The organism is Paenibacillus sp. FSL R7-0163 (assembly GCF_037969975.1).
GTDB classification, from domain to species: Bacteria; Bacillota; Bacilli; order Paenibacillales; family Paenibacillaceae; genus Paenibacillus_AQ; species Paenibacillus_AQ odorifer.
On record NZ_CP150224.1, the window covers coordinates 3171931 to 3229601 of the forward strand.

Consider the following 57671-nt stretch of genomic DNA (forward strand, 5'->3'; position numbering starts at 1 on the left):
ACTTATCCCTCATGATCGTATATTTTATTATGGCGATGAAATGTACTGTTCCCGATTATTCGGCGAGAGTAACTTTCATACGCATATGGCCCACCAAATTGTCACCCGCTATATTGCAAAAACCGAGTTTTTTCTTGGTATGCTAGAGTCTTTGGCTGAAGAACAAAACGCTGTCCTTGAATCCTACACGATTTTGCCTATTTCCAGAATATTAACCTATTTAGAAACTTTCAAAGCCTTAAGACTTGCAGCGGAAATAGGGGCTTCGCTCGACAAATTTGGATATCTCGTTCCAGACAAGGGACCACTATTGGCTTCAACCATTCACTTTTCAGAGTTTTATCCAGAAATGGTTGAAATGGTTCAAAACCTCAGTTCAAGCGGTCTCATCATGATCCCCTCTGAAGCCGACTTTACATCAAGCGCTGGTTTTTATCTTTATGAATATTTGAAGGGGAATGTCTCGGATGCATGGTATCGAAATGCCTTATTCCGGCTGGCGTGGGAACTAGGAGCGGGTGCATTCGGAGGTCGTCAAACCCAGTTCGAGCGGTTATTTTTCGGCAACTCCCAAACGGTGGCCTGGCGTATGTACAACAGCTATGATAATCACGAATATTTCCGTCAAATCGTTCACGATTTTATTGCCCCCGATACCCCCTTGCCTAAGTCAACAACGGATGGAATTTCCAATTAATAAAGAGTTGCAAAGGCTTATAATGATGTGTTTTAGGATTGATTAAGAGACTGCTTTCGTTCTCTTTCAGTCCTTTTTGAGCTCTATTCACAATCAAAATTATGAAGAACTAGATGCTTTTTCATACCTTCACTGGACAATTCTGTAATAAGTTGTTTATAGTTTATTAGCATTAGGAAGTGATTTGCTAGCTTAGGAGGGAACAATGAACTATGGGCCATATCATAGTCGTAGAAGATGAACGTGCAATCAGTGACTTAATTACTATGAATCTAAAATTAGTCGGACATACCTATAGCAAGGCTTATCGCGGGCTGGAGGTTATTGAACTGCTGGAACGTGAAAAGGCCGATTTAATTCTGCTCGATATAATGCTGCCCGAACTGGATGGTTTTGAGATCATGCAGCGGATTGCTCACTTACAAATTCCGGTGATTCTAATCACCGCTAAAGATTCACTGGCTGATCGCATCAAGGGCTTTGAGCTGGGCGCCGATGATTATATTATTAAACCTTTTGAAATCCTTGAATTGTTGGCAAGAATCAATGTGGTGTTACGCAGGAGTGAAAAAGGCACTTCCAATTTTCTTTGTGAAAACGTTGAGGTACGTTATCTTGAGAGGCTTGTCATGGTGGATCAACTACCCGTAGATTTAACCGCTAGGGAATTTGAGCTTCTTGAAGTCCTTATCCGCAACAGAAACATTGCTTTATCAAGGGAAAAGTTGCTGGAATTAGCTTGGGGCTATGATTTTGAAGGAGATACCCGTACCGTAGATGTACACATCAGGCAGCTGCGCAAAAAACTAGGCTGGGAAGAACGAATTAAAACCGTATTTAAGCTTGGTTACCGCTTGGAAGTTCAGGTCTAGTATGAGATTCTGGCATAAAATTCTGCTGTCAGTCCTCGCCTTCTTCATCGTCGCCCTAGATGTGAGTGTAATAATGATTATGAAAAAAAGCTGGCAGCTGAACATGGACAGCGAAATGCAGCGTGCTTCAAGCGAACAGCTATTAATTGCAAACAACATTTATGAAAATCTTGAATCGATTCAGACCCGTGGGGCCACACTTACCTCTACTTTAATCTCCAGCGTGGCTCAATCCTATGGTGAATTTTATCATAAGCAGGGAATCGGACTACAGCTCTGGGAGAATGACCAGCTGGTTTATCCGAATGCCGGAGTCCCATCCGTCTCAACGCCGGAATCACATTCTATTCAACTCTCTACTGAGCTCCCTGCTCCCTATCAAGCTTTGACGATCGTTTATCAACGTGATATCAGTGACCTGTATGCTAAGCAGCATGAGCTGAACCGTTTTTTTGTAATGATTAACTGGATTATCGGTCCAATTCTGCTCCTATTACTCTACTTGCTGATCCGGCAGTTGACCAAACCACTTAAACAGCTTTCAAAGACTACAAAAACGATCGCTGAAGGCAAATATACCGAGCGTGTGCAGTTGCGCAGTAAAGATGAATTTGGTGAGTTAGCCCTGAACTTTAACCGAATGGCAAACGCAGTGGAACAGCACGTGATCGAACTGTCTAATATGGCCGATGAAAAGCAGAGAATGGTCGATAACCTCGCCCACGAACTGCGCACACCTTTAACCAGTATGCAGGGATTTGCTGAATTTCTAACTTCCGCAAATATAGGCCAGGAAGAACAGCAGATGGCAGGTCAATATATCCTTAGTGAAACCTTACGCCTGAAGAATTTAGCCTTCAAACTGCTGGATTTGTCCGTCCTACGGCATCATCCTCTGACTCTGAAACAAGTAGACATATCAGATTTGTTCAAATCGGTTAAACAGATTGTGCAGCTTAAATTGGACGAAGCAGGCATCAAACTAGAAATGGATTATTCGATCCCTGCGGTTTGGGGTGATCATGATCTGCTAGCTTCCTTCTTGGTTAACCTTGTCGAAAATTCCATTCATGCATCTCCGCAAGGGAGCACCATCCGCTTGCTTGCCTATGCATTGCAAAATGAAGCCATATTGGAAGTATGTGATTCGGGATTTGGGATGACCCCGGAACAGAGCGCGCGTGTTTTTGAACCCTTTTATCGAGGTGAAAAATCGCGCACACGCGAATACGGGGGTGCGGGTCTTGGTTTATCTTTATGCAAGCAAATCGCAGATGCACATCAAGCCAGAATTTCACTGAATTCTACTTTAGGTCAAGGAACAAGTATCCGCATCTTTTTACAACTCCATAACATCTGTTCACCTACTCTATAACATCTATAGTTTAAGGTTAGGAAGATTCAGCATCATCCGAAGCAAATGGAGGTTATTCAAGTGAATAACAAAAAATTCCCCACTACTTTAGCTGTACTCCTGTTCTCGGGGAGTCTGCTAATCGTCAGTGCAGTCATTCAAAACACCACCCATTTAGCTTTAACCAGCACCAAAACCCCAGGGGTGAAGTTGGAAGCACCAACGCAGGTGTCCACAGTGAATGACGATCTACAACCGCAGATGAGTCCTAAAGAAATACCCATTAACAATTTCATAGACATGGCGGGTCATGAGACTTCTGAATCCAAACGGACCACTGTCACACCGCCTGCTGCAGGGAATTTGAGTCAGACTGATGCCGTTATTCTGGCTGCTTCAAGCGTTCGCAAATTATTCGATGTGGACATTGCCAAGCTGCAGATGCGGGTTATTCTGAGTGATACCCGAACCTCGCTGCCGTGGACATGGGCTGTACATTTCAGTCCATATAACGCCAAGACCCTAGAAGGGCAAGGTAAGGAATTCTGGGAATACGATGTACTAATTGATCCCATAAAGGGTATGGTAGTGAATACGACCGCGATTAATATTGCTCTGAAAAGAACACCAATTAGCGCTTCTGCTGCCAGCGCCATCTATAAAGATGCCCGTTGGATCAATGCGGCCACAACTTTCCTTACAGATAAACAAAAAGAAAGCCGGAAAATTGCTACAGCAACACTAATCAACACTGAAACCAATGATAAACGCGGCATGGTCGCTGTTCAGATGATGCTGGAAGATGGCAGCAGCTACACGGCAGAAATGCGTTATCCTGATCAAAGTCTGCGCTGCCTTACCTACGAGACTGCTCAAGTAGTGAAATAAATCAAAAATAGAATCAACTCTTCACTAATCCTACTTTTATGTCGATAATTTATATTACATGGAAAAGTATGGAGGAGCATATGAACACTAATCGCAGAACCGAACCTTTTCGATATACCCTTAAAGAACCTGTAACATTTGATCTTCATATTCTTACTATTAACGGCATCCAGGTTCCTTCCAAGCCTGTAAGGGCTGTATTGTTCGACATCAGTCGATCGGGTTGCCACTTATCGTTACCCCTCAATATCAACCCAGAAAATAACCTAGTACGCATTGGCATGGAAATGAATCTTACGGATGAATCTATGTACATAGAAGGAATATTGAAATGGAACAAAGAACAACAAGGCAGTTTCCACTACGGCATTCAGTTGGACATCCCTGAGAATGACGGTGAACGACTCCCAAGGGTACTTCGCATACTTGCTGGAGAAGGCAAAATATTAGTTCGTTAAGATAACAAAAAAAGAGTAGTTTTAATCTAAAAAAGCAACAACCCCGCGTTTTCATGCAGGGTTGTTGCTTTTTAGCTATTGCGATCCAAACTTATTGTTGTAATCCGAAATTACAGACTAACATTTCCTGAATTTTATTCTTGAGGCACATCCCGTTCAGGGGATGCTGCTACAGCTTTTTCTTTCTCCAGTACCTCTCTTAAATCATCCTGAATTCTGCGATTCCATAAGGGAACCCCTGAGCGATAAGCAGCTCTACCTGTCAAATGCGCAGATAAAGGTGAGGTCATAAATACAAAGACAATCCCCAGTAGCAGCTTAGCACTTATATGATCTAGAAAAAATGCAAAATATAGAAAGGCCCCGCTCAGAACACATAAAACACCAAGGGTTGCACTTTTAGCAGCGGCATGCGATCTCAGATAAACATCAGGCAGCCGAATCAGTCCATAAGCACTTACAGCACTAAGCAATGCCCCCATCAGAATTAACAAAGCAAACAGCAATTCACCGACTGTCTTGATCGTTTCCATGTTCTAGCACCACTCCCCTTTCGATGTATCTGGCAAATGCCGTCGTGCCGATAAAGGAAAGAATGCCTATTAACAAAATAATTTCGATAAAAGCCTGCGTTCGGAGTAAAACAGAAAGAACGGCTACCATGGCTAACAGATTAATTCCAATCGTATCCAATGCTGCTACCCGGTCAGGCAAAGAAGGTCCCTTCAACAAACGCCAGGCACATACACCAATCGCCAGCGCCATAATCGTAAGCGAGAGCATAAGAATAAAATGGATCATTAACGGGTCACCTCCAATATCGCGCGCTCAAAGGTGTCACGGATATTCGCTCTGAACTGTGCCGGATCCTCAACATCCATGGCATGAATATACAAAGTCCGGTTATCATCCGATACTTCAAGTACCACAGATCCGGGAGTAAGGCAGAGCAATGTGATCAAAGTAGCCACTTCCCAATCCGATTTCAGCTCTGTAGTATATTTCAAGATTGCTGGACGTATATTAAGCTCCGGTCTCAGAACGGCTTTTACCACTACATAACTTGAAACGACCAGTTCCCGCAGCAGCAAAAGGATTAGCTTAATAATTGCCCACACTTTTCCTAGATATAATCTGGGCCAAAAACGTCGCATTCCGAGCAGAATGAGGATACCGATCAAGAAACCAATGACGAAACGTGGCCCAGTCCAGTCATTGTGCAGGAACATCCACAGGAATGCTATCATGAAATTCAATAATAGTTGAAAAGCCATAGTATCACTCCTTCATGACAGCGTTAATGTATAGTGCTGGATCAGCCAGTACGGCTCCGGCTTGACTCACAAAACCGTTTACCGTCTCCGCACCTACACCCATCAGAATTACAATCACGAACAGAACAGCCGCCGGTGCCATCATGGCTTTATAATGAAGCGGTTTGACTTGTTCTTCCCTTTTCTCGCCACCCCAGAATACTTGCTGGAATACCTTGATCAAGGAATATAACACTACAAAGCTGGATGCAAGTGCAATCAGCGCCAGAGCCACGTGATTCTCTCCAAACCCACTACGCACCATCATCACTTTTCCAGCGAAACCACTAAGGGGTGGAACACCAACCAATGCCAAAGTCAGTACAAAAAACATCCAGCCGGTCCACGGATAACGTCGGATCAAACCACCCATTTCTTTTAATCGGTCGGTGCCCGAAGCTGAGATAATCATCCCACCCAGGAAAAATAATAATGCTTTGGCAACCATGTCATGCATTAAATAAAACACTACACCATTTAACGAATCCTGAGTCGCGACAGAGATCCCAAAAGCAATAAATCCTACACTGATGATGATATTATAATTAAATATTCGGCCCAGATCGTTGTAAGCCAATGCCCCGATTGCCCCAAGTATCATTGTCGCCCCCGCCATCCAGGCAATCAATGTATGGGTGAGTCCCGGTTCTTGAATAAAAATCAAAGTAAAGGTACGTGTAATTGCATACAATCCGACCTTGGTTAACAAAGCCCCAAACAGGGCTCTAACAGCCAATGGCGGTGCACTATAGGAATCGGGAAGCCAGAAAAAGAGCAGCAAACCTGCCTTAATCGAAAATACAATTAGCAGCAGGACCGCAATGACGTTCATTACACCGCCTTGTCCCGCCTCTGCTACACGCATAGATAAATGCGCCATATTCAGTGTGCCTGTCGCAGCATATAAATAAGCAATCGTCGCCACAAACAAGGAAGAGGAAATCACATTAATTAATACATACTTTAATGTCTCTCGCAGTTGACCCTTGGACCCACCAAGTACGATCAAAGCGTAAGAAGCAACTAACAGCACCTCAAAGCAGACAAACAAGTTAAACAGGTCCCCGGTGAGGAAAGAGCCAAAAACCCCGGTTAATAAAAAATGGAAAAACGGGTAGTAATAAAACCGTTCTCTGTCTTCCCCAATGCTAGCGAAGGAAAAAAACAGACAAGCTGCACCAACAATGGCCGCTGTCAACACGAGCAATGCCGAAAACATATCGGCAACAAACACAATGCCATAAGGTGGACGCCATCCCCCCATATATAAGGTCTGGATACCGTTTGTATTTACCTGATACACAATGAATCCTGCAACAAAGATATTTAAAAACACACTGACGGCACTTATGATTCGTTGCAGACGTACTCGTTCTTTCAGAAAAATGAGTATAACTGCCGTAATGGCCGGAATCAGCAGAGGCAGCACTAACAAGTTGTTCATCGTCTCTCCTCCTTGGTTCCTTCCACATCATCGGTACCCGTCGAGCGGTAAGTCCGGTATGCCAAAACAATAAAAAATGCTGTTACTCCAAAGCTAATTACAATAGAGGTCAAAATGAGCGCCTGCGGCAAAGGATCGACATAAGCTTCCGCTTCCTCACCCAGCAATGGTGCAGCACCTGTCTTGAGGCCAGACATTGTCAGTAACAACAAATGAACGCCGTGCGTTATTAAAGTGGTTCCCAGAAGGATACGCAGCAAGCTTTTGGAAAGAACTAGATAAACACCTACGGAAAACAGTACACCGATCGCCAGGGCAATAATAAGCTCCATTAGCTATCCCTCCCGATCGTAAATATGATATTCATAGTGACACCAATAACAGCTAAGAAAACACCGAGATCAAAGAACATTGCTGTGGTCAGTTCTGTTTTGCCCATAAGTGGCAGTTGGAAATAGCCAAACGCTTGGCTCAGAAAAGGTACATCGAATAAAAACGAACCTATTCCTGTAAGAAAAGCTACAGATACCCCTATCGCGATTAACTTACGATAGTCGATAGGCAATACCTTCTCAACCATATCAATCCCAAAAGTAATGGCGAGTAGTACCAATGCGGCTGATGCCATCAATGCTCCAATAAATCCGCCTCCCGGATTATTATGTCCGGCGAAAAACAGATAAAGCGAAAATATTAGTATCATAACGAAGGCTACTTTAGCTACCGCTTGTAGTAACACATCATCACTTACAGAAGAACGTGGTTTATTATCCTTCACAGCCCGCTTCAGTGGGGCAATAGTTCCATCCGTATCCAGCTGCAGTTTGATCATGGAATAAATAGCAAGTGAGGCAAGGCCAAGCACTGTAATTTCAAACATGGTATCAAAACCGCGGAAATCAACGAGCAGAACATTAACAATATTTTTACCGCCACCCAAGGTATAGCTATTCTCCACATAATATTTCGAGATGGATTCGAACGGACTACTGCCTAAAGCAGCAAGTGCAACCAATGTCATGGTTATTCCCATCCCGATGGAAATAATTAGCTTAGGCAAGCGGGACCGAAGTTTGAACGGTTCTTTCTCCAGCTTAGGCAAATGCCGAAAACATAGCAGGAACAATGTAACGGATACTACTTCGACAATCATCTGCGTAAGCGCCAGATCAGGTGCCCGGAACAGAACAAAGAGTAAAGTAACCATATAACCAACCATTCCTGTTAACAAAATGGCTGTGATTCTGGAACGTACAAATGGGATAGCCAAAGCGCCCACAAGCATAACCATAACAACAATAACTTCAAACAACGAAAACGGAGCATATTCAGTTGTCCCAAGCGTAATTCCATCGGTATACCACACGGCTCCACCAATGGCTACGATTAGGAAAGCGAAGATATACATCAAGTAATGGCGCATGGAACCTGTCATATAGGTGCCAGTCAACGCCCTAGACGATTTCTCGACCAGCCGGATTACTCCGTCATAGACTTGATTTAAAGTGTAGCCACTGCCCCATTCTTTATCGACCAGACTCCAGCGGCCATAGATTCGGTATACAATAATACCAAGAATCACAACACCAAGTGTCATCCATATTTCTGGTGTAAAGCCGTGCCAGAAATGAATATTCACAACAAAGGGTTCTCCGGTCTGCAAGATTGGGTGAATAGCATTCATTGCAGGGATAATAAGTGTATTGGATAATATATTCGGGAAAAAACCGATAAATATAGACAGCACTGCTAGCAGGCACGGGGCAAGCAGAAGTCCAAATGGGGCTTCATGCGGTTTTTTGTCCAGCTTCTCAGGCTGATATTTTCCGAAAAAGGTGTGAAAAACCAAAATCATACTGTATGCAAAAGTAAACACGCTGGCAATCCAGGCCAAAACCGGGAAGAGCGTAAACAACGAGGGAACAGACAATATATCCAGGTTTCGGATATTCAGAACAGCTGTAAAAAACATTTCTTTACTTAAAAACCCGGAAAATGGCGGCAAACCAGCCATCGAGAAACTGCCGATCATCGCTACCGTAAAGGTAACCGGCATAATGGAAATCAGTCCGCCCAGCTTTCGCAGGTCGCGGGTACCCGTCTCATGGTCAACTATACCGACCATCATAAACAAAGAGCCTTTAAAGATGGCATGGTTAATAAGGTGAAAGATAGCCGCTGTTGTTGCAGCAGTGTAAATGACTGAATCTCCCCCTACATAAAATGCCGCTGCCGATCCCATTCCCAGCAATCCCATAATCAGTCCAAGTTGACTAATCGTTGAATAGGCTAATAGAGCCTTCAGGTCCGTCTGCTTCATCGCCTGGATAGAGCCATAAATCAAGGTGATCAAACCGACGCCTGACACAACCCAGAACCACTCATATTGCCCCGCAAAAACAGGGCTGAAACGGGCGACAAGATACAATCCAGCTTTAACCATCGTTGCCGAGTGAAGATAGGCGCTAACGGGTGTAGGTGCCTCCATGGCATCTGGCAGCCAGATATGAAACGGGAACTGCGCTGATTTGGTGAAGGCGCCTAAAAGAATTAGTAGCATCGCCGGAATAAATAAAGCATGCCCGCTAATATCGCCAACCTCACTCCAAATTTCCCGGATACTAAAGGTGCCTGTCATTACATAAAGCATTAAAAAGCCGGCAAACATCGCTAAACCACCAAATACGGTAATCAACATAGATTTGAGAGCACCATACCGCGATTTTTGCCGCCGATGCCAAAAGGCAATTAACAGAAATGACGAAACACTTGTTAATTCCCAAAAGCCGTATAACACCATCAAGTTATCCGAGAGCACAACGCCAAGCATCGCCCCCATAAACAACATTAGATAAATATAAAAAGGGGTTAACGCTTCTTTTCGCCGGTCAAGATAATAAATTGAATAGATAATTACAAGACTACCCATCCCAGTGATTAGCAAAGCAAACAACAAACTTAATCCATCCAGATGGAAAACCAAATCAATTCCTAGTGAAGGAATCCATGAAATGGTTTCATATCCCAAATCTCCACCCTTAATAACGGGAATCCGGGTTAAGAAATAAACAAACAAAACGAGTGAACCAGGGAAAACAAGCCATCCTCTATGAAGGTTGGGTGCTCTCTTGGACAAAAGTGCGATTACTAAGGCCATTAGAAACGGAACAAGTATGATTACATGCAGCAAAGGCAGTCCTCCTTTTCCACTTGAGCTTATCAAGTTGTGAACTTTAGTACTTACTTTTTCACCAAAAGCCAAAGATCATATGATTGGTAGGGCCTTATATACAAGGCCCCAATGTTGATAAGGGCAAGCCCGATTATAAAGAATCGGTCAATGTGCCATCACAAATATGCAGATATCTAGCCTTTCCATCTTCCTGCTCAATTCTGAATAAACCGTTCTCAAATTCTGTGTGTAGTTCGTGAAAGAACTTTCCCTTAAGCGAATACTCTCCCTGAGGTTCATCACTGAGCTGATATTCAGCCCCGTTTTTGACCAGGTAGGCGATAACGCCTTCCTCATGGGTTTCTTCCAACCCGGCGCGCATCCGCTGCACAGCCACGACATGCAGATCCATCATTTTCATTTTACCAATGAGTTCATTGATGAAATTACGTTTGGTAAGCTCCTGCCACCGAGTTTGAGCAGATTGTCCAATGACGATCTGTGTAACCTCATTCTCTTCAGCAACTTCTACAATAATATCTGTTGTTTTTCGGCCTTCACGTTTCCGAATGATAAACTCTGCGCCAGCTTCATCGGCAAGACGTTTCCAGACCGTCATATACATTTCTTTGCTCTGATTATATTCATCAATATCCGAACTATCGACATTTAATACAAACAATGGCGCCCCTATAATTTCAGATAGTTGGACACCACGCCGGATTAAACGCTCCCCATGCGGACCATAATGAACACAAACCATAATCTTTTCATTGTGTATGACCTTCACCCTCCTGTAACATGGCCAAGAAATACAAAAGGAGCCCACTGGCGTTAGGCCCCTTGCGTATTACTAAAACCCGATAAGTTATACTTAATTATATCTATTCCTATGTTTTTTGTAAAGTTTGATGGTTATCATGGAACATATTTCTTTTTAATGCTTGTATCATGCCCTTCTTTTGCAGGTGTCATTCAATGCATTTTATACATTCCTTTACAGGAATATTCCTGTCATGGTATATTAAAATTAATATTACAAACAGGAAATAACAAAAAGGAGGCGCTATAGAGCCGTTTAACCATGGTGCGTCATAATAGAGCGAATGAATTTAATGAATCGAAGTGATCCTCGTTTATGAATACTAACGTTATGAGTGCCTTAGCTGAGCCCCACCGCATGCAGATCGTTGAACTATTACGGGTTAATCCCTTAACCGTTGGGGAGATTGCAGAAAGTCTTCAGCTACGGCAGCCTCAAGCGTCCAAGCATTTGCGCGTCCTTAGTGAAGCGGGCTTAATTGAAGTTCAAGCTGTTGCTAACAAGCGCATTTGCAAGCTCCGTCCTGATCCATTTAAGGAAATAGACGATTGGTTAGACTCCTACCGCCATATATGGGAAGAACGATATGATCGACTGGATGATTATTTGCAAAAGCTACAGAGCAATGAAAACAATAAAAAATCATAGTCTCAGGCTGAAATTGGCAGGAAGCATACAAATTTGAGGAGGATCTATCCCATGACAAATTCTAACCCGTCCAACCAAGTGGTATCCAAAATTGTTGATGGCAACACATTAGTATTAGAGCGCGTATTCCAAGCTCCACGTGAACTTGTATTCAAAGCTTTTTCTGAGGCTGAGCATTTGAAGCACTGGTGGGGTCCAAAAGGTTGGACGCTTCCCGTATGTAATGTCGATTTCCGTCCAGGGGGTACTTGGCATTATTGCATGAAGTGCGAGGATAAGAATCAAGGTGATTTCTACGGTATGGAGTCTTGGGGCAAGGCATTGTATAAGGAAATTACAGTCCCAGAACAAGTCATTTATACAGATGGGTTCTCAGATGCAGAGGGTAATATTTCAAAAGATTTGCCTGAGACGCTTGTCCAACTAGATTTTATCGACCTGGATGGTCAAACGAAGCTGGTGAATACCGGTAAATACTCTTCTCCGGAAGCCTTGCAACAAGTTATTGATATGGGGATGTTAGAGGGGATTTCCCAAACCTTCGACAATTTGGATGCCCATCTCGAGAATTTACAGAAGAATAACTAGAGCAGCTATGTGCTAGCCATGACCCTTTTCATCGATAAATAGGACGAAGCAAGGCTACTCTCTCCCGCTCGTCCTATTATGTTTATTTTGCAGGAAATAAGAACCTGATACTATTCGGAAAATATTGCAGGAAAAACATGTCATTATGCGTGCCCAGCGGATCCGTCTCAAACTTCACACGCTGATCAGCTTCATCAATCTTCTCTTTTAAAATATCATAAGCACGTTTGCTGTTAGGCACCATGTCCTTCTGGACATTTGTCTTGTGGATACCTTCCTGTTCACCAACATACATATAAATTCTGCATTCCCTATCTAGTCTTGAATTCTCCATGAAATGAATGAAATCTTTAAACCATACAGACGCAGATATGAATATAAAATTTCCAAAAATAGCTTCAGTCTTGTACATTGCGTACAGACTTATTAATCCACCTAGTGAAACACCACCCAAAGCCAATTTCTTCGGCTCGTTAGAGATGCGATAGAAGCTTTTGATATAGGGTACAAGATCCTGATAGACGTAATTCAAATAATCATCGCCCTTGCCCCCAAAGGACCAATCCTTAAAAAGAGCAGGCATTTCCCAAGGTGTATATTCATCATTCCGCAGTTGAGAATCAATCCCGATAAAAATAACCGGCTCTGTTACTCCCTCTTCCACATCTTTCTCTATAGCTATAATCGCCTCTTTGAACAAAAAATCTCCATCCTGTAAGAAAACCGCTGGAAATATCCGCTCCGGAAATAGATGATATTCTTTCGGTAAATACACGGTAATCTGACGATCTATATGTTCAAAAAGCACAAGCTCGCCTGCCCTAATTTGCGTCATATCCCCACTCCTTAACAGTTCAGCACTCGAAACGCTCTACTCATAATCGTTGGCACTACAGAAGCGTGATTTTCATTGGGTGCGACATAGTGCTCAACCTCTAAATTAGGCAGAGCATATTCATTCATTTTTGAAAATAATAATGCTGCGTCATCGACCATAAACGACTCTTCACTCCCTACGGTAATCAATAACTTTTGTTTATCGGTCATCTTCACTTGTCCATTGTTATAGAACCGCTCCGCATACGTCAGGATTTCATGATCATTCCACCAAATGGATGGACTAGAGGCCAAATAATACTGGAATAGCTTCGCACGAGTGAATAACGTCCAGAGGACAAATAAACCGCTGAGAGAGTGACCAAACAAGGCTTGTTTATGCTGATCCACATTATATTTCTTGTTGATTGCTGGCATTAACTCTAATTCTAAAAAAGCTAAAAACTTCTCAGCCCCACCATGTGGTCCTATGTCAGCATTTTTCAATCGATCCGGATATACATACTGCCTCGCAGGAGGTATGAAATCATAAAATCTTCTTTTAGAGACCTCTTCATCTGTACCATAATGTCCAATTCCAATCACAATTGCTGGTGCAATAAAAGTTTTTGGGGCATTTCTTGACTGCAGTTTTACGACATCCCGACCTAATTGAAAATATGAATTACCATCGAGCATGTAATATACTGGAAAGCCCTTTTCTGGTGCTGCTTCTCTGGGAAGAGAAACCTTTATATCGTACGTGTAACCCATATACTGAGATTCAAGTTTCCATGATTCTGTGTGTTCGAGCTCTACTTGTGTTGTCATTTTTTCTGTACTCTCTCCCCTACACTCTTGACTTGGCTAATAAATATAAGAAATATGGAATACCAATAATCGAAACGACTATACCCACGGGTAACTCTGCCGGCTGAAATATTGTTTTGGCAAAATAATCTGAGATCACCAGCAAAAACATCCCAACCACTGCACTGGATAATATAATATAGCGGTGGTTAATCCCTACTAATCTTCTGGCAATATGAGGAGCCATCAAGCCTATAAAACTTATAGAACCGGATACAGATACACAAACACTTACAATCCCCACACTGCATAACAGAAAGATCAGCTTTTCTTTTTCTACGGAGATCCCCAAGCTTTTTGTACTGGAATCCTCCAATTGAAAATAATTGAGTAAATAGCTTTTTCGATACATTACAAATCCTAAAATAAGCACCCAAGGTGCGATCATAATGATATAAGTCCAGTTCGCGCTATAAATACTTCCGACACTCCAAACCGCAGCCATTTCATAATCACTTGCATTCATTTTCAGAGAAATATACAACGACAACGCACCAAAACCACTACTAATCGCGATCCCTGTCAAAATCAAGCGTTGCATATCGAGTGCACCATTCCGCCAAGAGAAAATAAAGATAATCACAACTGCGGCAAGCCCACCTACAAAACCAAACAGCGGCATGGCTAGTATCGAGAACCAGCTTTCTTTGAAAAAAGTAACTCCCGACATCTGAAAGAAAAACATAAACGCTACAATGGCAGCTCCAGCGCCTGCATTAATCCCAAGGATCCCTGGATCAGCCAGCCCGTTACGGGTAATTCCTTGAATGACAGTTCCCGCCATCCCCAGACCTATTCCTACTAATGAGGCAATAATGATCCGTGGTAACCGAAACTGAAAAATAACCAGGTCAAATTTAGGGTTAGGATCTATTCGCAGCAGCGTTTTTATCACATCCATTACAGACATATCAAACACGCCATTCGTAAGATGAAAATACCCCGCCACAAGGGTTAACAGGATAAAAACTAATAGTGTCAGCATATAGCGGCTAAACTGTATTTTACTTCTATCCACGCTGCTCTCCCCCTTTAACCCGAATTAAATAAAGGAAGAACGGGATTCCAATAAAGGCTGTTACAACACCGATTGGCGTCTCAAACGGAAAGTTAATATAACGGCTTAAGACATCGCATAACGCTAAAAAAACAGCTCCAATCACCGCTGAGCAAGGAATGATAAAGCGATAGTCTATACCTACGATAAAACGTGTAATATGAGGAATGATTAGGCCCACAAAGGCTATCTTGCCAACTAAAGCTACTGCTGTCCCGGTCAGACATACAACAGATATAATACTGACAATTTTCACCCATTTTGTTCGTTGACCCAAGCTAATCGCCGTTTCATCCCCTAGGGAAGCAACCATTACTGATTTAGAAATACTAACCGCCAAGAGCAGTCCAACGATTATAAAAGGAATCGATAATATTAGCATATCTGGATTAACGGTATGTATTTTCGAGCTATACCAAACGCTAACATTTTGTGAGACTTGAAAAAACATCGCTACTGCTGAGGCGATACTACTTAAAAAAGTACCAATTACAGTCCCAATAATAGCTAACCTGACTGGTGATAAACCGTTTTTGACCAAGGCACCAAATCCGAAAACCAAACCCGCTCCGATGGCTGAACCCACCATGGATAAAATAATCATCTGAACATTCGATAATCCCGGATAAAACACCATAGCCAACGTAATAACAAATGCCGATCCGTCATTTACTCCCATAATCGATGGTGATGCAAGATAGTTACGTGTAACCCCCTGCATTAACGCCCCTGAAACAGCCAGAGCCGCTCCAACTAATAAAGCGGCGATTACACGCGGAAATCTAGATGTCATAATAATGTTGTGGTCCACATTATTAGCATCGAAGTGTGTAATCGCCTGCCATATTGTCAATATTCCAATATCTTTAACACCATATAAGACGGATACAACAATTGCTAATACGATGAATAATGGAGAAGTTGATAGGATCAATATAACTTTCCAATTTTTTGTATTCATTTTATTCATCGCACCTTTGGTTTTACTTCAACAGGTTTTCAATTGCTGAATCCAGGAATCTTACTTTAGACCAAGCCGTTCCACCTTGTGCCAACGGATCAATTGCATTTACAAACACATGATTATTTTTGACAGCAGTAACGCTTTTGAAGATCGGATTCTTGAGCAAATCATCAAGTGCTGTTGCATTATCAGTATTCTCACTAGTCTCAAACTGCAAGAAAATATAGTCCGGATTAATATCCGCCAAAGCTTCTAATGAAAGCTCTGCTTGTGCCTCTGTAGAGGAGATCACCTCAGGAATGGCAGCGCCCAGATCTTCATAAATAACCGGATTCAAATAAACGCCAGCAGGATATACACACATACTGCCTTGACGAATACGAATGACTAGAATGGATTGATCTTTCAGCTTTTCTCCGATTTCAGCCTTAGCATCAGCGGCTTTAGATTCATAATCGCTAATAATCTTTTCCGCATCTGCCGTCTTACCGGATAATTGACCTAATAAGAGCAAGTTATCTTTCCAGTTCGTTGAAATATGTGAATAAGGAATCATCGTTTGAATTTTATTAAGTGCGCCTGCCACATCTTCCCCAAACTTGGAAGACCCTAAGATAACATCTGGATCCAGCTGCAGGATCGCTTCATTACTTGGAGCAAATTTATCCCCCACTAAGGATGCACCCGCTAGCTCTGTTGACAGATAACCTGGAATAGCATCAGCTATCGCAAGTACACCTACAGGTTTCACTCCCAGTATGGCGGCATCCTCCATAGATTCGAGACTTGCTGCTACAATATTATTAATCTCTGCAGGCACGACATAATCCTTGCCCAAATATGTAACGGTTTGTTCAGTGGCAACTGCCTCCTGAGCCGCATTTCCTTTGTTATTTGCTGTTCCTTCTGCTGCTACTGCAGCATTATTTGTGCTTTTTTCTGAAGCTGTCTTATCCTTCTCATTGTTACCGCAAGCTGCTAAACTCAAAGCTAAAACTGCTGATACCCCAGCTAATAAATATTTTTTCTGATTCATATTCAATCTCCCCATCTATATTTTATTTATCATTCTTCAAACTAAAGTGATGATAATGAGAATCGTTATCATATTAAATCATATGAGAATAATTATCAATACTTTTCTTTGAATATATGAAATCTTGTAGTTTAACAGATGCGTAGAAATATTAATGAGCATGCAGAAGAACCCGCACCAAATGCGGGTTCTTCTGCACTAAATATGAGTTAAATTTTTAATCAACGTTATAAAACTCAGATAAGTCACGGAACAACAATCCGCACTCCTCTAGTCTATTAAGTTCCTCATTCACATCAGTGATCAAATTGCTTTCTCTCTCATGGGCTGTATTGATTAGCCACGGTTGTCCTTGTTTTAGAAAACAAAGATCATCAGGTAGCCTGGTCTGTACCCACGAGTACAAGCTGGTGGAATAGGATAAAAGAATATCGACCGCTTCAGGTGAACAATGAAAAAAATAAACATCTGCATAATGCCCCATAAGCCGAGTCCCCGGCCAATAGTCATCTTTTATGACCTTTTTGAGAAATGGTTGCAGCTGTTCAAGCAGTTCAAATCCTTCTGGCTCCAACTCCATCTGATCACGTTTTACTAGAATAAATTCATCACATACTTCCATAGCTACCTGTACCAGCGTCTTGTAGGTCTGACCCGTTGGTTCCTGCAAAATAGTATGAATAATAATGTCCTCCCTCTACTTATTTGTATTATTCAAATATTCTTTATGCATCCTACCCCAGCCACACATGCTATCCAACACTGTAATTAGCGATTTTCCATGTTCTGAAATACTATATTCTACCCTCAAAGGAAGCTCATGATAACTCACCCGGTCGATAAGCTGATCCTCTTCAAGCTCCCGTAATTGTTTAGCTAACGTACCTTGGGAAACATCAGGGATGATCCGTCTAAGTTCCCCAAATCTTTTTGTGCCATCTATCAATAAAATAAATAAAATGAGCGGCTTCCACTTTCCACCGATCTTTTCAAGTGTTGTAAGAACCCCAGTCAATCTCGGCTCCAGCAAATCCATGTGATCCCCTCTTTCGATAGTTATATAACTATATGTTCGAACCAGCTAGTACGAAAAATCGTACCTAGTACGAAAAAAGTGCGTACTGTGCAGGTTATATTTTATAGCTAATAATAAAAAACAGAACTTAATAAGTCCAATTAACTATGAACGGAGAAGATAAATATGTCCACTATTTCATTAAAAAACCAGCGTATCGTCATTATCGGAGGAAGCTCCGGAATAGGGCTTGCGACTGCCAAACAAGCGATTGAACAAGGCGCAGCTGTCATAATCGCTGGACGTTCACATGATAAATTAGAGAAAGCTCAACAGTTTTTAGATTTCGATTCTGTTGAAATATATTCACTAGATAATCAAAATGAACAGGACTTGAAAGCTTTCTTTGAAAAAATCGGCGCATTTGACCATTTGTTCACTCCGGGAGCCTCCTATGTTAGAGGACCGATAACTTCGAGCTTAGAGGTTGCTCACAATTGCTTTAATGCAAAGTTCTGGCCGCAATATAATGCTGTAAAGCATGCTATCCCTTTTATCAACCCTACAGGCTCCATTGTTCTTATGTCCGGCGCATTCAGCCAACGTCCACTTGCAGACGGTGCCTCCTATGCAGCTTGTAACGGCGCAATTGAAAGTCTGGGAAAAGCATTAGCAGTAGAATTGGCTCCGATTCGGGTAAATGTTATTTCCCCTGGAACCATCCATACCAACTTTAATTGGGAAGGCGCAGAACAGGAAACTAGAGACAAGGCTTACGACGAATATACGAATATCAATCTCCTTGGCAGGGTTGGCCATGCCGACGAAGCAGCACATACAACGATTTATTTGATGACCAATGGCTATACAACAGGAAGTACTTTATTTCCGGATGGGGGATATATTTTGCGATAAAAAACAGCTGGCTCAATAAGTAAGAATTTCTACTTATTGAGTCAGCTTCTTTTAGTTTAAAGAATTAGGAAAGAATTCCTTGATTATCAGCCAGGGGATCCGTTTCCCTTAGTTAAGATCATAGTAAATTCAAATAAGGAGCATAACCTCATTTGATTATGAACTCCAATGACTACTTCGTATTAAAGGTTATACTTATGGAATCCTCCTGAATCTCCTTAATTGTATATATACCGATTTTTTCAGCAGCGCTCACTAGCGCTGAGATATACTCAGGAGTTGAATTTAATTTCCGAGCAGAGGGCTTCAGATTAATGGAGAACTCCTCCCCATGCTCGTCAACATCAAGAGATTTCACATAAACTTTAAATACCTTTACATAATGCTCATAGTTAACTAAATGTTCTTCAGTAACACCTTGAAATGAAACATTTACTTTCAAGGATTCCGGCTTCAGGAAGCTCACCTTACCTGCCTTGTCTAACTGCCCTACTTCAGGATTCAACACTTGATATTCAACTCCGTCAAGGATTGTAAAATCCATCCCATTATCCATAGTAACTAGTAAATTAAGACGCACATCGATAGCTTCTGGTCCGATTAATGTCAGATAGTCGCTAATTTCATGCTTGATCGTTTGTCCAGCCTCTTTCCCGGCGAACATAATCAATGGACTATGTACACGTCTATTCCATGACTTCTCTTCATGTGTACCCAAAGGGTCCATCTGAAAGAATAGGTCCTTCCCTAATACAAATCCCTTCGACTTTAGTACCGTCACAAGCGGATCAATTGGCATTCCTTCGGTTACACCCATGTCGAGCCAAATCTTTAAGGCAGGCTTCCCGGACTCTTTCGCCAACTCCTCCAATATACGCCCATTGCTTACCCAAGTGGCAGGGGATAAAGCCCCTATCGCTGAGAAGGTCTCCGGGTGCTGATACCCCATCCATAATGCCTGAACAGCACCGAATGACGATCCCATGATCATCCGGTGATCCCGATCGGGAATGGTCCGGTAAGCGCCATCCACATAGGGAATAACTGTATTGATAAAATATTGGGTAAATTCGGCTGCACTCGCTCCATCCGAAGGAATAGACTGATCCGGAAATGGAACATACTCCATTCCCCGTTCTGATCCATCACTTGAAGCGACTCCTATCACGATAACCTTCTCCATGGTTCCATCAGCAACAAGCTGATCAATGATCTCCTCAACTCTCCATTCTTTGCCTAAAGAGCTGGTATTTGTGTTAAAAATATTCTGCCCATCGTGCATATACACAACAGGATAACGCTCACTGTCAGCTTCATACCCTGCAGGTAAATAAACAAATATTCTCCGCTCACCTAGATTCTCTATGTGCACAGTACCTTTTGCTATCTCCTTATTGGTTGGATTCTCCGAAGCTTTTGAAGTATTACTTTTAGTTGGATTGGGAGTTGATGATGCCGCATTTTTTTCAGTTACATTTCCATTACTAGAACATCCCGAAAGCGCTAACAAAACTAATACTGCAAATCCCCAAAACCTCCATCTAAATAATCCATTTGAATGCATAGAACCCCTCCTGATTTTTGTTCAAACGTTTTCACAGCTCTCATTATACAGGATTTATATGGGATAATGAACATTTTTTCACATGTTGGAGGAGCATTATAGTAAGCTCTAAACCAAGTACATCCTGGGACATACAACCCAACTCCGACAACGTCCAAACAACCCGAAGAACGGTTTACGGATCGCTCCGTGAGGGCTACAATTTGTAGCATTGCCATAGCAGGCAGGAATAGGGCATATTTTTATAACATCATTCAAAGGCATAAAGGAATAGGAAAAGCCTGCTTGGAGTTCCCAAAGAGATGATTGTTGAAGACTAACTGATCTCTAACCTGATACACGCGCCTATGAATGAACATATAAATCTATATAATTTGTGCGATTACACTCCAGCGACAAGTGATGCATGGAGAGTTGAGTTGACGGGGGGGCAATGTGTAAAAGCGTTCGAGTTTAATTGTATTTCATACAACTATAATCAAACAGAACGCTCGATCACTGGATATAAGTGTATTTCGTGCAGCTATTTTCTGAAATTACTCCCTTATAAGTGGATTCTCTAGTTTTTAGTTGTATAAAGTGCAGTTAAAGTCAGGATTATTCTTTTGGCACTCGAAATAACTGCACAAAGTACAGCTATTTCGCAGATTCCTTCTACTTCCCACACCAACAACCCGACGAAAAAATCAAAGAAGCAATCAGACAACCTCCACTAGCTCATCATTTGCAAAAGCAAACCTCCCCGCAGACCAAAAACACCAGACAGTGATTCTCCACGAACTGAAGGATCACTGTCTGGTGTTTTATTCAGATTCAGAAAGGGTTGTTGTTTTGAGACAATCTCTTCTTTCCAATTAGTACTGTTGTCTTTCCTCGTAGGATACGAACAGCATTCTACGTTGCACATCCATAAGCATACGAATCACCCAACTTGCTAACAAGGCAACAACAAATCCAGCTACTACATAGGAGATATATTGTTGGGATAATGTCCAGTCGATCTGGAACAAAGCAAACACACTATTCTCTAAAATGTTCAAATCCATGGTTTGCAAGAAAATCTGGTGCAGCACAGGTAGTGTAATCAGGCCCAATGCAGCCGCTACTACAGTTACTGTTATTGAAAAGAATATAATGCTGGATACGAATCGACCCATAATCAGCATGACGTTACGGGCAAACTTCGCTCCATGAAAACCTAACTTCATTCGTTGCAGAAAGCCCGCTCCCTCCAGCTGCATTTCCGATCTGGCCTCTTCACTAGGTCTAGGAATATCTAACAATGATCTGACCAGCTCTTGCTCAAATTGTACGATGTAATCCAATCCCTTAGCTACTGCAAAAAACAAAGGAATTCCGATGAATATTGGGGTTAACGCAATGGATAACGTCAGCCCTGTCACCATAAACACGAAATATACAATCGTAAGCGGCAAAGAGATTAAGAAGTATAAAATACTCCGATATGTCTTTGGACTTGCTCCACGTTTGCGCGTTTTAGATTGGGGTTGGGATTCTGCTGGAATATGCATGGAATCAAGAGCTCCCATCGGCATAGAGTATAACTTATCACTCATTTCTATTGTCCTTCCTCTCACGTTTTTCAATTAATCTCATTATACGTGGGAAAGAGAAGGCTCAAAACAGTCTTGGGACTGGAGTCATACCAGACTAAAGGCTAGGATTTATTCCTTCAAGGCGCATAATTGATCGGTTTTATGATTTTGCTAGGCTACAATCCCAAGTTATTTCCCTTTTCCAGCCGTACAATCTGCTGTTCGCCATTATCTGCCAGCTCTCTGAACTGATTAATAGTTTCACGCATTTTGGGGAGAGCTTCCTGCTTATAAGTACTGATGGAATCGAGAGCGGATAGCACATCTGTAAAAGCTTGCTTTAATGTATCCACTGAAATACTTGATTCTAACGACTGTTTATGGATTTCCGCCCCTTGGTTTTTCAACATTTTTGAGGTACCGCTGATCAGGCTATCGGTGGTTTGATTTAGAAGTTCGATCTTTTTCAAAACAATTCTTTGATTATACAGCGCACTAGCTACCGTAACCGATATTTTCAAGGCAGACACGGTAACATTTCTAGCTCTGTCCACCCCTCTGATCAGCTCTTTATTATTTCGAATAACTACTTCTATGGCCATAATTCCTTGTTGATTCACTACAAGCATCTGTTGCAAATCCATAACACGCTGCCGCAACGGAAACAGCACTTCTTCTGTAATGAACCGAACTTTCTCCTCATCCTCATCACGCAGCTTAGCCGCTTCCAGTTGCGTCTCTATCTCCTGATCCATCAACATGCCGAGCTGAATCTCTTTTTGTAGCTTTTTTGTGAGTTCCCGAAGGGCCTGTTGCTCGAATTCCAGCGTAGTATTGTCGTTCTTCAAAACGGTCTTACCCTTATCTAAAGAAATTATAATATCTGAAATCACAGCATCCGCCTTTTGATATTTAGCAAAATAACTACGTAATGGATTAAAGAACTTACCTAGAAAACCCGTCTTGGCAAAATCTACTGCACTGGGATCCAAATCCTTCAGCTGGAGATTAAGCTCAGTCAAACCTTTTGCTACTTGGCCGCCTTCATCTCCTGTTTTTGATAAATTCCCCACAGAAATCTGCAACAGGGAGTTTTTGTCCGAAGAGGATCTCATCGTTTCCATACCGAAGCTATCAATGGATTGCAGCACCCCTTTTCGCTTATCCAGTGACTCTAAATTCAGATCCAGAATGGCGGAGACATTGTTTACTGCCAGTGCTTTGAGTTGTGATACTTCCTCGGGCTCAGGTTTGACCTGCTCCTCAATTACTGATTTCAGCTTTTCCTGACTTACGACTTCCATAGTAAACGACATAGAACCCCTCCTAAAAAATATAGCTTACATTTGAACATTGAGCAGGTTGCCGATTTTATAGACTACATCCTCTGTATCTGCATTGATGTTGGCCGCTTCATTTATACTCGAAATACTCTCAAGTGCCTTGATATTCGCATTGTAGCCAATCGTGTAAATCGGGATTTTGTAGGTCTCAATCAGACCTCTGATATCATTCAAGGAATGCCCTTCATTGGTCTCCCCATCACTTAATACAAAGATCAACGGCTTTAAATCCGGATTTAGCTGTAATTCCGTTTGAAGCATGTGGATGGCTACCGCGATCCCGTCAAAAGTAGCCGTCCCCCCATTTGCTTGTAGACTGTCAATCGCACCAACAAACATGGACTGCTGGTTCGTGTCATATTTTCCAATCGGAAGATTGATTGTAACGTTATCAGAGTAAGAGACAAAACCAATGCTGTTATCCTTGCCCAAGTACTTCTGGCCTGTTAATAAAGATTGCTTTAAACGGTTCAAGGGTTCCCCGTTCATACTTCCTGAGACATCTGCTACAAATACTGCGGCGATAGGTTTATTACCATTTTTCTTCTCTTTCCACAGCTTCTGAGCTGAGGATATGAGACTACCATCCACTGTACTAAGCTCTGATTGGTAATCATTAAGACCATTGAAGCCTTTTTTCTCACCCAGTTCCTGGTATTTATCCAGTTCAACAAACTCAGCAAACTTCTTAATAATATCGAGTTTTTCCTGAGGAAGATCACCCAAAGCATAAAGCGGGCTGTCATGTCTTACACCAAAAGGAGTGAATACATACCCCCCTTTCAAATCTGTTGCATTCACAAAGATCTGGTATTCTAAGACAAAAGCATCAAGCTTACCGGTTTTTGCAGCCTCTCGCATCTGTAAAGTGGTTGAGGCGATAAAGGGTACATTTGCTTGGAATTTCTCAAAGCCCTGCACCGCTTGCTCTCCAAGTAAATCTGCACCGCCAAACGTCCCAAGCGCTGTTACCAGAAAATTCAAACCCGTAGAACTGGCAAAAGGATCGGTATAACCCATTGATAATTCATTATTTGCTATGGCGTCTGTAACCGTCTTAACGTTTAAAGAACCGTATTTCTCTATTAGTTCATCATATTTCGCCTTACTGGTAACAATACCAGCTACATTTCCTACAAGGCGTTTAGTGATTAGCTGCGTGTTCATCCCGTTTGCTTTTACCATTTCGCCCCACAACTCATTTGATGGGGTAAAGGCATCTGGCACATACTTCCCAGATCTTATGTAATCTGTCGCTGTACCTGAAGCAATATTACGGATTTTCACAGAAACGTGACTCCCGTTCACCTCAATATTAGAGTTGTTAAAATCTGTAGCAACTTCATTCAGCCACCCGTCATTACCTGTTCCTGATTTTTCAGTAGAAGAGAATATCTCTACAAAGCTATCTGTTGTATTGTCTACGGATACAGGAAACTTTGAGATATCTGGTAATGAATCCCCAATCGCAACAGGATCCAGGTCAATCTGGCCTTTGATTTGCTCAGCCGTAGTCACGTTTATGTTCTTGTATAGCTTCTCTAGCTGCTTCCCCGCATCTTCGGAAGAAATCTGGGTTTCGGTTTTTCCTATATTAGAGGTTAAGGTGATTCCAAAATACACGAGAGCAAAAACTACCACAGTAATGGTCCCTAAAACTGCTACTGTTTTTCCTTTATTAGCCATACACATCTCCCCTTCATTGCTTATAAAATTTCGTCTGCTTGATCAGCTCATCGATTTCCTTCATACAAGGCATCTCTTCAACATCTGTATAATCTGTACTGTCGAGTAGCGATATTTCCAGCAGCAGCTTATCCAGCTTCAGCAGAATCTCTTCATTTGCCCCAAGATACCCTGTTACGTAGGCCAAATATTCATTGTACAAAGCTGTCTTTTTCTGCACCAATTTTTCTGAGAACTGCGAGGGTCTATGCCGGCTGGAGAAAAGGGTGAACTCTGAGGCATCAAATACACTGAGTTTGTTCAGAATCCCTCGAATGTTCAGGTAAAAAAGCTTCGCTACTTCATAACTGACTGCATTAAATTTTTTGAAGCTAAGTTCAGTGGATTCGAATCTCTGACCTAAAACATCTAACAAGGTACTTCTCTTCTTTTCCATCCGGGATATCTGATCTAGAGCAAGCGCAATGTCTTTTTTCAGTACTTTGACATTTTTGTATTGAGTAAGCGCGGCTATATAATCCTCATAAGATTTCAGTGTTTTCACAGCAGGGATAGATGAAGGTTTAAACAATAAAATATAACTTCCATAAAGAATAACAAGTAGACTAACAAACAACAATGTCACACCCAAAGCGGTTTCAAATACACTGGTTCCTCCGATTTCCACCCCTAATAAACCTGGTGACAACACGATAATGTTCAGTAGTACCACACCGAGAATAAGTCCCAACAGCTTTATGGCTCTAACCCCGTTCATCACAACCACCTCCTGCATCCAGTCACTTCTATTGTATGGAGCAATTTCTGTTATTACGTCTCTTCATTTGCTATATGTTAAAAAAATAAGGAATTAATCAACAAAAAAACCTTAACAGGCAATAAGCCCATTAAGGTTAACAATCACTATTTTATACCCACGCATCATTTGAATACCCGCGTTGCTCCCAATATCCCGTATGATCGCCTTCGATCAGCTCAATCCGGTTCAGCCACTTCACAGACTTGTATGCGAACATCTTCGGAACGATTAACCGCACAGGACCGCCGAGATCGCTAGGAATCGGCTTTCCATCATGCATTACTGCGACCAGCACATCATCCATGTCGGCTTGTTCCAATGTGAGCGTATCCGTGTATACACCATCACCAGAATAGAATTTCACAGTCTTAGCTGTGGGCTTCACACCGGCCTGACTCAAAAGATCTTTTAGCTTGATGCCTTCCCAGGTATTCTTATAGACTGACCAGCCTGTCACACAGTGAAAATCACTCACCTGAACGGTCCGCTTCAGCTTTACGAACTGTTCCCAGTTCCACTTGAAATTCTGCTCCACAAGCCCATCTATCGTAAAAGACCAATTGTTGTTCGTAAACTCCGGAATCGGAGTGACTGTGTAAACACGGAATTGTCCTTGCGCCCCTCCTCCGAGAGGGGGTGAGGATGCCGCCAGTGGCTGGGGTGCAGGCAACAACTGATTGCGATCACTTTCGATCAGCTTTTCAATCGTTTCGCTGCCCCCGATATTTCCAATTGAACTGCCGAGCCATTTTATAAACGATGGGCCTATAGTTACCGCAAGCCCAACACCAATCGATCCGCGTATGAAAGCTCTACGTGTATAAACCGGCTGTGGGGATTCCCGATGATTCGAAGGGCTACCTGTCTCAATGACGCTTTTTACTATCCGGCGGCTCGGTTCTTTAAGCCATTTTACCCGAGTCAAAGAATGATAAATAATATAAGGAAGGCCTATCCAGGTCAATAAGTCATGGACGACCAGAGCAACGTTCGATACATGTGGACCCACCACGCGGAATTGCCAAAGTAGCACTCCTGAAACGAACCAGCCTAGCAGCAATGAAAGTACAACGATTACATTAAAACGTTGCCAAGGCCGCTCCTTCAATTGTTTCCAATGTTTCCCTGCCAGCAGCAAATAATAAATAACCGGAATAATCGAAGCGACACCGACCACGATATGAAGCCCTTTGATCCATACTCTGCCTTCCCCTAAGAAGCCACGCCAGAAGCCACTTACAAGCACAAGTCCTGTGAGTGTGAGCAACACAACCAGCCAGCCATTCCAGGTATGAAGCGCCCGAAGCTTTTTCCCGTATCCCTTACGCAGCCGAGCCAGTAAAGAATTCATTACCTTTCCTCCTCTTCACTAGGTATGCTCAAATAGCTCTTTATCCGGATTCTACTCTAATAATGTTAGAAAAGACTTTGAAGCAGCTGTAAGAGGAACTCCACGCAGGGTAGCAATTCCTATGTTACGTTCTGGCAAAGGTGGGTCCAGAGGAATCTCGACAAGCTCACCTTTCTTCAATTCTTCGGTTACGTAATCACGAATAACAAAAGCTAGGCCAAAACCACGTTTCGCAAACTGAACAAGCAGATCCACACTGCCCAGTTCAAATTCAGGTGTAATCATTAGATGATTAGAAGCTAAAAACTGATCCATATACTTTCTGGTGCTCCCACCCGCTTCTAAGCATAACAACGGATACTGCTGAATGTCTGCAAGCGGCATGGTCTTGTCCGCTAAATGACGAAAACCTTTGCCTCCTACAAGGCAATCTTGAAGCTGAGTACTTTTGCGAAAATCAATCTGTTTATCAGATGTCGGCAAGCTGACGATACCAAAATCAATTTTCCCTTCTTTTAAAAGCGTAAGTGTTTCTGGTGTCGTACGATTCGTAATATGAATGCGGATATTGGGAAATTGTTCGTGAAATTGCTCCAAAAAAGGCAACAGATAATATTTGCATAAGGTGTCACTTGCTCCGATATGAATCTCGCCGCTGTTCAGATTGTTCATATCTGCGATCGCTCTTTCGCCCATGTCTACATGATGAAAGGCTTGCTCAATAAAGCTAAGCAGTACTTTTCCTTCTGTTGTTAGATCAACCCCGCGAGAAGTGCGAAAAAATAACGGGCCGCCCATTTTCTCTTCCAATTGTTTAATCGTGTGACTTACTGCCGGTTGTGTAATATTGAGTCGTTCTGCCGCAGCAGTTAAGCTCCCTGTATTCGCTACCCAATAAAAAGAGCGATACCACTCCAAATTAATGTCCATCCCCACGTCATTACTCCACCTTATAATAGATATAACTTATATCAATTTTTCTAATGATTTAACTAGCATTATACTTAGTCCTGTAGCCAAAAACAAGCTTGGGAGGCGAAAACGCGTGACCGTAATTGCAATTGTAGGAGCAAACTGGGGCGACGAAGGAAAAGGAAAAATGACGGATGTGCTAGCTGCACAATCTTCCTTTGTCGTTCGTTTTCAAGGTGGTAGTAATGCTGGGCATACCATCATAAACCAATATGGAAAATTTTCATTGCATATGCTGCCATCTGGGGTATTTTATCCTTCCGTTACAAACATTATTGGACCAGGAACAGCACTTGATACAGAAGTATTAATAAGAGAACTGAAAGCTTTAACGGATAGAGGCGTGCCAAAACCTAGGTTATTCGTATCCGAACGGGCGCAAATCGTGCTTCCAATCCATCGTTTGTTTGATGAACTAGAAGAGGAACGTCTGGGATCTCAAGGATTCGGTTCAACAAAACGAGGAATCGCACCATTTTACGCAGATAAATATGCAAAGCTAGGCATACAGGTAGCGGATTTATTTGATCCTGCTCGACTTGAGAAACGTCTTGAACAATTACTCGCTTCCAAAAATATATTACTTGAGCATTTATATAAGAAAACGCCTATCCAAATCTCGGAATTAATGGTTCAGCTGCAAGAAGAAGCTGCACAGCTAGCGCTTTATGTAGCCAATACAACAGACTTACTGCAAGAGGCTTATGCCAAGGGAGAGACTATTTTACTTGAAGGTCAGCTTGGGGCTCTGCGTGATCCTGATCACGGTATTTATCCTTACTCCACCTCCTCTTCAACACTTGCCGGGTTTGCACCTGTCGGTGCTGGTCTTCCTGCAGCAGCTATCACGAATGTCATCGCTGTAACCAAGGCCTATTCCAGTTGTGTCGGCGCTGGACCTTTTGTTACGGAATTAGAAGGACCCGTAGCGGATGAACTTCGTACAAGAGGTGGCGATGCCGGGGAATTCGGGGCTACGACTGGCCGTCCTAGACGTATGGGCTGGTTTGATGCTGTAGCTACTCGTTACGGTTGCCAAATGCAGGGTGCCACTGAAGTCGTGTTGACTAATCTTGACGTACTTGGTTATTTGGATGAGATTCCGGTTTGTGTGGCTTATGAGCTTGAAAATGGAGAGATCACCGACAAGTTCCCGGCTACGAATAAACTGAACTCTGCAAAACCGATATTCACGCATTTATCTGGCTGGAACAGCGATATCTCTCAGATCACCGACTTCGAAGATCTGCCAGAACAAGCTAAGCTTTACATTGATTTTATTGAAACCTCTATTGGCACGCGTATTACTACGATTTCCGTGGGTCCTAGACGCGAACAGGTCATTAATCGGATAACGAAATAATCATATATGTACTAAATCTCTGTAGAATTTAAAAGAAGCGCCTCTCTTATTAGAGAAGCGCTTCTTTGTTTTATTCATGAGAAGGGCTGCCTCATACGTAGAAAAATCCACTTTTGATACAGCCTCTTTTTTGTGTACTCTTTTTAAATCAACACGGCATCTACTTTTGTCTGCGGAGCCTTGTCACAGCGTTTACAGACCTTAACGACTGCTCCATCCGTTTTTTTCTTGGGATAAAGCAGCTTAATACGGGTGTTCTGACAGATTGGACAAGTCCCTCTGCCCCTTGATGGTAAATTCCAAAGTGCATGTCCACGTTTTGACTTTGCCATGAATAAACCCCTCATTTCGAACAACAATAGTCAACACTTTAATTCTGAAAGTGCTTCTCCAAAATGATATGTCGCAAAGACAGGCTCTATGACTAAAGTAACGCAGAAATAAGGAAGAATTAATTCGTATAGATCATGGAGACAACACCGTTCGTAAAGGTAACATAGTTATAATTACCATACTGCCAGGTCTCCACTTGAATGCCACTACCTGATAGTGTAGATTTACTTATTGGCTTACCCCAACTAAACTCCACTTGCTGCTTGGTCATCCCAGTAGCAACTATGCTCTTTTTAATCTTAGTCCAAATCGCATCCGACCACTTATAGGTCTTAAATGGATCCGTTGTTAAGAAATATTCTTTATTTCCTAATGTACGGATCAACTCATCTCCTGACATTTTATAAGAGTTAAGAATTTGCCCCGTCGATAAAACCTTAAATGAAATGGCGAATTCACCTTCATAATCAGGTAGAATATCTACAATAGTGACTTTTTGGAACTTATAATCGGAGTCGAATTGATTGAGCCAATATGTTTTTCCAATGAACTTAACGAGGTCTCCTTGTTCTTCCTTCTTAAAAATCTGCGCGGTTTGTTTCGTATAGGCGAACAACTCTGCTTTGCCGAAGTAGATCTCCATCGTCTGATAATTTCCATCCCAAATTAACTCTGCTGACAGTGCAGTCTTTAAAAGCGTGGCAGGAAAAACTGTAGATCCGTCGATCTTTTGCACTTTACCACTCATTTTGACCTTCGCACCATTCACCATTGCAATATCGCTTCCGAGTTGAAGCTGTATTGGCAAATCACCTAGACGAATGCTAAAGGTTTTAGTTGCTGTATTAACTTGGACTGTTGCTCCCAACGTTTGAAAAACCGATTGAACCGGCAAATACATTGTTCCATTAACAAATGCACCTTGATCAATATCATGGTCCGCACTGATCGAAACTTTTATTGTTTTGGTATCTGATCCTGAAATGACCGTTACGTTCGTTTCTCCTACCGCTAAGGCTTTCATTGTGCCATCGGCTTGCTTTTGCAGCAAATAAGGTTTTTCAATTACGACATTTGCTTGAGCTAACGGGACGCGTTCGGATATGCCATCGGCATCTTTAGCATAGATTTGTACCGGAACATTATCCCCAACAGTGATTTCCGTAGCATCCATCTGAAATATCAAATCTTCAACCTGCTGATTGCCTTCATTGTATGATGACGAAACTGAACTGGCACTCCGTAAAATACTACCTTGATCGTAATCGACGTTACGCGTATCTGCCGCCTTCACTGTATGTATTGGACCCAACATAGATACTGCTAACGCTGCAGTGATGCTCCATTTAATAGCTTTCATTTTCCTTACATCCCCCTCTAAATATATAAACCTTAATTACTGTATCACAATTCCACAATTTTACTAGAGAAAAATTTACAGAAATATTTTTTTGTATTTCTAGTGAATTTACTCCGTGATAATTACAGGGTCTTCCATTATAATCATGGATTAGGAGGTGTTAGCCAGTGGAGATAATAGCCGACAGATACTGGAACTTAATCCTTTGTCTCACAAATATGAAAACTCCGCACCAGATGCCAAACAAATTAAAGAGAACTTCCTGTCGATTCTGACTCAGACTACCAGCGATCCGCGTGAGCATTATGATTTAGCAGTATGTACTAAGCAAAATAGAACACCCATAGGTAACGTAAGTATAAAGTTAAATTAGGAAGAGATCAGAGAATGGGAGATTGGCTGGGTCCTACTGCCGGAATACTGGAAAATGGGCTATGCGACTGAAGCCGTCAAAACACTGATAGGTTACGCCTTTAGCTCTCTTAATGCCCATAGAGTCGTTGCATATGCCAATGCAGAGAATCTTCAATCTGAAAAAGTTATGATTAGAGCAGGAATGATTAGAGATGGAATCCTCAGAGAGACTAGATTTTGCAATCAACAATGGTGTGACGAGTTCATTTACTCTGCTCTAGAAAAGGAGGCTACATTAAATTGACAACAATCAAAGTTTTAAATGAAGGTTATGTAAGATTAGTAGATCATATGGGCTCAGATTTAACGGTTGCTAACGCTGCGCGTGTATCTTATGCTAAACAATCTTTTGAGCTTAGTGATCGGGATATTAAACTAATAAAATTCCTTGCCCGTGAAGGACATACCTCTCCTTTCCGCCATGCCATCACTCAATTTGAGGTTTATGCCCCATTAATGGTTGCGAGACAGTGGTGGAAATACGTAGTCGGTTCTGCTCATTACGAAGGTACTGGGGATAGCTTGGAAGCCTGGAACGAATCCAGCAGAAGATACATTACAGAAGAACCCGTCTTTTATCAACCTGCTGCGGGAGAATGGAGATCCAAACCAGAGAATTCCAAACAAGGCAGTGGCGACATCATTGCATGGGAGCTTGGTGAAAAATACACCCGCGAGCTTCAAGAATACACCGAGTTAGGATTATCTAAGTATGAAGCAGCTTTAGCAGATGGCATATGTGCTGAACAAGCAAGACTGTTTCTACCTGCTTATGGATTATTCGTTCGTTGGTACTGGACAGCTTCAGTTCAATCTGTAGCTCATTTTTTAAATCAAAGACTGGAGCATGACGCTCAGAAAGAAATTCAGGAGTATGCAAAAGCAATTTTATCGCTGATTGAGCCACTATTCCCTGTCTCTTTTGATCAGCTGCTGACTACCGGCTCTGTAGATTAATCTTATTTCCTTATATAAAAAAAGAGCCGCCAAACCTTTGGCGGCTTCTCCCTTTCTACACTACCAACCCTCGTATAACTTCAACCTCGTCCCTACTGACTTCAACGAACCCGAGTGATGTATATAAATTCGAAGCACGTTCGTTCTCGATCCGATGGCCAATAACGATTTTGTCGCAATGATGTTCTGCTTTAATATAACGAATTAAGGTATCCATACCCGTTCTGCCTAAACCCCTGTTCTGGTATCTCTGGTCAATCATAAAAGCCATAATCCAATAACTTCCGTCCTCAGGATCTACGCTATACACAGAGAAACCTACCAATTCTTCATCTGCGTATAAAGCGAGCGGGGTCATACCACAATAAGCTGCTTCTGCTAACCAATAGACCACCGGTACAGGAAAAATAGCCTTTTGCTCATCCGATACTTCTAATTGAGTACAAGCGTACCAGTTTTTTTCAGTGATATCCTTCAGCACTATATGTGGTTGAAAGCCGGTTCGTAATCGGTCACAAACTCTTTCTAATTTCAGTTTAAGCTGTTGCGCCCAATCCGGGAAAATAGAATCATCCGAATTCTCCATACACCGAAGTAATCTAGCAAAACTGTATAAGTCTGCAAATCTTTGAAATTCAGGTATCAACTTAATATACTCATCATCTAGCTGCTTAACCGATCTATATCCACTAATAAAATGGTCAATGTTTCTTCTACTTTTATCATCATCCGATTCCGTCAGGTCTCTTAACGCCGATGTAATATCCATCGCAAACCAGTGATACATAGAGTCATCAAAATCGATGGCACTGTAGCGGGATTCTTCTTGCATATAAAAGATATTATCCATCTCAAAATCATAATGTACGAGCCCAGTATGCCCCACTCCAAAAGGGAGCTCTGATAACCAAGCTTCAATCCGCTCATATTCCTTAAGCGCCTTATGCTCCTCAGGATGCCTGCTCAATACGGAATAAATAAAATTCAATGAATCGACCCAGCTTTTGCGATAAGGCGTGCTCGGTGCATAGGTTTCCGAAAAATTATGCAGACGTGCAAGCGATTGGCCCCATTGATAAAAATGAGGTTCCTTCATCTCATCAAGTGAAACATATTCACCCTGGGCATGTTCAAAAACTACCCCGTGGTATCGCCCGTGATTCGTTAACAACGTTTCAATCCAATTGCCAGACTTAGAACGCACAGGAGCGACGGTCTCATAACCTTGCTCTAATAAATACATCATAAAATCCAGCTCTGCCTGGATATTGTCTGCAGAATTATCCTCTTCATGAGTAAACCTTAAATAAAAGCGTTTACCATTCCACTGAAAGGTATAAATAAAATTGCTACTGGCCCTTACCATCTTTAAAGTTCCAGGCTCATGATTCCAATACTTAATCATTTCTTTAGCAGGAAGATCGTTCTCCGTTCCCCGCACCATGTTCATTAAAGTCATCATTGTCCGATAGTGCCTCCTGCTTCATGACGGATTTGATTCTGGGTTCCCCATTAACATTATCGGTAAATTATTCTATTAAATCAAGGGAATTTAATAGGCTCTATTATTTCTGGAAGAAAAAAGTATTCAGCTTAGGCTTCAGTTTGTCATACTTGATTTCAAACTCAGCATGATCTCCGATAGCATGAGAAATCTGCACACTTATCCCCAGCGTATTCTCCGTCAAGTACCATCTTATATCCGCTTCACTAGTATCTGCGTGCTGAAGTGAAGTCAGCCATTCCTCATCTGATCTTTCAGTAAGAATATTCTTTTGCTCAATAATATCGGATTGAAGTTCACTTTCCTTCAGCTCCTTCAAAAATTCCGCATCGATGGTCACGATATCAGTTAATTGTAGGGGTTCAAATTTCTTCATATCAATATTTATAGTATCAAAAATATCTACAGGATAAGCAGCACCTTCAACATAACTGTATCCTGAAAACTGAATACTTAGTAAGCCCTCATTTTCTAATGATACAGAATAATCCATATCTAAACTAAAGGTCTCTTTTTCCTCCGGAGAGTAATTATCCAAATAACTATAAGCACGTTCCTTGATCATTTCATTTAACTTCTCTTGTTCATTCGGTTTTCCAAAAATAGATATTTGCGGATAGTTAATATTAATTTGTTCATTGTAAGTATATAACTCCGGAGATAATTCATAAGAAATGCTGTGTTGATTTTCGATTAGCTTAGTTTCGTTTATGTGGTTTTCAAGTGTCGGCTCCTTGTTTTCACAAGCTGTTACAGCACACATTACTACAGCAAGAATTATGGATAACATGGTGGTTTTCTTAATATTAATGCTCCTTCCATCAAAATTGAATTATGATTTGAGCTACAGCGCTTTTGTTCTCCCACCATCTCTAATGTATTGCCCCTTTTTAATAATTGAAGTTGGTGATAGATCTAACCTTTTACTTATTTCCTCAAAATCTATATTTTCATCACGAACTATAAAAGAAAAACTCCCTTTCATTTAGCTTTCCCTATCATATCTATAGCATTTTATAAAAAAAACACTTTTCTAATTAGGACTATATAATTCACTGTGCCGGAGCAAATCCCCTTAGGCTTTGATAGTTTGAAGGTCTCTGCGGACACTTAACACCGCATCTCAAAAAATTGATCTGTGAACGTGAACAAATTCCCGACAAAGCGACTCATCGTCCTCTATCCAGTCATATTTCAGAATAAGCGGAGCAGGCACAACAGTCTCCAGTTGCTCTACAATCTCTCGGACATCATCATTCTGGAACATGACACCCAAAGAATCGGGCGAAACGGTCAACCTCAAACGTTCGACAACTGCAGCGTAGTCAAAAGTCTCCGGCTCCATTTCATATTCTTCTAGAACATCACCTCCAGCATATCTGTCCAGTATTTCCCCATTCTGATAAATGAATATTTCCAACACTTCTTCATCAAAGTATCCTATAGCAAGTACAAGGGAAGAGATCAAGTTAGACAAAGATCTGGCGCTTTCACCAATCGTTTCCCAGTTGAATTTCTCCCCCAGTACTGTTGTCCAGCCTTGGGACTGCCCGATGTAGTAGCTTCCTTTAGGTCTTAGCCGTTTCAAGCTCTTCAGCACGGCTTCCTTATCGTTGGTAAACACGTGGAGATTAGCAAATGAAGTTCCCATTATTCAACCACCTAACAAATGAATTCCCCGCCGGTCAAATTTACGTATAAATTACCGCCAGGGAAGGGCTGGTATCAACGTAACTTTCCTCCGGTTGGTATATCCATTTCACTTCGCCATCCGGAGCAATGGCATATAACTGGCTAGAAAGACACCAATACATAACCCCATCCTGATCTATGACAGGGGGACGGTGCCCTTCTCCTTGACCCATCCGTTTCTCCCACAACAACTCTCCATCAGGACTAAAAGCATAAAGTTTGGAATTCACATTTTGACCAACATATATGATTCCTTCACGGGAAATAACCGGATCGCACCAAAATATGGACGAGCACTTGTAAACCCATCTTATGGTTCCATCCGCGTCAAAAGCATAGAGTCTCCCAATAATTTGTGACTCATCTTCATATGTACACAGGTAAATATGGTTTGCCGTATTGATGATTAAGCTCGAAATCACCCTGCCCCACAGCTAAAATGGCTCTCCCTTGTTCATCCACTGTAAACGGGCTTAATCCATATGAAAAATCCGGCCGCCCCGAGTCAACAACTCGCTTCAAAACTGAAAGCGATGTTGGAGCTCTGAATCGGGATTGTCTGGTCCAATTCGCATCAATGGGATGAATGGCTAATGGACGATAGCTACCTTGTTGAAAACCGCCTATTCCTTCGTTGTTATTATAATCGACCATAGTTTGCCCATCCTTTGTTATATAAGTTAAGGGATACAAATTGGATATCTTGTATTTCTTAAGCCTAATTAAAATCTTAGCTAGGCTGGTTTGGTCAAACAAGTTTATCCGAGCCGGACCAGTTAAGGTCGAATTTCCCCGAGTCTTTGGACACATTGAATTCGTCGTAGCGATATCGTGTGATATACTCACATTAATGAATCACCATCATAAATTCAACGTAAAAAGCGAAAAACTGCTCTCTATAACATAGGTTAGTTGTGTTGATGGTTGAACGAAGGGTTCATTCGGCATTGGGTACTGGGGTGGGCTATAACTAATAAAAGAAACCACATGGATTCACATGTGGTTCTAACTTAATTATTTAAAAAATTAATCAATCCCAAAACACTAATCAATCTTCAATGGCTCAATTACACCGGATCTCAGGGGAATCTGAGGAATAGAATAAATGTATTCTATACAGTTATTTCGTAGGCAAATGCAATCATTTTGACTTTAGTTGCATTTTATACAACTAAAAACACGAGAAGCCACCACTAAGGCTGTAAATCAAGAAAATAGCTGTACAAAATACACTTATATCCATCGGCTTGAGGGATTCGAGAAATATAGTTGTACGAATTACAATTAAATGCTTCTACGTATTGCTCCCCGTGACTTTCTATACAGATAGATTGTGCATAGATCCTTATAGCTCTGCTCTCTTTACTTTATTGGGGCTATACTCCCACACCTGCAGCCCCGCTCCGATCATTCCACATAAATTACCATGATAGGCCGCTTCAATACGAACATTTTCCAGCATCGATGGCATTACTCTGCTCTTTACTTCTCTTCTAATGCCTTCAAATAAAAGTTCGCCTGCTTCAGCCACTCCACCGCCAATGACGATGACTTTAGGGTTAAAAATATGGATTAATGAAGCGAGCGCGGATCCGAGCGCAGCAATCGTGTCTTCCATTAACTCTGTAGCCAGAGAGTCACCCGCCCTCCATCTCGCTAACACTTCCCGTGAGTCTACGTTCTCTGGAGACTGGTTATGTAATAAAAGCTTGTCGCGCATGCGACGTGCGATACTTGTGCCTGAAGCATACTGCTCCAAGCAGCCTTTTCCACCACAAACGCATGCAGGACCTTTGAAATCTACGGACATATGGCCTAACTCTCCAGCCCCACCCCAAGAACCATGAACAAGATGGCCGTCTACGACTATCGCTCCACCCACGCCCGTACCAAGGGCAAGACAGATAAAGTCTTTTACCTCTTTGCCTGAGCCTAAATATTTCTCTGTTAATGCTAATACATTCACGTCATTATCAACGATTACTGGAAGTTGAAACTGTGTCTGAAGCAAATCCTTCAAAGCTGTGCCAGCATAGCCAGGGATAAGCTCCGAAGCGGAGCGGACACGCCCCGCCTCCCAATCCATTTGCCCTGCTGATCCTACGCCAATTCCTTGGAGCTGAATTCCCGCTTGTTGTGCTGTTATTTCATCCATTAATGTCTGAATTGCTAGTATAATGCGATCCATTGTTTTCGTCTGTCCAGCCAATGTGCTTAGGCTTACAGTATGTAAAACGCCCCCTTGTGAAGAGACGAGTCCGGCATTAATTTTCGTGCCGCCAATATCTACTCCGATCGCATATTCTATATGAGGATCATATCCTTCCACCGCGGACTCACCTCCGTCAGTCATCGACATTGCTCACGGCCTTAACATATCTCGAAGTGATTAATTGTGGCCTAGTAATTGCACTTCCTACAACAACATATGATGCCCCTGCATTCTTAGCTTTTGCTGCGTCTTCCGGTGTCCATATACGTCCTTCCGCAACAACAGGAATGTTCACAGATCCGCTTAATTGTTGAATTAAGACAAGGTCCGGTCCTTCCTGCTGTGTACTGTATGGGGTGTAGCCTGAAAGCGTGGTACCGATAAAATCCACACCTAATTTCTCGGCGGCAAGCCCTTCCTCAAATGTCGAAATATCCGCCATAACCAGCACACCTCTCAGATGTGCATATTCTATTAATGGCTTTACTGACTCTAAGCGTTCTTCCCGATTCGTTACATCAAGCGCAATAATCTCTGCTTTTGCAGAAACAATCGCCTTCACTTCATCTAAGGTTGGTGTTATAAATATGGCTGATCCGGGTATATCCCGTTTAATAAGTCCAATGACCGGTACATTTACTTCTTTTTTGATAGCTACAATATCTGGAACACCATTTGTCCGGATTCCTATAGCTCCTGATTGAACCGCTGCTCTTGCCATTTTAGCCATTGTATCCCCACCATGAAGCGGCTCATGCTCAAGTGCCTGACAGGAAACAATCAGACCTTTCACCGGAAAGATATCACTTATTCGAGTCATTATTAACCCTATCCCTTCGCTTCAAGAATATAGTCTAATATTCTATTGTTCAGAGCTTCTACCCGCTCCTGATCGGAATCCTTAATCGGTAAAAGTGGCATCCTTGGCTGACCTGTTTCAAATCCGCGCACACTAAGGATCGCTTTACACGCACCATATAATGAAGGAAAGGATAGCAATTCAACAATGAGCTCATTGATGATGAACTGCCATTTCTGCGCCTCAGCCATCTCTCCTTGCACATAACATTGTTCCACCTTTAGGAATAACTCGGGCATCACCCCATAAGTTCCACCAATCCCGCCATCTGCCCCAATACTGCGGCCCGCCAAATACTGCTCATCAGGTCCATTTAAGACTAGAAAATCCTTCCCGCCTGCGGCTTTAAATTGCTGAAGCTCAAACGTGCTCTCCGCCGAAATTTTCACCCCGATTACTTTATCCTGAGCTGCCATCTTAATCAGCAAGCTTTTCGATAATTGAAAGCCTGTAGTTTGCGGGATGTGATAGATAATAAATGGAAGCGCCGTACTATCAATAATCGCCTGCCAATGACTTTCAACACTGTCCGGTGACAGACGATAATAAATCGCTGGAACAGCCGATACTGCGTGTGCGCCAACTTTCTCAGCATGGATAGCAAGTTCAACACTGTCTCTTGTAGATGGAGCACCCACGTGAGCAATGATTGTAAGCTCTTTTCCAACCTCTGCTATAACTGCCTCGAGCATTTGTTTGCGTTCTTCTACAGATTGCAGCATACCTTCGCCAGAGCTTCCGCCAACATAAAGACCTTTAACTCCTGTAGAAGCATAATGACGAGCTAATTTCCGGGCTGCTTCTTTATCGATTTCCCCCTCAGCATCATAACTGGAGTACATAGCAATAATAATGCCTTTAAAGGATTGAAGATCATATGATTTCATAAATTATAGCCTCCGTCGTTTAATTCATTGCTATTAATTTTCGTTGTTATAAGAATAATTAGCCTTTTACAGCCCCCATAGTAATCCCTTGGGTAAAGGCTTTTTGGAACATTAGAAAAATTGCAATCATAGGAATAGAGGCTAACGCAGCACCTGCCATAAGCAGTCCATAGTTTGTTGTGAATTCACCCCGAAGAGTCGCTACCCCAAGTGGCAATGTCATCATTGAAGTCGATCTGGTCATGATCAGCTGACTGAAATAATCATTCCAAGAAGTGATGAAGGTAAAGATGGCCAGTGCCCCTATTGCAGGTTTTAACAAAGGTAAAATGATGGTGCCGAACAAACGAATCTCAGAGCTGCCATCTATTTTGGCTGCTTCAATCAATTCTCCTGGAATGGTCTGCGCGAACTGCTTCATTAGGAAGACTCCAAATGGCCAGCCAATCGCCGGTAAAATAAGCCCTTTATACGTATTGACCCAACCAAAATCTGCAAGCATCGTAAACAGCGGGACAAGAATAACTTGCTTAGGCAATGCCATTGCGGCAACAAACATCGTAAAAATAATCCCTCGGCCAGGAAAAGACTTTTTGGCAAGCACATATCCAGCACAGGAAGAAACGATACAAATCGCTGCCATTTCACAAAAAGCAATGATGAAACTATTAAACATCCAGCGCTCAACGGGATTCTTAAATAACTCGGTCCAGTTTTGCAGAGTCGGCTTAGCCGGAAACCATTCCGGGGGGATCGTTGTTGCTACAGTCTGAAGCTTAAATGCCCCTGAAACCACCCAATAAAAAGGGAAGATAAAAAACAACGTTGCCAGAATCAACAGGATGGTGGCTAATATTTTTGGAATCGTCAATTCTTTTTTCCATCTGCTTACTTTCTTAGATTGGCCAATAGGTGCTCTCAGTTCTAACGGATTCGTAGAATTCATGATGTCCCCTCCTTAATACTCAACATCACTGCCAAAGTATTTAAATTGAATGATAGAAATGATCCCGATCACAATCGCAAGGATGACACCCATCGCCGAGGCATATCCAAAATGACCGAGCATAAAGGCTTGTTCGTAAACGCCATACATTACAGTCGATGTGCTATACACAGGTCCACCCGAGGTGAGCAGCTGAATTAGCGCAAAACATTGAAAGGTGTTGATCGTGGTAATCACGATAATATATAAGTTCGTTGGCATTAGCATTGGCCATAATATTTTTCGGAAAATCTGCCAAGGCGTCGCTCGATCAATCTCAGCTGCTTCTATGTAAGAAGTAGGAATGTTCCCAATAGATGCCACATATAAAATGATCGGCTGCCCTACAGAGGTCGTTATCAGAACCACGATAATTGCAAGCAGTGCAGTCCTCGTATCTCCTAACCAGGATATAGGCTCCATTCCCAAAAAGCTGGTCAAATAATTTAGAATCCCATAGTTCGGATGATAGATCCAGCCCCAAACGACTGTGATACTTACAACCGAGGATACAGCCGGCAAATAGAACACTCCGCGGAAAAACGATCTGGCAAACTCTTTTTTCTTATAAATATTCATAGAGATAAATAACGAGAAAATAATAACGATGGGTACGGTGATGAGTACAAGCAATAATGTATTTCCCATCGACTTCCTGAAGTTATCATCTTTTATTAAGGAGATATAATTATCGAGGCCAATAAAGCTGAAATCTCTCAACGAATAATCGAAGAAACTAATATAGACCCCTTTCACCATCGGATAAGCTACAAAAAGCAGGAAAAACCCAAATGCCGGCACTAAAAAGAGATAACTCATCATCCAGTCGCGAATCACATAACCTTTTATTTTGCGAACCGTTGTCCCCACAGTCCTTCCCCATTTCTTCGATGATTTAAAAAGAAAAGAGTGCTTCCCGCACTCTATTCTTTTGGACACCATTCACTTTTTTTATTTCATTGCAGCCTTTGCTTTTGTAATCGCTTCGTTTGCTTTTGCAGCAAAGCTGTCCAAAGCTTCTTTACCGGTTGCGCCTCCAGTTAAAGCACGTTGTAATTCAGGGAACCAGAAAGTACGAATATCAGCATATCCATCGGCAATGGTAGGTGCATCTGTTGTGAATTTACGAGCATACTCAGCGTATTTGTACTCTGCATCATCATAGAGGCCTGTAATCGAATTACGAACAGACAGACCACCTGTTTGAATCAAGTTTTTCTTACCCCATACAGGGTCATTAGCGATAAAATCAATCAGCTTCTTAGAAGCTGCAATCTTGGCATCATCACCATTATTGAATACAGCCATACCACCGAGGTAAGGTTCAAGCTTAGGTTCCGATCCATCTAAAGTAGGGAAAGGAAGCAGAACATCTTCGAATTCAACCATTTTTTTAGATACGTTCTGAGCTTTAAGTACTGCAGAATAGTTGAGTGTAAAGGCTAATTTTCCTTGTAAAAATAAGTCGTTCACGTCAGCAGCCGCAAGGGAAGCCGCACCAGAAACGCTAAGTTTATCTTTTGTAGCTTGAACGATCCAATCCAACGCTTTCGCAGCATTATCAGTATTGATCGCGACTGCGGAATTATCTTCATTTAGAAATCTGGATACACCTAAGTTAGCAAGATATGCGCGAGTTCCTTGATCTCCAGCTTGGCTCTTCGCGAAGAATCCGGTAGGGATAACATCAGGTGCTTTTTCTTTAACAGCTTCCAGCGCTTTCTTATATTCTTCAAACGTCCAAGTTCGGTCTTCCTTATCCAGAGGAAGCAAATCTAGCGCGCCAATCTTCTCAAAAACGGTCTTGTTTACCGCCATCATAAAAGGAGCTGTATTGATCGGGTACATAAAGATCTCATCTCCAACACTAGACTGCTTCCAAAAGGCTTCCGAAATATCATTTTTCACTTCATCGGTCACCATATCATTAAGAGGTGCTAATAAGTCCTTTTTACCCCAGTCAATAATCCGTCCAGGAGCATCATAAATTACATCAGGTGCGGTATTCGAAGCAATCGCCACATTCAGTTTTTCAGGGCCGCCTTCAAAGGTGATCATCTCAAGGTTGACTTTAATTTCCGGATTCTTCTCATTAAAAGCTGCAATGATTTCCTTCTCATATTTGCCAACTTCACCATCTAAAGCTTGAAAGCTCGGAAAATTCCACCATGTTATTTCTGCTGGTTTAGCAGCAGTCTCAGTGGCCGCGGGCTCACTCTTATCAGTATTATTACTTGGTTCATTGGCGGAATTCGCTGTATTCGTATTTCCGCATGCAACTAACTGTGTACCTAAAAGTGCGACACCAACAATGCTCATTAGCCCTTTTTTCATTGCTCTCATGTGCTACCCCCTATTATTTTTGTGGAATAAAATACTTTATCATTCCTTGCGCTAATCATAAATCAATTATAAATTTAGGAGAATCCCACTCCTTTTACATTTAGGGTCGTATTCTGACCTATACCTTCTTTCAGTCCCTCTTCAATGTTATAATACATTACATATTTCACCTATAATTATTTTAATTTTTAGCTTATAACTTACATTTGATGGTATCGATGTTGAATAATCCACTATAAATCTAGTCTTCCGGAGGGATTTCATGTACAAGCTTATGATTGTAGAGGATGAACCGTTAATACGGACGGGATTAAAACATTACTTTTCGTGGCAGGAGCTTGGTGTTCAGAGTATTGTTGAAGCGGAGAATGGAAAAGAAGGCTTCGTTACCGCACTGCGTGAGCAGCCAGATTTAGTGATCACTGATATTCGCATGCCCGAAATGGATGGTCTTCAGATGATCGAAGAGCTTCGCCAATTCCTTCCTGATACTTTGTTTATCATTTTGACGGGATTTAATGATTTCGAATACGCTCAACGAGCCATCAAACTTGGGAGTGTACATGCTTTTTTGCTCAAACCTTTGGAATATGAAGAAAGTCTAACCGTGATTCAAGAATGCATGAACAAGCTGCAACTTAAACAACAAGAACAAAGAAAACGTTCTACTCTGGAAGGCTCACAACTTATAAAGCTACTACTGGAAGAAGAACAACCTGCAATGGACACTAATTTAATCGCTGAATTATGTAGTTTCAAAAGTAAACATTATTTGTATCTCCCTTTTGTTTTGGCAGGTTTCCTTATCAGAGAAACTCCTTCACAATCCACCTTGTGGATGAGAGAACAGGCTACTAAGTTTATACATCTTGCTACGGAGGCCTATCTCCCGGCAGATCTGCCAAGATCTATTTTTACATATTCTGCTAAATCCAAACTATACGGGCTAATAGTCATGGGATCACAGACTGCAACGAGCACTATCCCTTTTGAGACACAAGTACTTACTGAACTCGATCAGCATTTGAACAAGCTTACACTAGAACATCATTTTGCCCTTTATCTTGCTATAGGCACAGTAACGAACGAACTATCTCAAATCACTTCATTACTTCACGAGTCTGAAAAGCTGTTATATCAGCGCTTCTATCAGAAAGAGCGCAATATATTCCATATCTCATCCATAAAGGCTGGCGCCACAGCTACTAAACCAACACTTATTCAACTAGATGACAACGATAAGAAACGAATAATCTCCTGCATCGAAAACGCCAATAAACAAGAGATATTGCAATTAACGCAACGATTGGCACAAGATATTTTGCATAAAACAGATGGCTCTTCTACTGATCTATGGCTTGCGTATTTACAAGAAATTATAAGTGTCATTATCCGCTTCGCTAATAAAAATCAGATTCATATGGATGGTGTGTACAGCGATAAACTCTTAAACCTCACTTTTGTAGAGGATTTCCACTCCCTTGAGGTCATGTTCGAGTGGCTGGGGAATTGGATGGTTCATTTGGGAAACATTTATACCGAAGGTCTGACGGATAACCATCAGCAGGATGTGATTATCTTTGAACATATTAAATCCTTCATTAGAGCTAATATTGATCAAGATATTACTCTACAAATGGTAGCGGATCGATTCTTCTATAACCCTTCTTATTTAAGTCGTCTGTTCAAAAGAAAACTCGATAAGAACTATATGCGATTTGTAACCGAAATCCGTATGGAATACGCGCAGGAATGCTTAAAAAAACCGGAGATTCTGGTGACCGATGTCTGCACAATGTGTGGTTACAAAAGCTATAAGCATTTCGTTAAAACGTTCCGGATTTTTACCAACATGACCCCATCAGACTATAGAAAACAATCGGGGTGGTAAGCAAAATGATGCAAATTAACCAGCCAAAAAAACGTTATCGGATGCGGCATGTCAATCGGCAGATTTTTGTGCTGATGATCCTGACCATTACCATTCCTTTGCTGATTATATCCGCGATTATCTATATTTTTTCAAATCAAGCCGTCAAAAATGAATATCAAAGCAGCTCTAATCTCATCCTTAATAATCTTTCTTTCAACATCGACCAGTATCTGCAAAGTATTGAAAAAGGGACCCTTAATGCCCAAGTAGATAGTCAATTACAAACCGCCCTCGAGCATTGGACTATCAACAAAGATAATATCGGGAATGATCTAAGTATTCAGTATGGAAACACGATTGAACAGTTCATCAGCGGGATTGAAATGACGATTAAAAATGTCGACAGTGTGCAGATTTTCGCGGGGTCACGTGTATTCTACTCCGCCAATTTCAATCGTGCGGATTATGATGTGAAGGACTACACCCAAGAGGATTGGTATTTACAGACGCAACAAAAAAAGGGTGGTGTAATCCTATTTGGAAGTCATCTCCCCTTCTATCGCACCAATTCTAAACAATCCGTCATCTCCATCGCCAGAGTCATTAATAAAAAAGGAAGCAAGCAGCCCTTAGGTGTCATGTTAATTGATATCCGGCTGGATTCATTACGTGAAATCTTAAAGCTGTCCGAGAATAGCAAGCGGAAATTCATTATTTTAGACGATAAAGGAGGCAACGTTTATAGCTCAGATTCATTGGAGACGAGTCCTTTAGAGCCTATCCCCATCGACAAACAGGCGCTTAATACTTTTATGAAAAACGACGCCGGAAGCTTATATGGTACTTTTGATGACAAGAATTCGTATATTAATTTTGTTACTTCTCCTTACTCCAACTGGAAGGTCATTCAATATATTGATGAAAAAGAGATGACTAAGCAGGCTTCTTTTCTTGGCAAAATCATTTTAACCTTAGCGCTCTTATCGCTTGTCACTGCACTCTTATTTATGTATATCCTCTCGGAACGCGTAACCAAACCTATTATTCTGTTAAGCCGGAAGGTGAAGCTGGTGGGGATGGGTAATTTCGATGTGGATTTGTACAGTAACCGCCAAGATGAATTTGGGGTTCTATATAATGGAATTCGTAAAATGGTAAAAGATTTGCAAAACTATATTGAGCGATCATCGATGGCCAAGGCTCAACAAAAGGTAGCCCAGTATGGTGCGCTCAAAAGCCAAATCAATCCTCATTTTCTGGCAAATGTCCTTGAATCAATTCAAATGAAAGCCATCATCAATGGGCAAAGAGAGATTGGCGAGATGGTGGGAATCGTGGGCAGATTGTTTCGGATTCATATTCAGACTGGGAAAATCACCGTTACCCTGCGCGAAGAACTTGAGCATGTCCGGCTATATGTGAAAATTCAGCAGTTACGTTTTGGGGATAAATTACAGTATATGGAACAGCTAGATCCGCAATGCGAGATCGTTAAGGTCATGCACTTCTCCTTGCAGCCCATCGTAGAGAATGCTATCGTACACGGCCTAGAAAGTCGCAGTGAACCAGGTCTGCTTGAGGTATCCTCGGTGATATCGGGGGATGATATGCTGATTATCGTTAAAGATAACGGCATTGGCATCGAGGAAGAGAAACTTAAACAGCTTCGTTTCCGTCTCTCTCAACCCTCAGATACCTTAGATGAGGAACATATTGGCATTAAAAATGTTCATGATCGTATTCAATTTCATTTTGGCGAAAAATATGGAATTGAAATTTCCAGTCACGTAGGGGAAGGAACGACAGTGATCATCCGTCTTCCCGCGTAATCCTAGACATTTTGCTCAGTAATGCCTAATTCAGGATCAAAGGTAAGCATTTTCGTCGCTATTTTATCAATAAAAAACCGATCATGACTAACTGTTACTACAGCGCCAGGAAAATGAATCAACGCCTGCTCCATCACCTGAATACTAGTTAAATCCAAATGGTTAGTGGGCTCATCTAAAATAATGACAGCAGCTCCGGAGAGAAGGCATTTCGCTAAAGCCACTCTGGCCTGCTGTCCACCTGAAAGGCTGCCAATCGTTTTACTCAGATCCATTTCCGAGAATTGCAGCATCGATAGAAATTTATTCACCTTTTTCCGCGGTGCGTCCAGTCCCAGTCCATAAACATTTACGGCATGGCTGACAGTATCTTTATGATCCAGCTCATCCCACATCTGATTAAAGTACGCATAGCTGACCCCGCGTTCCCAAGTCACTTCCCCCGATTCCGGTGCTTCTTGTCCAGTCAGTACTTTGATGAGTGTCGACTTTCCGCTGCCGTTCGGACCCACGATTGCTATCCGGTCTTCCTTTTGAATATCGAAGCTAATGTTCTGGAAGATGGAGCGGCCATCATAACTTTGTCCAACCCGCTTCACTTCCCCCAGCTTGTCAGGAAAACGTAAATTACTATAGATATCAGTGATTAATACGTTAACAGGATGAGGTTCCACTCGTTTTTTCATATCCGTTAGCTTACGCGAAAGACGATCCTTAGAGGACTTCTTACTACCGCGGTTTTCAATGGCCTCAGACTCCATAAGGAGAAGTTCTTCTTCCCACTCAAATTGCCGATCGAGCACTTTTTTGCGCATCTTCTTTTTACGAACGTAATCGGTATAATTCCCTTCATATTCCTGGAAATGATAGTTCTCGATTTCTATCGTCCGCGTGACCACTCTGTCAATAAATTGCCGATCATGAGAGACCAGAAGCATCGCCCCATTGAAACGGTGCAGCCACTGCTCCAACCATACGATCCCTTCCATATCCAAAAAGTTAGTAGGCTCATCGAGCAATACAACATCAGGCCCTTCAATTAAGACTTTAGCCAGTGCCGCGCGGTTCCTCCAGCCTCCGGATAACTCCTCTACAGGTTGATGCCGCGATCTCTCATCGAATCCTAATTTAGTCAGCACCGTATTGATTTCCACAGATACATTCCAGCCATCCAAATGCTCCATTTGTCCAAAAAGCTCAGCTTGGCGCTCTAAAAGTACATTCATCTGGACATCATCCGACACCTGCCCAAGCTGTTCTCCTATTTGGTTAAGCTCCTGTTCAATGCGTGCTACCTCTTCGAAGCAAAGTTCTAACTCTTGTTGTACAGACAAAGACCCGGAAAGCTCCGAGAATTGAGAGAAGTAGCTGATCTTCACATTGGGATCTAATTCTACTTTTCCTGCCGTTGGCTCCTCTTTTCCCATTATTAGCTTAAAAACAGTAGATTTACCTGCTCCATTTCGTCCGATTAAGCCAATACGTTCACCCTTGCTCACACGAAAATAAATATCTCGAAAGATCAATGTATTCTCATATTTCTTAGTTACGTTCTCCATTCGGATTACGCTCAAGTCTATCACTCCTAGTTCGTATAGATCAGAATTCATCGTTGAATACCCAAAAAGCTATTATAGCACTAATTAAAAAAAGGACTTTATAATCATATTATTACTTATATTTATTTCCGATATATGTATTTATATTAATATAAATTTATAAATACATAAGGAGGATTACAATGAGTTTGCTAAAATCAATCAAGAAAAATGTGAGTGTTACTATGTGCATAACCCTGCTCTTTTCTCTTTTTATTGTGTATCCGGCAAGTGCTTCTACCTTCTTCCAAGACCGCTTTGAAGAGGGCGATAATCTATGGACATCCACTAGTGGGAATTGGACTATTGTTGAGGACGAAGGCAACAGCGTATATTACCAGTCTGCCACAAAAGAAGGACGTACTTCTGCAGGTGATTCAACCTGGAGCGATTACACTGTGGAAGCGGATGTAAAAGTAGTTGATTTTAATGGCTCAAACAGAACTTATGTTGCAGGCAGATACATAGATGGAAATAATTTTTATTCAGCTTCTTTGTATAATAATAATGATGGCATGCTGGAAATCAGAAAAAAGGTTTCTGGATCTACTACAACTTTGACCAGCAAACCCTACACTCTGCAAACAGGAGTTTGGTATAATGTAAAACTTGAAATGAGCGGAAATACCATCAACATGTATGTAAATGATACGCTGGAGCTCTCAGCTTCCGATTCCAAATTAAAAAAAGGTACAGCAGGGCTCGTTACCTTTAAGACAATTACGATGTTCGACAACGTGACCGTTTCTGACACCAATGGCACTACACCGACACCGACTGCTGCACCAACGCCTACTGCTACGACGACACCAACTGCAATACCGACTCCGACTGCTTCACCGACACCTACTGCTACACCAACGCCTACTGCTACGACGACACCAACTGCAATACCGACTCCGACTGCTTCACAGACACCAACTGCCTCACCGACACCTACTGCTACACCAACACCTACTGCTACGCCGATACCGACTGCAATACCGACTCCGACTGCTACACCAACACCTACTGCTACGCCGATACCAACTGTTTCACCAACGCCTACACCGGTACAGGTTAGTGAATATGATTTGGCTGGGTTTGCCACAGGAACAACAGGTGGTGGAAATATCCAAGAAACCAGTCCACTCTATAAAAAGGTTTATAGCGCAGAAGATCTTGCCACTGCACTGAGAAAAGGATCCAAAATAAAGGTTATTGAAATTATGAACGACTTGGATCTGGGATGGAATGAAATTTCTGATGCGACAAAGATCTCCCCATTTAGCGCTCATAACAGTGCTTTAACACATCCCGTATTAATAGAGACTGGTGTCAGCAAAGTGTCTATAGACAACTTCGACGGTTTGACCATTTTCTCTGCTAAGGGTGCAACCATTAAACATGCCGCTTTTACTTTTAAAAGAAGCTCTAACGTCATCATCCGCAACCTTGAATTTGATGAGCTGTGGGAATGGGATGAAGCAACCAAAGGAAATTACGATAAAAACGACTGGGACTACATCACCATTGAGAATAGCAACAACGTATGGATCGACCACTGCACCTTCAATAAATCTTATGACGGAGTTGTCGATGTTAAAAAAGGCAGCAACGGCGTCACCATTTCATGGTCTTCCTTCTTAGGGGATGATAGAAAAACAGCTGGGTTACTCAGCAAATTAATGCTATGGAAGCCAACAAGGCTGCTTATCCCATGTACGCTTATTTAAGAAGCAGCTCAGTTGTATAAGTAAAGACGACATCATTGCGATTGCCGCTAGTCAAAAAAAGTGGCCATTTTAATAGGCGCAACAGAATTTGCAGCTGATAATGCGCTTCTTTCTGTGACGCTCCATCACAACTACTATAAAGATATACAAGACCGCATGCCCCGCCTTCGTAGTGGTAATGCGCATGCCTATAACATTGTAATGGACAACGAAGATACCAGATTGGCTAAAAAACGTCTAACCTCCGCTATGGAAAAAGCGATCTCAAGCAAGGGGTATCATTTCGGGGTTACAAGTAACGGAGCAATCTCGACAGAAGGAGGAGCTGTATTACTTGAAAGTTCTGTAATCATTGATGTAGTGAATCCACTTCGCAACAATCAAGCGGATGCGAGTAATAGCAAATATACGGGTGCAATCGCAGCTTTAGATACGATCTATTCACTAGATGGAGCAACATTCAGAGGAGACAGTACATCTAAGAACAGCCCTCTCTCCCCTGCACCCGCTGCCGTTAAAGCATTTGCATGGAACGGATTCACAACACTACCTTATAGCTACACTTCAGATGACCCAGTTAGTCTAAAATCTAGACTTACCGCTGTTGACGGTTCAGGGGCTGGCAAATTGTCCTGGTCAAACGAGGAATGGCTGAAAACAAGTTACAGTAACTAATTCGACTAATGCGACAAATGCGACTAACTAATCACTGAACACATACTCCCATAACTACACCGAGAAAAGTTACTAACTTAGTTGCCACATTAGCGCCACCTTTGCACCAAATTAGCGCCATATTAACACCAGATTAGCAAACTTTTGTACCGCACTAACGCCGCACTAACGCCACTTTTGTTCTGCCGAAATAGCTAAGACGCTCAGACGGTGATTTACTGTTTACTGTGCAGTATTTACGAGGTCAGACGACGATTTTACAGTTAACAGTGCAGTATTTACGATACCAGATGGTTCGGACTCAGGAGCCCTTATTTCGAAGAATCCGGGCATTTCGCAGTGCTATCGGACTCAGATGCAGCTATTCAACCCAATATGCTTAATTTTGGTGTGGATTTAGACCAATAAGAGCTATGCAGTCCGAAAACTCAGCAAAATGGTCAAAAAAGCCAAAATAGTTGCAATACAGTCCGTTAGGAGTGTTACGCGCGTGAGAAACATGAGGAACATGAGAAAAGTGAGGAGCGTTATTAACTTAATTGCCACTTAGCAACACTTTTGTACCGCACTAACGCCACTTTTGTTCTGCCGAAATATCTAAGACGCTCAGACGGTGTTTTACAGTTTACTGTGCAGTATTTACGAGGTCAGATGGCGAGTTTACAGTTTACAGTGCAGTATTTACGAGGTAAGATGGTTCGGACTCAGGAGCCCTTATTTCGAAGAATCCGGGCATTTCGCAGTGCTATCGGACTGATGCAGCTATTCAACCCAATATGCTTAATTTTGGTGTGGATTTAGACCAATAAGAGCTATGCAGTCCGAAAACTCAGCAAAATGGTCAAAAAAGCCAAAATAGTTGCAATACAGTCCGTTAGGAGTGTTACGCGCGTGAGAAACATGAGGAACATGAGGAACATGAGAAACCTGAGAAACATGAGGAACGTGAGAAACATGAGGAGCCTGTGAAACGTGTGGAGCCTGTGAAACGTGTGGAGCCTGTGAAACGTGAGAAGCCTGAGGAACATTAAGAGCCTGTAGCCCGTGAGGAGCATTAAGCACATATAGTCCCGATAGGAGCATTAGGAGTTTGTTCTCATTAACAAGTGATGCGTTTGGTGTTAATGGTAACTCACAAAGTTAGTATAATGTCCCAACAATAACAAAAAGGCCGCAACCAGCGGCCTTTTTCTATATTACGACTTCCAACGCATATTCACTAATATCGCTTACCGCTCATTTTTTCAGAATATCAATATACTCTTCTTTCTCTCGATCTGCCCCCGCACTAAGCTTCAAACGCAGTGACTTCGGGTGATCCAACACATTACTGCTGAAGTAACTTATAAATCCATCATCAGCTCCACTACCAGAATTCGGATTAATTTTAATGTCGTGCTTCCCAACCTGCGCAGTTAATTCATAGGGGAGCTTTTGAAACAGTTCATTTCGGACGATCCAATCCGTTTGCAATTCCTCATTTATCGTATATTTGAGCGCTATGCTTAACGGAGAAAGCTCGACTTCGGCTAGTTTTACTTCCTGTCCGTCAATTTTGAAAGGGTGGTCCACAACTAACGTCTCCGTCTTCAGCTCCCAAAACTTAGGATCAATAGAGAAGTTTACTTTTAAACGATCAGAATACCGCATGTCAGATAAAACCGTTCCTGTTTTCGGTTTACTTAACATTCCCGGGTCTACAGAGGCAATCTGAAAATCCGCCACTACGTCTGTTGGCCTTGGTTTATTTCGGTCCAGTGAAAATACAGTTTTGCCGAGCCAAGTATATATGGTTCCCTCTGCGTGTGCTCCCATTCCGCCTCTATTCCCATTCTCCTCCATTACATCTCGTCCAGTTTCAGCATCTGTCAGCTTCACACTATTTACACTGTACACTTCCTGACCATCACTTGTTGTTCCTGTATACAGCAGCATGATTTTGTTTTCATCAGCAAGCACAGCATTCAGAGTAATTTTATATCCATTTGATTCAGCACTCTTATTAACGATTTGTACATAATCATTCCGGATTGCAGACTCTAAAGTAAGAGCATCAATATCAGCTGCAGCCAATGTTTTAAAAGGCTCCAACACGCCCCAATCGAACGTTTCAGCACTCGAAGTCCCTTGCTGTGGCATCAGCTGGGTTGGATTGAAGAACAGCAGGCCCGCTATCATCACTGCAGCCGCCAGCACAGACATCGCGCTTTTTGTGAACATTAACCTTCTGCCACGTTTCTTGCCTAATTCCAAGCCTGCTTGGATCGCATAGATTTGAGCGGCTGCATTCTCTATTTTTTGTTCTTGTGGGATACGTTCGGCATCGCTTAACATGGCAAGCTCCTCTTGACTACTCATTGTTCCATTCACCCCGATTCTTTATGATGGTTCGCAACTGCTTGAGCCCTTTATGTTGCCAAGTCTTAACCGTTCCCTCGGGTTTATTCATAATGTTAGCGATCTCAGTCAAGGTCATATCGTTGTAGTATTTTAGCAGCAGCACATGGCGATACTTGGGCTTAACCTGCTCAAGTGCCCACAACATTTCCATCCGATGATGGCCAATATGTGTGACCTGTTCTCCTATTCTTTCATCTACCAGCGGCATGGAACGTTTTCTTCGTCTTTGTTCATCTATACAGACATAAATTAGAATTCGAATAATCCATGATTTGAATGCTTTGGGGTCCTTTAATGTTTTTCTTTTAATCCAGGCCCGGCAAGTCATTTCCTGCATCGCTTCCAGCGCATCGTTTCGGTTCCGCAAGTAACTATAAGCAATACTGTACAGTTGTTCTCTATGTACCAATATCGAATCGTAAAAATCCGTCTCGCTCCGAGTATCAAGAATCGTTACTTTTTTCATTTCTGCATTAGTCATCGTCATGTCCTTCCTTAGCCTCCCCTCTTCAACCTTTCATAGATTAAGACGGGGGAGGTATAGAAACGGTTTTTGTTTCGTTTAACTTTTTTGCCAAAAGCTCTCTAAATTATAGCATTCTATAAAAATTGAACGAAAAATGTTATGATAGGTTAAATTGGACATAATCAATAGTACGCACTTAAAAGTGCCATAGGTACTAAAAAGTACCCATACCATGGAGGTTATCATGACAACAACACCAACAACAACTGTCAAGAAAAAATACAATATTTCTGTTGAAGCCACACTAGAGGTCATCGGAGGGAAATGGAAATGCGTAATTCTATGTCATTTAACTCATGGCAAAAAACGCACCTCCGAGTTAAAACAGTTGATGCCCGGCATTACTCAAAAAATGTTAACCCAGCAGCTACGCGAGCTTGAGGCAGATGGAATCATCAACCGAATTGTTTATAATCAGGTTCCACCAAAAGTAGAATACGAGCTTAGTGAATATGGTGATAGTTTAAGCGATATTTTGACTGCATTATGTAATTGGGGAGAACAACATATCATTAAGCAATTCGGCGATAAATACGCTGTTTTAGAGGATAACATTTTAAATAAATAAACCGCTCTATCAAGGGTATGGTTGGATATTTATGCTGCGAGAGTTGTACTTCAATTATACGTTCATGAAAAAAGGACAGCTGAATCAGATCGATTCAACTGTCCAAAGCTTTGATTCACCCGTCCCTTGAATGGCGCATAGGAACATAACTTAAATTACGCCCTCTCCTCCAATAGCAGTTGCTGTGAATGATATGGGTCCAAATAGATTTATAGGCAAGTTGCTATCATTCTGAATTACCAATTCATAATTGTGGACTCCAATATAAGCACCATCAACCCACTGAGCACTTAATTGAATATCAGTAATAGTAGTAAAACGATAAAAGGATCTATAAATATCGACTCCAGCTCGTCGGATGATAACAAGAAATTGGCTATTAGCAAGTGCAGTAAGACTAAAACTACCATTTAACTCGACTCTACTGGAGAAAGAAGCCGGATTAGCCGGACTAATATTTACTTGCGCTGTGGCTAGACCCGCTCCAGCTCCAGGAATCCCTGCAACCGTTATAGCTGTAGTAAACGGATCTAACGGGATTTTTGCCTGTGACCCATAACTTATTATTGTCGCCATTTATCATCACTCCATTTCAAGGTTATAGAGTAGTATATTGTGAATCCGCAATGATAGATTGGACTAAATTCCTGATGATTATATACATTTAAGGTATACTTTGCTAGATCATATAAACCTAGATACCTCATCAATCACCATACGATTTCCACTCATTGACAACACCCCTGTTCAGAATTACAATAATTCACATATCATGAACAACGATGACAAAGGGTAAGTAGACAGACGAACATGGTCTTCAGAGAGCCGGTGGTAGGTGCGAACCGGTGACCAGCGTATGCTCGAATGGCCTTTATAGTTGTTTTTCCGAACTATCTTAATGGATGCAGTAGGGAAAACCGGGGTTCCCGCCGTTATCAAGGGACCTGTATCGAGAATTAATTCAACCTCTCCGTACAGGTAAGAGAAGATCGAAAGCCAAGAATCGTAAGGTGACACGATCATTTAAGGTGGTACCACGACAACTTCGTCCTTATTGGATGAGGTTTTTTTGTCATTTAAAGGAGGTGATGGCCATGGATGATGGCTGGTGGTGGCGACTCGAGTGTAACCAAATGCTAAATAACAGGAGGAATTTTTATATGATGAACGAACGTGTCTTAACTGGAGATCGAGTGACTGGAAAGCTTCACCTTGGCCATTACGCCGGCAGCTTGCAGACCCGAGTAGCCCTTCAGGAGCAATATGAAACTTTTGTGTTTTTAGCGGATATTCAAGCCCTAACGACCCATTTTGATCGTCCGCAGCTACTGGGTCAACATCTGCATGAGATCACACTGGACTATTTATCTGCGGGTATAAATCCGGAGAAAACAACTATATTTATTCAATCGATGATCCCTGAAATCGCAGAGCTGACCATCTTGTTCTCTATGTTTGTTACTGTGAATTCTTTACGGCATAATCCCACGATTAAAGCCGAATCAAAAAATTCCAGCTTTGATGAATTGTATTACGGTTTTCTAGGTTATCCAGTTAGTCAGACTGCTGACATAACTTTTTGTAAAGCAACGATCATTCCTGTAGGAGAAGACCAGCTCCCCCATCTGGAATTAACCCGCAAAATCGTCCGCAGATTCAACGAGCTGTACAGCCCGATACTGGTGGAACCCAAAGCGCTGATCAGTGAGACGCCGAGACTTGTGGGTACGGATGGCAACGCTAAAATGAGTAAAAGCCTTGGCAATGCCATCGAGCTGGACTCCACTAAGGAAGAAATCACCTTCAAGATAAGAAAAGCCACAACCGATCCTGCGCGTGTGCATAAAAATGATCCCGGACATCCAGATATCTGTCCTATTTTTGCTTATCATGGTGCTTTTCGCTCAGCGGGGGTAACCGAAATTCGTGAAGGCTGTGAGCGGGGTACCATGGGTTGTTCTGCTTGCAAACAGTTGATTTCGACAGCTCTAGATCAGCTTATAGAACCGATGCGAGAGCGGCGTTCCTATTATGCTACTAAGCCCAAGCTTGTGCAGGAAATCTTAATCTCTGGAACACAGCATGCCCGCAGCATTGCTCAGGAAACAATGGCCGAAGTACGTGAGGCTATGAGTCTTAACTATTTTTCAATCTAAAAATGATATTTATAGGTACTCAAAAAAGCCGGAAGCTCATTGGAAGAGATCCGGCTTTTTTCTTCTCCTTACAACACCCAATTTCCCTTACGGAATACGGGTTCAATCGTGCCGTCCGCCAGCTCTCCGTCAATATCCAGCTCTGCTGAACCGATCATAAAATCGACATGAGTTAAGCTGACATTAGCTCCTCTAGCCACAAGCTCTTCGTTCGTAAGCTTTGTGCCGCCTTCAATATTTACAGGATAAGCACTTCCTAGCGCGAAATGGCAGGAGGCATTCTCATCAATCCCTGTATTGTAAAAAATGCGGTTCAAGCGAGAGATTGGAGAATCATGCTGCACTAAGGCTACTTCTCCTAGATAAGATGCACCTTCATCCGTTGCCAGCAGTGAGGTTAAATGCTCACGTCCGGATTCAGCTTCATAAGCTACGACTTTCCCCTTTTCAAAAGTGAATGAAAGTCCTTCAACTAAACGTCCATTCAAATTAAGAGGGAGCGTGCTTCTAACTGTGCCATTCACTCCAGTACGATGGGGCATGGAATAAATCTCTTCCGTTGGCATATTAGCAACAAAATAAACACCTTTATCATTCTCACCGCCACCCCCGCGCCATAAATGGCCTTCCGGAAGCTCTACATGCAGATCCGTTCCCGGAGCACGGTAATGCAGGCTTTTATAACGTTTAGCGTTCATTCTATCCTGACTTTCTTTCAACTGACCAATATGCTCTCTCCAAGCAGCTACCGGATCATCGCTGCCCACACGATTCATCTGGAATACAGCTTCCCACATCGCCTCTACCCGCTCTTCTTCAGGAAGATCGGCAAAAACCTTGTTCGCCCAAGCACGTGTTGGCGCTTTGACCAGAGACCAGCTGATTTTGCTGTTCCGAGTATATTTGGAGTAGTTCTTGCGAGCAATAGCTGCTGCTTTGACTGCTCTAGATACCTTAGAAGAATCAATGCCATTAAACAGTTCCGGATCAGGTACTTTAATATGTAAGATGGCACCATTTTCTTCCGCGAATTTCTCCATCATCTCAGCCTGCCACTGTGGATAGTAATCGAAAGAATCCTCTGGGGCTTTTTCATAACGGATCCGTGTAGTTGCTTCATCGTCCCAGTCAACAATTACATATTTAGCTCCCGCTTCATAGGCTTTCGCTACAATCAAGCGAGTAAGTTCTGCGGTTTCTATCGGTGCATGTACCATAAGG

The 57671-nt window shown here is 42.1% G+C and carries 53 protein-coding genes, 1 pseudogene and 1 other annotated feature (2 of these 55 only partly in view); of the genes and pseudogenes, 15 read left to right on the forward strand and 39 right to left on the reverse strand.

Annotated features, from left to right (window positions below; translation table 11 throughout):
- From NST45_RS14095 to NST45_RS14115, 5 genes are all read left to right on the forward strand, one after another.
- Positions 1–697: the 3' portion of a 4-hydroxyphenylacetate 3-hydroxylase N-terminal domain-containing protein gene (locus tag NST45_RS14095; protein ID WP_051491459.1), read on the forward strand. The gene continues 794 nt to the left of window position 1, outside the view; the window shows 697 of its 1491 coding nt (coding positions 795–1491); its start codon lies off the left edge, out of view; its stop codon occupies positions 695–697.
- A 212-nt stretch (positions 698–909) separates the two neighbouring features.
- Positions 910–1569 carry a response regulator transcription factor gene (locus tag NST45_RS14100; protein WP_036686413.1) on the forward strand — a complete coding sequence of 220 codons (660 nt, stop codon included), beginning with the start codon at positions 910–912 and terminating at the stop codon, positions 1567–1569.
- A 73-nt stretch (positions 1570–1642) separates the two neighbouring features.
- On the forward strand, positions 1643–2944 hold the full coding sequence (locus NST45_RS14105) for a HAMP domain-containing sensor histidine kinase (protein WP_256715451.1): 1302 nt from the start codon (positions 1643–1645) through the stop codon (positions 2942–2944).
- Between the two features lie 60 nt (positions 2945–3004).
- Positions 3005–3811, forward strand: a complete 807-nt coding sequence (locus NST45_RS14110) for a hypothetical protein (protein ID WP_076101748.1) — start codon at positions 3005–3007, stop codon at positions 3809–3811.
- 80 nt (positions 3812–3891) lie between these two features.
- Positions 3892–4269: a PilZ domain-containing protein gene (locus NST45_RS14115; protein WP_036686410.1), complete on the forward strand. Its 378-nt coding sequence runs from the start codon at positions 3892–3894 to the stop codon at positions 4267–4269.
- Positions 4270–4403: 134 nt separating this feature from the next.
- Here the strand turns inward: NST45_RS14115 and mnhG are convergent, their stop codons facing one another.
- The 7 genes from mnhG to NST45_RS14150 all read right to left on the reverse strand — a co-directional run bounded on the left by mnhG (position 4404) and on the right by NST45_RS14150 (position 10988).
- Positions 4404–4802, reverse strand: a complete 399-nt coding sequence (gene mnhG, locus NST45_RS14120) for a monovalent cation/H(+) antiporter subunit G (protein WP_036686408.1) — start codon at positions 4800–4802, stop codon at positions 4404–4406.
- Entirely contained in the window at positions 4777–5070 is a 294-nt protein-coding gene (locus NST45_RS14125) for a Na(+)/H(+) antiporter subunit F1 (RefSeq protein ID WP_036686407.1), read from the reverse strand. The genes mnhG and NST45_RS14125 overlap by 26 nt, the downstream gene beginning before the upstream one ends.
- Positions 5070–5543, reverse strand: coding sequence for a Na+/H+ antiporter subunit E (locus NST45_RS14130; RefSeq protein WP_076126047.1), 474 nt, complete (start codon positions 5541–5543; stop codon positions 5070–5072). Before NST45_RS14130 ends, NST45_RS14125 begins: the two co-directional genes overlap by 1 nt.
- 4 nt (positions 5544–5547) lie before the next feature.
- A complete protein-coding gene (locus NST45_RS14135; protein WP_076101745.1) occupies positions 5548–7026 on the reverse strand; it encodes a Na+/H+ antiporter subunit D in 1479 nt (492 codons plus the stop codon).
- Positions 7023–7358 carry a Na(+)/H(+) antiporter subunit C gene (locus tag NST45_RS14140; RefSeq protein ID WP_036686402.1) on the reverse strand — a complete coding sequence of 112 codons (336 nt, stop codon included), beginning with the start codon at positions 7356–7358 and terminating at the stop codon, positions 7023–7025. The genes NST45_RS14135 and NST45_RS14140 overlap by 4 nt, the downstream gene beginning before the upstream one ends.
- Positions 7358–10222, reverse strand: coding sequence for a Na+/H+ antiporter subunit A (locus NST45_RS14145; RefSeq protein ID WP_076104304.1), 2865 nt, complete (start codon positions 10220–10222; stop codon positions 7358–7360). The genes NST45_RS14140 and NST45_RS14145 overlap by 1 nt, the downstream gene beginning before the upstream one ends.
- 127 nt (positions 10223–10349) lie before the next feature.
- On the reverse strand, positions 10350–10988 hold the full coding sequence (locus NST45_RS14150) for a universal stress protein (RefSeq protein WP_232061321.1): 639 nt from the start codon (positions 10986–10988) through the stop codon (positions 10350–10352).
- A 348-nt stretch (positions 10989–11336) separates the two neighbouring features.
- On the opposite strand from NST45_RS14150, the gene NST45_RS14155 reads away from it, so the two are divergent.
- Positions 11337–11669 (forward strand): metalloregulator ArsR/SmtB family transcription factor, encoded by a 333-nt coding sequence (locus NST45_RS14155; RefSeq protein ID WP_036686399.1) that lies wholly within the window; start codon positions 11337–11339, stop codon positions 11667–11669.
- 51 nt (positions 11670–11720) lie between these two features.
- On the forward strand, positions 11721–12257 hold the full coding sequence (locus tag NST45_RS14160; protein WP_038570543.1) for an SRPBCC domain-containing protein: 537 nt from the start codon (positions 11721–11723) through the stop codon (positions 12255–12257).
- An 82-nt stretch (positions 12258–12339) separates the two neighbouring features.
- Here NST45_RS14160 and NST45_RS14165 read toward each other — a convergent pair whose 3' ends face one another.
- The 7 genes from NST45_RS14165 to NST45_RS14195 form a co-directional block, all read right to left on the reverse strand.
- Entirely contained in the window at positions 12340–13092 is a 753-nt protein-coding gene (locus NST45_RS14165) for an alpha/beta hydrolase-fold protein (RefSeq protein WP_076297742.1), read from the reverse strand.
- An 11-nt stretch (positions 13093–13103) separates the two neighbouring features.
- The gene (locus NST45_RS14170; RefSeq protein WP_339825972.1) at positions 13104–13904 is read right to left on the reverse strand and encodes an alpha/beta hydrolase-fold protein; all 801 of its coding nucleotides are present in this window, start codon (positions 13902–13904) and stop codon (positions 13104–13106) included.
- Positions 13905–13923: 19 nt separating this feature from the next.
- A complete protein-coding gene (locus NST45_RS14175; protein WP_339813636.1) occupies positions 13924–14928 on the reverse strand; it encodes an iron ABC transporter permease in 1005 nt (334 codons plus the stop codon).
- 25 nt (positions 14929–14953) lie between these two features.
- The gene (locus NST45_RS14180; protein ID WP_339825975.1) at positions 14954–15970 is read right to left on the reverse strand and encodes an iron ABC transporter permease; all 1017 of its coding nucleotides are present in this window, start codon (positions 15968–15970) and stop codon (positions 14954–14956) included.
- 13 nt (positions 15971–15983) lie between these two features.
- Positions 15984–17000 (reverse strand): ABC transporter substrate-binding protein, encoded by a 1017-nt coding sequence (locus tag NST45_RS14185; RefSeq protein ID WP_036686393.1) that lies wholly within the window; start codon positions 16998–17000, stop codon positions 15984–15986.
- Between the two features lie 217 nt (positions 17001–17217).
- On the reverse strand, positions 17218–17622 hold the full coding sequence (locus NST45_RS14190; protein WP_339825978.1) for a hypothetical protein: 405 nt from the start codon (positions 17620–17622) through the stop codon (positions 17218–17220).
- Between the two features lie 75 nt (positions 17623–17697).
- Positions 17698–18036: a winged helix-turn-helix transcriptional regulator gene (locus tag NST45_RS14195; RefSeq protein WP_036686390.1), complete on the reverse strand. Its 339-nt coding sequence runs from the start codon at positions 18034–18036 to the stop codon at positions 17698–17700.
- Between the two features lie 165 nt (positions 18037–18201).
- Here NST45_RS14195 and NST45_RS14200 point away from each other — a divergent pair, with 165 nt between their 5' ends.
- Positions 18202–18930: an SDR family oxidoreductase gene (locus NST45_RS14200; RefSeq protein ID WP_339825981.1), complete on the forward strand. Its 729-nt coding sequence runs from the start codon at positions 18202–18204 to the stop codon at positions 18928–18930.
- Between the two features lie 172 nt (positions 18931–19102).
- Here the strand turns inward: NST45_RS14200 and NST45_RS14205 are convergent, their stop codons facing one another.
- From NST45_RS14205 to NST45_RS14235, 7 genes are all read right to left on the reverse strand, one after another.
- Entirely contained in the window at positions 19103–20494 is a 1392-nt protein-coding gene (locus tag NST45_RS14205; RefSeq protein ID WP_339825984.1) for an alpha/beta hydrolase-fold protein, read from the reverse strand.
- A gap of 854 nt (positions 20495–21348) precedes the next feature.
- Positions 21349–22071 carry a sensor domain-containing protein gene (locus NST45_RS14210; protein WP_339825987.1) on the reverse strand — a complete coding sequence of 241 codons (723 nt, stop codon included), beginning with the start codon at positions 22069–22071 and terminating at the stop codon, positions 21349–21351.
- Between the two features lie 155 nt (positions 22072–22226).
- A complete protein-coding gene (locus tag NST45_RS14215; protein WP_036686385.1) occupies positions 22227–23366 on the reverse strand; it encodes a toxic anion resistance protein in 1140 nt (379 codons plus the stop codon).
- Positions 23367–23390: 24 nt separating this feature from the next.
- Positions 23391–25079: a VWA domain-containing protein gene (locus NST45_RS14220; protein ID WP_036686384.1), complete on the reverse strand. Its 1689-nt coding sequence runs from the start codon at positions 25077–25079 to the stop codon at positions 23391–23393.
- Between the two features lie 13 nt (positions 25080–25092).
- Positions 25093–25836: a hypothetical protein gene (locus tag NST45_RS14225; RefSeq protein WP_036686382.1), complete on the reverse strand. Its 744-nt coding sequence runs from the start codon at positions 25834–25836 to the stop codon at positions 25093–25095.
- A 151-nt stretch (positions 25837–25987) separates the two neighbouring features.
- Positions 25988–27229, reverse strand: coding sequence for a molybdopterin-dependent oxidoreductase (locus tag NST45_RS14230; protein WP_339825990.1), 1242 nt, complete (start codon positions 27227–27229; stop codon positions 25988–25990).
- A gap of 51 nt (positions 27230–27280) precedes the next feature.
- Positions 27281–28159: a LysR family transcriptional regulator gene (locus NST45_RS14235; protein WP_094901811.1), complete on the reverse strand. Its 879-nt coding sequence runs from the start codon at positions 28157–28159 to the stop codon at positions 27281–27283.
- A 115-nt stretch (positions 28160–28274) separates the two neighbouring features.
- Here NST45_RS14235 and NST45_RS14240 point away from each other — a divergent pair, with 115 nt between their 5' ends.
- Positions 28275–29564, forward strand: a complete 1290-nt coding sequence (locus tag NST45_RS14240) for an adenylosuccinate synthase (protein WP_038570525.1) — start codon at positions 28275–28277, stop codon at positions 29562–29564.
- Between the two features lie 143 nt (positions 29565–29707).
- Here NST45_RS14240 and NST45_RS14245 read toward each other — a convergent pair whose 3' ends face one another.
- Both NST45_RS14245 and NST45_RS14250 read right to left on the reverse strand, forming a co-directional pair.
- Positions 29708–29896 carry a hypothetical protein gene (locus NST45_RS14245; protein ID WP_036686376.1) on the reverse strand — a complete coding sequence of 63 codons (189 nt, stop codon included), beginning with the start codon at positions 29894–29896 and terminating at the stop codon, positions 29708–29710.
- A gap of 119 nt (positions 29897–30015) precedes the next feature.
- A complete protein-coding gene (locus NST45_RS14250; protein WP_094901776.1) occupies positions 30016–31257 on the reverse strand; it encodes a stalk domain-containing protein in 1242 nt (413 codons plus the stop codon).
- A 654-nt stretch (positions 31258–31911) separates the two neighbouring features.
- Here NST45_RS14250 and thyX point away from each other — a divergent pair.
- On the forward strand, positions 31912–32628 hold the full coding sequence (gene thyX, locus NST45_RS14255; RefSeq protein ID WP_038570515.1) for an FAD-dependent thymidylate synthase: 717 nt from the start codon (positions 31912–31914) through the stop codon (positions 32626–32628).
- 55 nt (positions 32629–32683) lie between these two features.
- On the opposite strand, the gene NST45_RS14260 is transcribed toward thyX, so the two are convergent.
- The 11 genes from NST45_RS14260 to NST45_RS14310 form a co-directional block, all read right to left on the reverse strand.
- A complete protein-coding gene (locus tag NST45_RS14260) occupies positions 32684–34090 on the reverse strand; it encodes a GNAT family N-acetyltransferase (RefSeq protein ID WP_339825996.1) in 1407 nt (468 codons plus the stop codon).
- 103 nt (positions 34091–34193) lie between these two features.
- Complete coding sequence (locus NST45_RS14265; protein WP_339825999.1) at positions 34194–34922, reverse strand: DUF4163 domain-containing protein; 729 nt, start codon at positions 34920–34922, stop codon at positions 34194–34196.
- 333 nt (positions 34923–35255) lie between these two features.
- Positions 35256–35783: a hypothetical protein gene (locus NST45_RS14270; protein WP_339826002.1), complete on the reverse strand. Its 528-nt coding sequence runs from the start codon at positions 35781–35783 to the stop codon at positions 35256–35258.
- Positions 35784–35823: 40 nt separating this feature from the next.
- On the reverse strand, positions 35824–36246 hold the full coding sequence (locus NST45_RS14275; protein ID WP_339826005.1) for a PQQ-binding-like beta-propeller repeat protein: 423 nt from the start codon (positions 36244–36246) through the stop codon (positions 35824–35826).
- Complete coding sequence (locus tag NST45_RS14280; protein WP_036686365.1) at positions 36191–36478, reverse strand: hypothetical protein; 288 nt, start codon at positions 36476–36478, stop codon at positions 36191–36193. Before NST45_RS14280 ends, NST45_RS14275 begins: the two co-directional genes overlap by 56 nt.
- A gap of 691 nt (positions 36479–37169) precedes the next feature.
- Positions 37170–38177: an ROK family protein gene (locus NST45_RS14285; protein ID WP_051491453.1), complete on the reverse strand. Its 1008-nt coding sequence runs from the start codon at positions 38175–38177 to the stop codon at positions 37170–37172.
- Positions 38170–38856, reverse strand: a complete 687-nt coding sequence (locus NST45_RS14290; protein WP_339826009.1) for an N-acetylmannosamine-6-phosphate 2-epimerase — start codon at positions 38854–38856, stop codon at positions 38170–38172. The genes NST45_RS14285 and NST45_RS14290 overlap by 8 nt, the downstream gene beginning before the upstream one ends.
- An 8-nt stretch (positions 38857–38864) precedes the next feature.
- Positions 38865–39782, reverse strand: coding sequence for a dihydrodipicolinate synthase family protein (locus NST45_RS14295; RefSeq protein ID WP_076179035.1), 918 nt, complete (start codon positions 39780–39782; stop codon positions 38865–38867).
- Between the two features lie 58 nt (positions 39783–39840).
- Positions 39841–40728: a carbohydrate ABC transporter permease gene (locus tag NST45_RS14300; RefSeq protein WP_076101717.1), complete on the reverse strand. Its 888-nt coding sequence runs from the start codon at positions 40726–40728 to the stop codon at positions 39841–39843.
- A 12-nt stretch (positions 40729–40740) separates the two neighbouring features.
- Entirely contained in the window at positions 40741–41589 is an 849-nt protein-coding gene (locus NST45_RS14305; protein ID WP_052097471.1) for a sugar ABC transporter permease, read from the reverse strand.
- Between the two features lie 129 nt (positions 41590–41718).
- Positions 41719–43110, reverse strand: coding sequence for an extracellular solute-binding protein (locus tag NST45_RS14310; RefSeq protein WP_036686361.1), 1392 nt, complete (start codon positions 43108–43110; stop codon positions 41719–41721).
- Between the two features lie 262 nt (positions 43111–43372).
- Between NST45_RS14310 and NST45_RS14315 the strand changes: the two genes are divergently transcribed.
- Together NST45_RS14315 and NST45_RS14320 are read left to right on the forward strand one after the other, a co-directional pair.
- Entirely contained in the window at positions 43373–45001 is a 1629-nt protein-coding gene (locus tag NST45_RS14315) for a response regulator (RefSeq protein ID WP_076104300.1), read from the forward strand.
- 5 nt (positions 45002–45006) lie between these two features.
- Positions 45007–46812, forward strand: coding sequence for a sensor histidine kinase (locus tag NST45_RS14320; protein ID WP_339826014.1), 1806 nt, complete (start codon positions 45007–45009; stop codon positions 46810–46812).
- A 2-nt stretch (positions 46813–46814) separates the two neighbouring features.
- Here NST45_RS14320 and NST45_RS14325 read toward each other — a convergent pair whose 3' ends face one another.
- Positions 46815–48386, reverse strand: a complete 1572-nt coding sequence (locus NST45_RS14325; RefSeq protein WP_076104302.1) for an ABC-F family ATP-binding cassette domain-containing protein — start codon at positions 48384–48386, stop codon at positions 46815–46817.
- 209 nt (positions 48387–48595) lie between these two features.
- Here NST45_RS14325 and NST45_RS14330 point away from each other — a divergent pair.
- A pseudogene (locus tag NST45_RS14330) lies at positions 48596–50800 on the forward strand (pectate lyase).
- 1236 nt (positions 50801–52036) lie between these two features.
- On the opposite strand, the gene NST45_RS14335 reads toward NST45_RS14330, so the two are convergent.
- Positions 52037–53158 (reverse strand): DUF4179 domain-containing protein, encoded by a 1122-nt coding sequence (locus tag NST45_RS14335; RefSeq protein WP_036686354.1) that lies wholly within the window; start codon positions 53156–53158, stop codon positions 52037–52039.
- On the reverse strand, positions 53151–53687 hold the full coding sequence (locus tag NST45_RS14340) for a sigma-70 family RNA polymerase sigma factor (RefSeq protein ID WP_036686352.1): 537 nt from the start codon (positions 53685–53687) through the stop codon (positions 53151–53153). The genes NST45_RS14335 and NST45_RS14340 overlap by 8 nt, the downstream gene beginning before the upstream one ends.
- A 223-nt stretch (positions 53688–53910) precedes the next feature.
- Here NST45_RS14340 and NST45_RS14345 point away from each other — a divergent pair, with 223 nt between their 5' ends.
- The gene (locus NST45_RS14345) at positions 53911–54294 is read left to right on the forward strand and encodes a winged helix-turn-helix transcriptional regulator (protein WP_036686351.1); all 384 of its coding nucleotides are present in this window, start codon (positions 53911–53913) and stop codon (positions 54292–54294) included.
- A gap of 150 nt (positions 54295–54444) precedes the next feature.
- On the opposite strand, the gene NST45_RS14350 is transcribed toward NST45_RS14345, so the two are convergent.
- A complete protein-coding gene (locus NST45_RS14350) occupies positions 54445–54870 on the reverse strand; it encodes a hypothetical protein (protein WP_036686349.1) in 426 nt (141 codons plus the stop codon).
- 197 nt (positions 54871–55067) lie between these two features.
- Positions 55068–55350: a binding site (T-box leader), on the forward strand.
- Positions 55351–55454: 104 nt separating this feature from the next.
- Here NST45_RS14350 and trpS point away from each other — a divergent pair.
- Positions 55455–56450, forward strand: coding sequence for a tryptophan--tRNA ligase (gene trpS / locus NST45_RS14355; RefSeq protein ID WP_076105026.1), 996 nt, complete (start codon positions 55455–55457; stop codon positions 56448–56450).
- A 68-nt stretch (positions 56451–56518) separates the two neighbouring features.
- Here the strand turns inward: trpS and NST45_RS14360 are convergent, their stop codons facing one another.
- Positions 56519–57671, reverse strand: the 3' portion of a protein-coding gene (locus NST45_RS14360; RefSeq protein WP_036686346.1) for an aminopeptidase. The gene runs 80 nt beyond the window's last position; the window shows 1153 of its 1233 coding nt (coding positions 81–1233); the start codon falls outside the window, past its right edge; its stop codon occupies positions 56519–56521.

Coding starts and splice junctions, on each gene's coding strand:
- NST45_RS14100 (WP_036686413.1), top strand. CDS start 910: ATGGGCCATATCATAGTCGTAGAAGATGAACGTGCAATCAGTGACTTA.
- NST45_RS14105 (WP_256715451.1), top strand. CDS start 1,643: ATGATTATGAAAAAAAGCTGGCAGCTGAACATGGACAGCGAAATGCAG.
- NST45_RS14115 (WP_036686410.1), top strand. CDS start 3,892: ATGAACACTAATCGCAGAACCGAACCTTTTCGATATACCCTTAAAGAA.
- mnhG (WP_036686408.1), bottom strand. CDS start 4,802: ATGGAAACGATCAAGACAGTCGGTGAATTGCTGTTTGCTTTGTTAATT.
- NST45_RS14125 (WP_036686407.1), bottom strand. CDS start 5,070: ATGATCCATTTTATTCTTATGCTCTCGCTTACGATTATGGCGCTGGCG.
- NST45_RS14130 (WP_076126047.1), bottom strand. CDS start 5,543: ATGGCTTTTCAACTATTATTGAATTTCATGATAGCATTCCTGTGGATG.
- NST45_RS14135 (WP_076101745.1), bottom strand. CDS start 7,026: ATGAACAACTTGTTAGTGCTGCCTCTGCTGATTCCGGCCATTACGGCA.
- NST45_RS14140 (WP_036686402.1), bottom strand. CDS start 7,358: ATGGAGCTTATTATTGCCCTGGCGATCGGTGTACTGTTTTCCGTAGGT.
- NST45_RS14155 (WP_036686399.1), top strand. CDS start 11,337: ATGAATACTAACGTTATGAGTGCCTTAGCTGAGCCCCACCGCATGCAG.
- NST45_RS14160 (WP_038570543.1), top strand. CDS start 11,721: ATGACAAATTCTAACCCGTCCAACCAAGTGGTATCCAAAATTGTTGAT.
- NST45_RS14165 (WP_076297742.1), bottom strand. CDS start 13,092: ATGACGCAAATTAGGGCAGGCGAGCTTGTGCTTTTTGAACATATAGAT.
- NST45_RS14170 (WP_339825972.1), bottom strand. CDS start 13,904: ATGACAACACAAGTAGAGCTCGAACACACAGAATCATGGAAACTTGAA.
- NST45_RS14175 (WP_339813636.1), bottom strand. CDS start 14,928: ATGCTGACACTATTAGTTTTTATCCTGTTAACCCTTGTGGCGGGGTAT.
- NST45_RS14180 (WP_339825975.1), bottom strand. CDS start 15,970: ATGAATAAAATGAATACAAAAAATTGGAAAGTTATATTGATCCTATCA.
- NST45_RS14185 (WP_036686393.1), bottom strand. CDS start 17,000: ATGAATCAGAAAAAATATTTATTAGCTGGGGTATCAGCAGTTTTAGCT.
- NST45_RS14190 (WP_339825978.1), bottom strand. CDS start 17,622: ATGGAAGTATGTGATGAATTTATTCTAGTAAAACGTGATCAGATGGAG.
- NST45_RS14195 (WP_036686390.1), bottom strand. CDS start 18,036: ATGGATTTGCTGGAGCCGAGATTGACTGGGGTTCTTACAACACTTGAA.
- NST45_RS14200 (WP_339825981.1), top strand. CDS start 18,202: ATGTCCACTATTTCATTAAAAAACCAGCGTATCGTCATTATCGGAGGA.
- NST45_RS14205 (WP_339825984.1), bottom strand. CDS start 20,494: ATGCATTCAAATGGATTATTTAGATGGAGGTTTTGGGGATTTGCAGTA.
- NST45_RS14210 (WP_339825987.1), bottom strand. CDS start 22,071: ATGAGTGATAAGTTATACTCTATGCCGATGGGAGCTCTTGATTCCATG.
- NST45_RS14215 (WP_036686385.1), bottom strand. CDS start 23,366: ATGTCGTTTACTATGGAAGTCGTAAGTCAGGAAAAGCTGAAATCAGTA.
- NST45_RS14220 (WP_036686384.1), bottom strand. CDS start 25,079: ATGGCTAATAAAGGAAAAACAGTAGCAGTTTTAGGGACCATTACTGTG.
- NST45_RS14225 (WP_036686382.1), bottom strand. CDS start 25,836: ATGAACGGGGTTAGAGCCATAAAGCTGTTGGGACTTATTCTCGGTGTG.
- NST45_RS14230 (WP_339825990.1), bottom strand. CDS start 27,229: ATGAATTCTTTACTGGCTCGGCTGCGTAAGGGATACGGGAAAAAGCTT.
- NST45_RS14235 (WP_094901811.1), bottom strand. CDS start 28,159: ATGGACATTAATTTGGAGTGGTATCGCTCTTTTTATTGGGTAGCGAAT.
- NST45_RS14245 (WP_036686376.1), bottom strand. CDS start 29,896: ATGGCAAAGTCAAAACGTGGACATGCACTTTGGAATTTACCATCAAGG.
- NST45_RS14250 (WP_094901776.1), bottom strand. CDS start 31,257: ATGAAAGCTATTAAATGGAGCATCACTGCAGCGTTAGCAGTATCTATG.
- NST45_RS14260 (WP_339825996.1), bottom strand. CDS start 34,090: ATGATGACTTTAATGAACATGGTGCGGGGAACGGAGAACGATCTTCCT.
- NST45_RS14265 (WP_339825999.1), bottom strand. CDS start 34,922: ATGTTATCCATAATTCTTGCTGTAGTAATGTGTGCTGTAACAGCTTGT.
- NST45_RS14270 (WP_339826002.1), bottom strand. CDS start 35,783: ATGGGAACTTCATTTGCTAATCTCCACGTGTTTACCAACGATAAGGAA.
- NST45_RS14280 (WP_036686365.1), bottom strand. CDS start 36,478: ATGGTCGATTATAATAACAACGAAGGAATAGGCGGTTTTCAACAAGGT.
- NST45_RS14285 (WP_051491453.1), bottom strand. CDS start 38,177: ATGACTGACGGAGGTGAGTCCGCGGTGGAAGGATATGATCCTCATATA.
- NST45_RS14290 (WP_339826009.1), bottom strand. CDS start 38,856: ATGACTCGAATAAGTGATATCTTTCCGGTGAAAGGTCTGATTGTTTCC.
- NST45_RS14295 (WP_076179035.1), bottom strand. CDS start 39,782: ATGAAATCATATGATCTTCAATCCTTTAAAGGCATTATTATTGCTATG.
- NST45_RS14300 (WP_076101717.1), bottom strand. CDS start 40,728: ATGAATTCTACGAATCCGTTAGAACTGAGAGCACCTATTGGCCAATCT.
- NST45_RS14305 (WP_052097471.1), bottom strand. CDS start 41,589: ATGATGAGTTATCTCTTTTTAGTGCCGGCATTTGGGTTTTTCCTGCTT.
- NST45_RS14310 (WP_036686361.1), bottom strand. CDS start 43,110: ATGAGAGCAATGAAAAAAGGGCTAATGAGCATTGTTGGTGTCGCACTT.
- NST45_RS14315 (WP_076104300.1), top strand. CDS start 43,373: ATGTACAAGCTTATGATTGTAGAGGATGAACCGTTAATACGGACGGGA.
- NST45_RS14320 (WP_339826014.1), top strand. CDS start 45,007: ATGATGCAAATTAACCAGCCAAAAAAACGTTATCGGATGCGGCATGTC.
- NST45_RS14335 (WP_036686354.1), bottom strand. CDS start 53,158: ATGAGTAGTCAAGAGGAGCTTGCCATGTTAAGCGATGCCGAACGTATC.
- NST45_RS14340 (WP_036686352.1), bottom strand. CDS start 53,687: ATGACGATGACTAATGCAGAAATGAAAAAAGTAACGATTCTTGATACT.
- NST45_RS14345 (WP_036686351.1), top strand. CDS start 53,911: ATGACAACAACACCAACAACAACTGTCAAGAAAAAATACAATATTTCT.
- NST45_RS14350 (WP_036686349.1), bottom strand. CDS start 54,870: ATGGCGACAATAATAAGTTATGGGTCACAGGCAAAAATCCCGTTAGAT.
- trpS (WP_076105026.1), top strand. CDS start 55,455: ATGATGAACGAACGTGTCTTAACTGGAGATCGAGTGACTGGAAAGCTT.